Origin of the sequence: Massilibacteroides vaginae (assembly GCF_900178525.1) — a bacterium.
GTDB classification, from domain to species: Bacteria; Bacteroidota; Bacteroidia; order Bacteroidales; family Tannerellaceae; genus Massilibacteroides; species Massilibacteroides vaginae.
Genome location: NZ_FXDJ01000005.1, coordinates 1 through 57,671 on the forward strand (window position 1 = coordinate 1; position 57,671 = coordinate 57,671).

At 38.8% G+C, this 57,671-nt stretch carries 41 protein-coding genes and 1 riboswitch (1 of these 42 running past the window's edge); of the genes, 14 read left to right on the forward strand and 27 right to left on the reverse strand.

Going from position 1 to position 57,671, the window contains the following annotated elements:
* Positions 1-521: 521 nt before the first annotated feature.
* From B9Y81_RS00180 to B9Y81_RS00190, 3 genes are all read right to left on the reverse strand, one after another.
* Complete coding sequence (locus tag B9Y81_RS00180; RefSeq protein WP_085534991.1) at positions 522-737, reverse strand: hypothetical protein; 216 nt, start codon at positions 735-737, stop codon at positions 522-524.
* Between the two features lie 21 nt (positions 738-758).
* The gene (locus tag B9Y81_RS00185) at positions 759-1,367 is read right to left on the reverse strand and encodes a master DNA invertase Mpi family serine-type recombinase (protein WP_085534992.1); all 609 of its coding nucleotides are present in this window, start codon (positions 1,365-1,367) and stop codon (positions 759-761) included.
* A gap of 134 nt (positions 1,368-1,501) precedes the next feature.
* Positions 1,502-4,396 carry a TolB-like translocation protein gene (locus tag B9Y81_RS00190; RefSeq protein WP_085534993.1) on the reverse strand — a complete coding sequence of 965 codons (2,895 nt, stop codon included), beginning with the start codon at positions 4,394-4,396 and terminating at the stop codon, positions 1,502-1,504.
* 559 nt (positions 4,397-4,955) lie between these two features.
* On the opposite strand from B9Y81_RS00190, the gene rplM reads away from it, so the two are divergent.
* From rplM to B9Y81_RS00230, 8 genes are all read left to right on the forward strand, one after another.
* Positions 4,956-5,411, forward strand: a complete 456-nt coding sequence (gene rplM / locus B9Y81_RS00195) for a 50S ribosomal protein L13 (RefSeq protein ID WP_085534994.1) — start codon at positions 4,956-4,958, stop codon at positions 5,409-5,411.
* A gap of 5 nt (positions 5,412-5,416) precedes the next feature.
* The gene (gene rpsI / locus B9Y81_RS00200; protein WP_085534995.1) at positions 5,417-5,803 is read left to right on the forward strand and encodes a 30S ribosomal protein S9; all 387 of its coding nucleotides are present in this window, start codon (positions 5,417-5,419) and stop codon (positions 5,801-5,803) included.
* A 137-nt stretch (positions 5,804-5,940) separates the two neighbouring features.
* On the forward strand, positions 5,941-6,783 hold the full coding sequence (gene rpsB / locus B9Y81_RS00205) for a 30S ribosomal protein S2 (RefSeq protein WP_085535043.1): 843 nt from the start codon (positions 5,941-5,943) through the stop codon (positions 6,781-6,783).
* A 136-nt stretch (positions 6,784-6,919) separates the two neighbouring features.
* Complete coding sequence (gene tsf, locus B9Y81_RS00210; protein WP_085534996.1) at positions 6,920-7,744, forward strand: translation elongation factor Ts; 825 nt, start codon at positions 6,920-6,922, stop codon at positions 7,742-7,744.
* Positions 7,745-7,970: 226 nt separating this feature from the next.
* Positions 7,971-9,845 carry a DUF349 domain-containing protein gene (locus B9Y81_RS00215; protein WP_085535044.1) on the forward strand — a complete coding sequence of 625 codons (1,875 nt, stop codon included), beginning with the start codon at positions 7,971-7,973 and terminating at the stop codon, positions 9,843-9,845.
* A 153-nt stretch (positions 9,846-9,998) separates the two neighbouring features.
* Complete coding sequence (locus B9Y81_RS00220) at positions 9,999-11,090, forward strand: hypothetical protein (RefSeq protein ID WP_139822867.1); 1,092 nt, start codon at positions 9,999-10,001, stop codon at positions 11,088-11,090.
* Between the two features lie 24 nt (positions 11,091-11,114).
* Positions 11,115-12,275 carry a nicotinate phosphoribosyltransferase gene (pncB, locus tag B9Y81_RS00225; RefSeq protein ID WP_085534998.1) on the forward strand — a complete coding sequence of 387 codons (1,161 nt, stop codon included), beginning with the start codon at positions 11,115-11,117 and terminating at the stop codon, positions 12,273-12,275.
* A gap of 129 nt (positions 12,276-12,404) precedes the next feature.
* On the forward strand, positions 12,405-13,424 hold the full coding sequence (locus B9Y81_RS00230) for a LacI family DNA-binding transcriptional regulator (RefSeq protein ID WP_085534999.1): 1,020 nt from the start codon (positions 12,405-12,407) through the stop codon (positions 13,422-13,424).
* 18 nt (positions 13,425-13,442) lie between these two features.
* Here B9Y81_RS00230 and nagA read toward each other — a convergent pair whose 3' ends face one another.
* The 9 genes from nagA to B9Y81_RS00275 all read right to left on the reverse strand — a co-directional run bounded on the left by nagA (position 13,443) and on the right by B9Y81_RS00275 (position 27,030).
* Positions 13,443-14,627 (reverse strand): N-acetylglucosamine-6-phosphate deacetylase, encoded by a 1,185-nt coding sequence (gene nagA, locus B9Y81_RS00235; protein ID WP_085535000.1) that lies wholly within the window; start codon positions 14,625-14,627, stop codon positions 13,443-13,445.
* Between the two features lie 2 nt (positions 14,628-14,629).
* The gene (locus B9Y81_RS00240) at positions 14,630-15,967 is read right to left on the reverse strand and encodes a sugar MFS transporter (RefSeq protein ID WP_085535001.1); all 1,338 of its coding nucleotides are present in this window, start codon (positions 15,965-15,967) and stop codon (positions 14,630-14,632) included.
* 21 nt (positions 15,968-15,988) lie between these two features.
* Positions 15,989-16,723, reverse strand: coding sequence for a glucosamine-6-phosphate deaminase (locus B9Y81_RS00245; protein WP_085535002.1), 735 nt, complete (start codon positions 16,721-16,723; stop codon positions 15,989-15,991).
* A 42-nt stretch (positions 16,724-16,765) separates the two neighbouring features.
* Positions 16,766-18,211 carry a Gfo/Idh/MocA family oxidoreductase gene (locus B9Y81_RS00250; protein ID WP_085535003.1) on the reverse strand — a complete coding sequence of 482 codons (1,446 nt, stop codon included), beginning with the start codon at positions 18,209-18,211 and terminating at the stop codon, positions 16,766-16,768.
* Between the two features lie 36 nt (positions 18,212-18,247).
* Complete coding sequence (locus B9Y81_RS00255) at positions 18,248-19,348, reverse strand: SGNH/GDSL hydrolase family protein (RefSeq protein WP_085535004.1); 1,101 nt, start codon at positions 19,346-19,348, stop codon at positions 18,248-18,250.
* A gap of 393 nt (positions 19,349-19,741) precedes the next feature.
* The gene (locus B9Y81_RS00260) at positions 19,742-20,737 is read right to left on the reverse strand and encodes an alpha/beta hydrolase family protein (protein ID WP_176221422.1); all 996 of its coding nucleotides are present in this window, start codon (positions 20,735-20,737) and stop codon (positions 19,742-19,744) included.
* 1 nt (position 20,738) lies between these two features.
* A complete protein-coding gene (locus B9Y81_RS00265) occupies positions 20,739-21,869 on the reverse strand; it encodes a twin-arginine translocation signal domain-containing protein (RefSeq protein ID WP_085535006.1) in 1,131 nt (376 codons plus the stop codon).
* A 111-nt stretch (positions 21,870-21,980) separates the two neighbouring features.
* Positions 21,981-23,735 carry a RagB/SusD family nutrient uptake outer membrane protein gene (locus B9Y81_RS00270; protein WP_085535007.1) on the reverse strand — a complete coding sequence of 585 codons (1,755 nt, stop codon included), beginning with the start codon at positions 23,733-23,735 and terminating at the stop codon, positions 21,981-21,983.
* Between the two features lie 100 nt (positions 23,736-23,835).
* The gene (locus tag B9Y81_RS00275; protein WP_217809484.1) at positions 23,836-27,030 is read right to left on the reverse strand and encodes a SusC/RagA family TonB-linked outer membrane protein; all 3,195 of its coding nucleotides are present in this window, start codon (positions 27,028-27,030) and stop codon (positions 23,836-23,838) included.
* 354 nt (positions 27,031-27,384) lie between these two features.
* Between B9Y81_RS00275 and fldA the strand changes: the two genes are divergently transcribed.
* A complete protein-coding gene (gene fldA, locus B9Y81_RS00280; RefSeq protein WP_085535008.1) occupies positions 27,385-27,891 on the forward strand; it encodes a flavodoxin FldA in 507 nt (168 codons plus the stop codon).
* A 57-nt stretch (positions 27,892-27,948) separates the two neighbouring features.
* On the opposite strand, the gene B9Y81_RS00285 is transcribed toward fldA, so the two are convergent.
* The 6 genes from B9Y81_RS00285 to B9Y81_RS00310 all read right to left on the reverse strand — a co-directional run bounded on the left by B9Y81_RS00285 (position 27,949) and on the right by B9Y81_RS00310 (position 37,583).
* Complete coding sequence (locus B9Y81_RS00285; RefSeq protein WP_085535009.1) at positions 27,949-28,590, reverse strand: thiamine diphosphokinase; 642 nt, start codon at positions 28,588-28,590, stop codon at positions 27,949-27,951.
* 54 nt (positions 28,591-28,644) lie between these two features.
* A complete protein-coding gene (pnuC, locus tag B9Y81_RS00290) occupies positions 28,645-29,229 on the reverse strand; it encodes a nicotinamide riboside transporter PnuC (RefSeq protein ID WP_085535010.1) in 585 nt (194 codons plus the stop codon).
* Between the two features lie 580 nt (positions 29,230-29,809).
* Positions 29,810-31,063 (reverse strand): alpha/beta hydrolase family protein, encoded by a 1,254-nt coding sequence (locus B9Y81_RS00295; RefSeq protein ID WP_095996230.1) that lies wholly within the window; start codon positions 31,061-31,063, stop codon positions 29,810-29,812.
* Positions 31,064-31,100: 37 nt separating this feature from the next.
* Positions 31,101-32,945: a RagB/SusD family nutrient uptake outer membrane protein gene (locus B9Y81_RS00300; RefSeq protein WP_085535012.1), complete on the reverse strand. Its 1,845-nt coding sequence runs from the start codon at positions 32,943-32,945 to the stop codon at positions 31,101-31,103.
* Positions 32,946-32,956: 11 nt separating this feature from the next.
* A complete protein-coding gene (locus B9Y81_RS00305) occupies positions 32,957-36,319 on the reverse strand; it encodes a TonB-dependent receptor (RefSeq protein ID WP_245832368.1) in 3,363 nt (1,120 codons plus the stop codon).
* A 220-nt stretch (positions 36,320-36,539) separates the two neighbouring features.
* Positions 36,540-37,583 (reverse strand): FecR family protein, encoded by a 1,044-nt coding sequence (locus B9Y81_RS00310; protein ID WP_085535014.1) that lies wholly within the window; start codon positions 37,581-37,583, stop codon positions 36,540-36,542.
* Positions 37,584-37,681: 98 nt separating this feature from the next.
* Between B9Y81_RS00310 and B9Y81_RS00315 the strand changes: the two genes are divergently transcribed.
* Positions 37,682-38,269, forward strand: a complete 588-nt coding sequence (locus B9Y81_RS00315; protein ID WP_085535015.1) for an RNA polymerase sigma-70 factor — start codon at positions 37,682-37,684, stop codon at positions 38,267-38,269.
* 71 nt (positions 38,270-38,340) lie between these two features.
* Here the strand turns inward: B9Y81_RS00315 and B9Y81_RS00320 are convergent, their stop codons facing one another.
* The 7 genes from B9Y81_RS00320 to B9Y81_RS00350 all read right to left on the reverse strand — a co-directional run bounded on the left by B9Y81_RS00320 (position 38,341) and on the right by B9Y81_RS00350 (position 49,804).
* Positions 38,341-39,708, reverse strand: a complete 1,368-nt coding sequence (locus B9Y81_RS00320) for a Gfo/Idh/MocA family protein (protein WP_085535016.1) — start codon at positions 39,706-39,708, stop codon at positions 38,341-38,343.
* A 14-nt stretch (positions 39,709-39,722) separates the two neighbouring features.
* Positions 39,723-41,438 carry a RagB/SusD family nutrient uptake outer membrane protein gene (locus B9Y81_RS00325; RefSeq protein WP_085535017.1) on the reverse strand — a complete coding sequence of 572 codons (1,716 nt, stop codon included), beginning with the start codon at positions 41,436-41,438 and terminating at the stop codon, positions 39,723-39,725.
* A 10-nt stretch (positions 41,439-41,448) separates the two neighbouring features.
* Positions 41,449-44,694 carry a TonB-dependent receptor gene (locus B9Y81_RS00330; protein ID WP_085535046.1) on the reverse strand — a complete coding sequence of 1,082 codons (3,246 nt, stop codon included), beginning with the start codon at positions 44,692-44,694 and terminating at the stop codon, positions 41,449-41,451.
* A gap of 148 nt (positions 44,695-44,842) precedes the next feature.
* On the reverse strand, positions 44,843-45,853 hold the full coding sequence (locus B9Y81_RS00335) for a FecR family protein (protein WP_176221423.1): 1,011 nt from the start codon (positions 45,851-45,853) through the stop codon (positions 44,843-44,845).
* Between the two features lie 61 nt (positions 45,854-45,914).
* On the reverse strand, positions 45,915-46,478 hold the full coding sequence (locus B9Y81_RS00340) for an RNA polymerase sigma-70 factor (RefSeq protein WP_085535019.1): 564 nt from the start codon (positions 46,476-46,478) through the stop codon (positions 45,915-45,917).
* Between the two features lie 118 nt (positions 46,479-46,596).
* Positions 46,597-48,795, reverse strand: coding sequence for a TonB-dependent receptor (locus B9Y81_RS00345; protein WP_085535020.1), 2,199 nt, complete (start codon positions 48,793-48,795; stop codon positions 46,597-46,599).
* 78 nt (positions 48,796-48,873) lie between these two features.
* Positions 48,874-48,991, reverse strand: a riboswitch (TPP riboswitch).
* A gap of 69 nt (positions 48,992-49,060) precedes the next feature.
* A complete protein-coding gene (locus B9Y81_RS00350; RefSeq protein ID WP_085535021.1) occupies positions 49,061-49,804 on the reverse strand; it encodes a transposase in 744 nt (247 codons plus the stop codon).
* 125 nt (positions 49,805-49,929) lie between these two features.
* On the opposite strand from B9Y81_RS00350, the gene B9Y81_RS00355 reads away from it, so the two are divergent.
* Positions 49,930-51,030 carry an SPFH domain-containing protein gene (locus B9Y81_RS00355; RefSeq protein ID WP_085535022.1) on the forward strand — a complete coding sequence of 367 codons (1,101 nt, stop codon included), beginning with the start codon at positions 49,930-49,932 and terminating at the stop codon, positions 51,028-51,030.
* 12 nt (positions 51,031-51,042) lie between these two features.
* A complete protein-coding gene (locus B9Y81_RS00360) occupies positions 51,043-52,134 on the forward strand; it encodes a TFIIB-type zinc ribbon-containing protein (protein WP_085535023.1) in 1,092 nt (363 codons plus the stop codon).
* Positions 52,135-52,285: 151 nt separating this feature from the next.
* On the opposite strand, the gene B9Y81_RS00365 is transcribed toward B9Y81_RS00360, so the two are convergent.
* Both B9Y81_RS00365 and B9Y81_RS00370 read right to left on the reverse strand, forming a co-directional pair.
* Positions 52,286-53,182 (reverse strand): glycerophosphodiester phosphodiesterase family protein, encoded by an 897-nt coding sequence (locus B9Y81_RS00365; RefSeq protein ID WP_085535024.1) that lies wholly within the window; start codon positions 53,180-53,182, stop codon positions 52,286-52,288.
* A 17-nt stretch (positions 53,183-53,199) separates the two neighbouring features.
* Positions 53,200-53,835, reverse strand: coding sequence for a porin family protein (locus B9Y81_RS00370; RefSeq protein ID WP_085535025.1), 636 nt, complete (start codon positions 53,833-53,835; stop codon positions 53,200-53,202).
* Positions 53,836-53,937: 102 nt separating this feature from the next.
* Between B9Y81_RS00370 and dnaE the strand changes: the two genes are divergently transcribed.
* Both dnaE and trxA read left to right on the forward strand, forming a co-directional pair.
* Entirely contained in the window at positions 53,938-57,579 is a 3,642-nt protein-coding gene (gene dnaE / locus B9Y81_RS00375; RefSeq protein WP_085535026.1) for a DNA polymerase III subunit alpha, read from the forward strand.
* 81 nt (positions 57,580-57,660) lie between these two features.
* On the forward strand, positions 57,661-57,671 hold the start of the coding sequence (trxA, locus tag B9Y81_RS00380; RefSeq protein ID WP_085535027.1) for a thioredoxin. The gene runs 304 nt beyond the window's last position; only the first 11 of its 315 coding nucleotides appear in the window; it begins with the start codon at positions 57,661-57,663; its stop codon lies off the right edge, out of view.

Here is a 57,671-nt window from a genome sequence, read left to right on the forward strand (position 1 = left end):
AATTGATCGTAAATAGTATATAAACGGACTTGTTTCTGCAATAATTAAAGACATAAAAAGCGATTTCTTATTCTCTTACTTTATTTTGCGCTCCCTTTTACTATATTGTTTCTCTCGGAATGGACTTTTTACAGTTAGCTTTGGCATCAAGCCTATCTTCTTATCGGATTTTAATTAGACTATCCTAATCAGATTACCATTCAACAGCGATTAAACTTTATTTTCATCGGTACGTTTTCTTTTTCCATATTTGTGGTAAAGTTTTTCGACAGCTATAGAACGCTTTTTCTATAATATATAGAAGAAGAAAAACATCGGATTCTCAGGACAAAAAGACAAGGGTAATAATTAAAAACAGTCACGATGCATTTAATCACACAAAAACGATGAACAAATTGATTTTCAGAAACCATTAAAAATTAACACAAGCATATAAAAGCCTGGCCCTTTCCCGGAATCGGGCTGAAGGAGAAGAGTTTTATTAGTTAAAAAAGGGATATTTACAGTTAAGCAACCGTTTTTTACAACGGATTATGTCCCAATCGCCAGATGGAGAGAAGCTGACCGACAGTAGGACCTTGTTTACGTTCTTTGATATATTCTAATTTATGCCACAAACTACCTAACAACTTTCCGCCTATTTGACAAACAACCGGTATATCAAATGCAACGACGTCCTTACTTTTATCCCAAGCTTTCTGCTTACTTTTATATTGTAAGAACAGCTTGCCATCCACTAATACGCGACTATCAGAAACTTATATTTTCTTTTTCAACAGAAAATCACGAATAAAGGTCGTCACCGTCAACCGATGAACCTTCAGTTTGCGAGCAATCGCGGAGATCGACTCTTTCCGCTCAAGCATTCGATTGATCCGTTCCTCTTTTCCGGTCAGTTTCCTCACTTTCGAACGACTTCCTTTCGGTCGTCCTAACACTTTACCCTCCGCCCGGCAACGCGCCAGGGCTTCTTTTGTTCGCTGTGAAATCAGATTACGTTCAATCTCGGCACTCAGACCAAAGGCAAAGGCCAACACTTTTGAACTAATATCATTTCCTAAACGATAATTATCTTTGATTGTCCAGACTTCTATCTCTCGTTTCATGCAGTCGTTGAGGAGTCCCATAATCATCAACAGATTACGTCCTAACCTGGATAGTTCAGCACAAATAAGGATATCTCCCTTCTGCATTTGTTTCAACCTGGATCCCAATTTACGATCTTCTACATCTTTACTTCCTGAAATCGTTTCCTCAATCCAAGCATCGACCATCAGCTTCTCGTTCTTTACAAACTCATTAATTTCATACCGTTGATTTTCTACATTTTGCTTGTCCGTACTTACCCGGATATACCCATAAACCATAATAAAGTATTTTAAATAGTAATATTAATGTAACAATTCTCATACAAGGAACAAAACGTTCCGAGTTAGCGTTAAATAAAGTCTAAACAAAGAAAATCAAGAAAATCAAGAAATAAAGACTGGAATAAAAGAAATCAAAAAGACATAGAGAAAAGTCCCTCTACCTGAAAAGTTCCATAATCAATCGGCTGTGTCATACGAACGCCTACGGAAACAGGGAAATTCAAACGAAAGAAATTACAATCGGCAAGAATATCTGCTCCAACGGCGTTATAGGTATCCCAACGTCTCTGCTCCTTATATTCTTGATTTGCAGTAAAGTCGTAAAACAAATTACTTCTAAACCGTTTGACATATGCCAGATTACCGAGACTCATATCCGGACAAAAGATACTAAACCCGTAATCTGCTTTAGCCAAAAACAATTGTCTTGTCCGATAAACATAATCATAGCCACGGGTTTTTTCCAGCAATCGTTTTGGGAAGAATAATATTTTTCCATCTGTATTCTGGTATTGATAACCAAAGCGAAGCATTAATCCATCATTTTTTCTTAAGCCGGGAAGATAAGTTGTCAGGCGGGCAGCATACAGATTTCCATAATTTTCCGTATTAGACGGGCTGAACAAATGCTGCAAACGCAGTTGATATCCCAAACGCGGATATATGTCCCGGGCCACCATCTTCTGATAATTATAATATCTGAGTTCAGAAAGAACATATTGGAAGTCACCAAACTTCCCACTATTAAACTGCTGGTATTTATTATTGGTATAATAATAGGTAACAGATGGTTGAAAACCTCTAACCATATGATTTCGAGTAAAATTAAAAGGAAGATACATCCGCGCTTCCGCCTCTACCCTACGCCTGTTAGTTCTCAAAGTCCTATCATATTTTTTTCCATCTTCATTTACATCCCATACCAGATCAAATGCTCTCCCTCCATAATCAACAGAAAGATCTATGACCGGAAACAACCCCATATAAGTCAGTGCTACTTTTCCATGATGTTCACTGTTCTCATAATACCATCCCGCCTGCATAATCGTGGTGTTCAACGCATCTTGCGACAGAACCATTGCTCCGGGTTTTACCATTGTTGAAAAATCGTCTCCCTGCATACCGGCAACATCCATTGCATCATAGTAAAAAGGAGCCCAGCTATGGAATCGGAGTAAGTTAAGGGCTTTTCGATAGGGCTTAGATTCAAACGGTATATCCTGAAGTTCTGTCGTATCAAAATTAAAGTCTTCCTGTCCGGCAAGTGTCTCTGCCAATTCAAAACGATAAGAATTATTAAAATTAGCAGGTGCTTCCGTCAGTTTCTCTACCGGTACAGAAACGACACGATACCCCTTGGCATGATAATCCGCAAAGAATAATTGCGTTCCGTCTTCAGATAATGACGGGGTAAACGCTCCGAAACGGGAAGTCGTTATTTGTTCCGGCTTGCCGGAAACGAGGTCTAAGCGATAAATATTATTCGTCCCATCTGCTCCGGACTCAAAATAAATCGTGTTGTCTTTATAATACAAAGAAGAAAGATTCACCGATACAGGAGCCAATATTTCTTTCCATTCAGCTGTGGTACAATCTAACGAAAGGAGACTTATCCCTTTATTACCAATAACCAATGCGGCCAGACGATCATCTCCAATAAAAACAAGGTCTTTTACAAAAGCATTCTCCGGCACATTAATTAAAGCGATCTCCTTTTCTGTATTTATTCCCTTCAACAAGACACTATTTCCTCCGTCTTTACCGGAACGTGAAAACGCGACCTTCTGTCCGTCTTCACTAATTGCTGGTGTAAGCAGACGATCATTCTGAGTCAATGTACTTATCTTTTCAGTTTCCAGATCAAGACATTTTAAAACAGAATAGTTTTGATGCGTCCATCGCAAACCGGAAATATATTCCGTCCAATAGATATTCTTGTGAGAAAGAATCAGCCGGCTGTTAATTGCCCCTATATAAGCAATCCGTTTCTCCACACCATCTTCTATTTTCACCAAAGAATTTATCTCCTCTAAACCTGATTTTAACGCAACTACAGTCTTTTCATCTATCGCGACCGGATACCGATACGAAGTATAGAGCTTGTTTTCTTTCGACAAGACATTCTGTTTATCCGCAAAGCCGGACAATTGATAAAGACTGTCCTGACGGCTCCATTCTTCATTCAAATAAGAGTAAGTATCCTTGAACAAACGCTTTGTGTTTACTCCCGCATAATGTTTCAGAGCATTAGAAAAAGGAGGAATAGAAAAGAAGCGACGCGGAAAACGATAAGTCACCTTGTCCCAGATATCCGAACCGTAAGACTGCCTCGCATAAGCAGTCATATGATACCCTAGTGCATAATAGGTCGAAGTAAAGTCTTTATACGACCCCAAATACCATTTATCAAACGAAAAGAAATCGCCATCTATCATTTGAGCACGAAAGGGCATATGAAATTCCGAAAGCCTGCCACGTCCGCTATTCGACAATGCCGTTTCTGTTGCCACAGCATCTCCTTCAAAAAACCAACTCGGAACAGCAAAAGAAGAAACCCCGGATATCTGTTCTCCAAAGAGATAATAAAACGGTTTAAATATCCCCTGCATCAATTTGTCGGTTTGCAAGACATGACGTGACTCATGCAAGACTAATTGCCTGTCCCAACTTTGCGCATACAATGTCGGAGACGGAGTCGGTAAGATTTCCATTCTTCTCGGCGCATAGGCCACCATACCGTTCGAAAGCATGTTGCCTGGATGAAGAATCACAGGAAAACGACGTTTTATAGAATGATTCATTGTCTTCATTTCATGCGGATAAGCTATTTCCAAAAAACGGGCATAATTATACGCCATAGAGTCATTACCGGCAGGATATATAAGTTTAAAATGAGAAGTTTTAGATTGTCGCCATTTCATCGAAGCAGGGTCTGTACCATAATTCACAAACTGTGCAGTTGCAACAAATGAAAAAGCCAACATAAAAAACAACACATAGTATCTGAAGAAAATTGTACGTTTCATTCTTTACTTTGACAATTAATGTTGGTCTGATATTTCGCAAAGATACAGATCAAAAATAATATCCTGTCGGTAACGCCTGTTTTTCTTGTTTTAAAGCCCAAAAAGAGGTCGTTTTTCGCACTTTTCTACAACCTTGATATTCAATGCATTATATAGGGCCAAAAACATAAAGGTTATTTTTCGAAAAATAAAGGATATCTTTTCAAAAATAAAGGTTATCTTTTTTTTTATATAGTATTATAAAAAATCGCCTCATTTATACGCTCCATTTATGTGTGCTGATGCGAAGTCGGAATAGATCCAAAAAAAGACGAACAACCGGGTAAAAGAGTTGAACGAAAAATACGTTAACACATTCGTTTCCAATAAAAGAGACTTGACAAATCTCAAAAATAGAGGTAATTTGTTTTGTATTTTGAATAAAACCCGTACCTTTGCAAGCCGAATATTATCTAAGTTTAGTCTAAGAGTTTAGTTTTTAGCACATTGTACTTTTACGTGTCCTTAGATACAATGGGCTGAATTGTTTTTTAGTAATTAATTAAATTTATTTTTAGCAGTGGATACTTTAAGTTATAAGACCATTTCTGCAAACAAAGCAACTGTAAACAAAGAATGGGTGATTGTCGATGCGACAGGTCAGTCTTTGGGACGTATTGGCTCGAAAGTAGCAAAACTTTTGCGTGGTAAATACAAACCAAACTTCACTCCTCACGTTGATTGTGGTGATAATGTGATTATTATCAATGCAGACAAAGTCGTTCTAACAGGAAACAAGTGGAACGATCGTATTTATTTAAGATACAGCGGATACCCCGGAGGACAACGCGAATTCACACCGGCTTCATTAATAAAGAAAGGTGAAGATCGTTTGTTCCTCAAAGTAGTGAAAGGAATGTTGCCAAAGAACCGCCTGGGAGCAAAGTTGCTTACAAATCTTCACGTATATGCAGGAAGTGAACATCCTCATGAAGCACAGCAACCTAAGTTAATCGATATAAATTCACTTAAATAAGCACTATGGAAGTAGTAAATGCAATCGGAAGACGTAAAGCCGCAGTGGCTCGCGTATTCGTAAGCGAAGGTACGGGAAAGATAATCATCAACAAACGTGATCTTGCTAATTACTTTCCTTCTACCATTCTTCAGTTTATCGTAAAGCAACCTTTATCTAAACTGGATGCAACAGAGAAATATGACATCAAAATAAATCTCGACGGCGGTGGTTTTAAAGGACAGTCTGAAGCAGCTCGTTTAGCAATAGCTCGTGCTTTAGTAAAGATCAATCCTGAAGACAAATCAGCACTGAGAGCAGAAGGCTTCGTAACTCGTGACCCTCGCGTAGTAGAACGCAAGAAACCGGGACGTCCAAAAGCTCGTAAGAGATTCCAGTTCAGCAAACGTTAATGCAGGTTATTCACTTGCATGTTAGAGAAGCGTTTAGTATCTAAATTAATGGGATTTTTTTTGCATGTGTTCATGCCGGGAAACTACCCAGTAATTGAATGTTAAACACAGAAAGTAAACGATTTAAAAAAGAAAAAATGTCAAGAGTTAATTTTGATCAGTTATTAGAAGCAGGGGTACACTTCGGACACCTTAAAAGAAAGTGGAACCCGGCAATGGCTCCTTATATATTTATGGAGCGCAATGGTATTCATATCATTGACCTACACAAAACAGTTGCAAAAGTTGACGAATCAGCTGAAATCCTGAAACAATTTGCTAAATCAGGAAAGAAAGTTCTTTTCGTTGCTACTAAAAAACAAGCAAAACAAATTATTGCCGATAAAGCAGGTGCGATTGGTATGCCATACGTTATCGAACGTTGGCCGGGTGGAATGTTAACAAACTTCCCAACTATTCGTAAAGCCATCAAAAAGATGACTACTATCGACAAAATGACTAAAGACGGCACATTCGATAATCTTTCTAAAAGAGAAAAACTTCAAATTACCCGCCAACGCGCAAAATTGGAAAAAACATTAGGTTCTATTATTGACCTGACTCGTTTGCCTTCTGCGTTATTCGTTGTCGACGTAATGAAAGAACATATCGCTGTTCGCGAAGCAAACCGTTTGGGTATTCCTGTATTCGGAATGGTAGATACAAACTCTAACCCAAATAGCATTGATTATGTAATTCCGGCAAATGACGACGCTTCTAAATCAGTAGAAGTGATTCTGACAGCTATTACAGAAGCAATGAATGAAGGTTTGCAAGAACGTAAAGCGGAAAAAATCGATACGGAAGCTGCAGGCGAAGAAGCTCCAAGAAGAGAGCGTAAAGCAAAAGCTACTGTAAAGAAAGAACGCACTAAAAAAGAAGATGACGACGCGTTGAACGCACAAGTAATCGACAAAGTTGCTAAAGAGATCGAAGAATAATATATTCTTAAAATGAAGTGTGGTGTGTCAGCGTTGCAGTTAATGATCATTCGTTAAGCAGCAGGTTGGCACATCATTTTATTTAGAATGTTACTTACAAAAGTTAGAATAAATCATAAAATAAAGATAAAACATTATGGCAGTTACAATGGCTGATATTTCCCATCTTCGCAAAATGAGCGGAGCGGGTATGATGGATTGCAAAAAAGCGTTAGAAGATGCTAATGGCGATTTTGAAAAAGCGATGGAAATCATTCGTAAAAAAGGACAAGCGGTTGCAGCTAAGCGTTCTGACCGCGAAGCAGCGGAAGGTTGTGTTTTAGCGAAAGAAAATGGCGATTTCGCAGCTGTAGTAGCTTTGAAATGCGAAACTGACTTTGTTGCCAAAAACGACCAATTCGTTGGCTTGACACAAGATATTCTTGACGTTGCCATTGCAAAAAAACCGGCTTCTTTAGAAGAACTTCTTGCCGCTTCTTTAGCTGACGGACGCAGCATTCAGGAACACATTACCGACCGTATCGGTGTAACGGGCGAAAAAATGGAATTAGGATTCTATGAATTCACTACCGGTGTTGCTACTGTTTCTTATATCCATCCGGGAAATAAACTGGCTACTATCGTTTCTTTCAACCAGGAAATCGATCATCAGGCAGCTCGTGATGTAGCGATGCAAGTTGCCGCTATGAGCCCGGTATCTGTACGTCAGGACGAAGTTCCTGAAAAAATCATCAATCAGGAATTAGAAATTGCCCGCGACAAAGCTCGTGAAGCAGGTAAACCTGAGGAATTGTTAGACAGAATCGCTCAGGGAGCTCTTCAGAAATTCTTCAAAGAAAACACATTGTTGCAACAGGAATTTGTGAAAGATCCGAAACAAACAATCGAACAATATCTACAGAAACAAAATAAAGAACTGACTGTCGTAGCATTCAAACGCGTTTCGTTGAATGTTGACTAATCATTGCTTCTTTTAAGTATAAGATGAGCCTGGGTTAATATTAACTCAGGCTCTTTTATTTTTTATTGCCCCTTGTTGTAGCAGCATATATCGCGCAAATATCCAATTTGAATCTGATTTATACTGCAAATAATTGCGTTCAAATGCTGTAATACAAAAATAATTAGTTTAATTTGTGATAAATAAGTTTGGAGAAATATCTTCTCCTCATTAAACGTGAATGAATATGAAAGACACTCTTGAGACTAATCTACCAATTGATGAGAATAAATTGGAAGAAACTACAACACCAGAAGTTACACCGGAAGTTACTCCGGAAAATACTGTTGCAGAAACAACCGAAGTAAAAACAGACGACACGGTTCCTGAAGAACCTCCTCATGCTGCGGCAGGAAAGTTGTCAAAAGAAGATATTATCTCGAAACTAAGTGAGCTGGTTGAGCATATAGAAGATGCTGTACGTAATGAAGTAGATTCACTAAAGCAGGCATTCTACAAAATCCGCAGAGGAGAGATAGAGGGTCTTAAAAGCACGTTTATTGAAGAAGGTGGAGAGGAAAAGGATTTTGTGGCTCCGGAAGACGAAACAGAAGGCAAACTGAAAGAACTTTTAGCCAGATATAAAGAAAAAAGAGCTGAAATAGTTGCCGAAGAAGATCGTTTAAAGGCAGCTAACCACGCGTTGAAGCTACAGTTGATCGATCAGCTTAAAACACTTACGGAAAGTCAGGAAGATTTCAACAAACTCTACAATGAGTTCAAAGATATCCAGCAACGTTGGAAAGAAGTTAAGGCGGTACCTCAGGAAGTTTCCGGCGAACTATGGCGCAACTACCAAATATACAGCGAGAAGTTTTATGATATCATAAAAATCAACAATCAATTCCGCGATTATGATTTTAAGAAAAATCTGGAATTGAAAACCGCATTATGCGAAGCAGTAGAAAAATTGCAGGAAGAGCCGGATGTGGTTTCTGCTTTCCATCAACTTCAAAAGCTTCATCAGCAATGGCGTGAGATAGGCCCGGTTGCCAAAGAATTCAGAGACGAAATATGGGGACGATTTAAGGCCGCGTCTACTGTTATCAACAAACGACACCAGGAACACTTCGAACAGTTGAAAGGTAAAGAACAAGATAACCTGGAAGCAAAAACGGCAATTTGCGAAGAAATTGAGGCGATAGACTACACAAAACTTCTTACATTCAAAGATTGGGAAGAAAAAAACAAATTAGTACTGGGCTTGCAAGACAAATGGAAAACAATCGGTTTTGCGCCTAAAAAACATAACGTAAAAATATTTGAACGTTTCCGTGCCGCTTGTGATACTTACTTCAAAAACAAAAGTGAATTTTACAAGGGAATCAAGGAAGATATGGAGAAAAATCTTGACCTGAAAAAAGTTTTATGCGAAAAGGCAGAGGCTTTGAAGGACAGTCAGGATTGGAAAGAAACAACAGATTTATTGATCGGAATCCAGAAAGAATGGAAAACGATAGGCCCGGTTGCCCGTAAACATTCGGATGCTATATGGAAACGCTTTATCTCTGCTTGCGACTACTTTTTTGAACAAAAGAACAAGAATGTTTCTTCTCAGAAATCAGTTGAGCAGGCTAATTTAGTTGCCAAGAAAGCCGCAATCGAAAAGATCAACACATTGGATGTAACCTTATCTCACGATGAAGCACTGGCTCAACTCAAAGAATATATGGCCGAATGGAGCGCTGTCGGATTTGTTCCCTTCAGAGATAAGGATAAAATATACAAAGAGTTTCATGAAGCGGTAGACAAACAGTATGAGCGTTTAAATGTAGACCGGAACGATAGAAGAATGCAATCTTTCAAAGAAAACATCTCAGACATCGCAGGTAGTGGACGTGGTAAAGGACGCTTATATAACGAACGAGACAGATTGATGCGTACTTACGATAGAATGAAAAACGAGCTTCAAACCTACGAAAACAACATGGGATTCCTTAGTATCTCTTCAAAAGGGGGTGGCGGCTTACTGAAAGACATGGAGCGTAAGATCGAGAAGCTGAAGGAAGAAATGGAGCTCATTATTAAGAAAATTGATACGATTGACGATAATTTGGAATAATCTCTCATTTATAAATCTCATAAAGCCGTCTCTTACAGACGGCTTTATTTTTATCTGTACACAATGCCTGCTTTTCATATATTTAATCCGGGACATGAAACAGCCGTATTACTCGGCACGTTAAACTATACTCCTCCTACAAATGTCGGCTGTATGACAAAAGATTTAGCCGGTCTTCCCTTCTGGTACGCCAACGCTGATGATCTCGTATATGTAGCAAAAGAGAATGGGTGTTTTGTGAATGCTTGTCCTCAGGAATTGGGCAAATTTGCTTCTCCGTTCATTGAAAAACAGGAATATACCGGGCATTACACGGCTGCACCGTGGGGCATATCTCCGCATATTCTACACTATCTAAAAACAGTTACAAAAGACAAGGCAATCAATCTCGACATTCAGGAATGGAACGCCGAATATAAAACGCTGACAGGTCGGCAAACTACGATTAAATGTCATCAGCTTCTGTATGAGCAACTACCCCACCTGCATCTCCCCCCTCCTCCCGAAATGATGAAATCAGTTGAAGCCATTGAAATATGTATTGCCGAAAGAGAACTACCGGTTGTTTTAAAAACACCTTTCTCCTCTTCCGGTAGAGGGATATTATGGATACGCGAACCCCAATTAACGAATGCGGAACGAAACTGGATAAAAGGCGCGATACAAAAACAAGGATTCATCAGTGTGGAGAAAGGGTTGAATAAAACCTTAGACTTCGCGATGGAATTTTACGCTGACGGAAAAGGGAATATTCGTTACGAAGGTTTGTCCGTGTTTGGCACCGAACAGAAAGGGGCATACACCGGAAACATACTGGTTTCGCAAGCGGTATTACAGAAAAAGATTGAAGCTGTTATTGGCAAAGAACAATTTGAAAACGTTCGGAAAGCGGTTGCCGAAACACTAAAGACAGTTTATGCCCACTCCTACAATGGTTATTTAGGCGTAGATATGATCGCGTATGAACAGAATAATCAAACGCTGATTCATCCCTGTGTGGAAGTCAACATGCGCTATACAATGGGTTTAGTGGCTCTGCGGTTATTCGAACGTTATATCCATCCGGAAGCAGTGGGTAACTTTTATGTCACGTTCGATAAAGAACCCGGAAAAGCCTTGGTAAAACACATTGCCATGCAAAAAGAACACCCGTTAGTTATCCATGAGCAGCGAATCCGGCAAGGATACTTATCGCTTTGTCCGGTATCGGAACAAACAAACTATCGTGCCTATATAATTGTTTAACACAAAAAGAAGTACTTAAAACTTATGATCATACAGTATTTTACGGACAATGACTTATACAAGTTTACAGTCATGCACGCTATTCAGAAGCTCTATCCCTGGTCTTTCGTCAAATATGAATTTATGAACAGAGGAAAAACCGCCTTTCCGGTCGGTTTCGCTGAAGCATTGCGGAAAGAAGTGAACCATCTGTCCGAATTAAAAATGAGTAAAGAAGAGAAGAAGTACATAAGCAAAAGATGCTACTTTTTCGATCCGGTGTTTATCGATTTTTTGGAAGGCTATCAATATAACCCGGAAGAAGTACATATTGAACAAGTCGGGGGTGAATTGAAAGTCTCCATCGAAGGTTTTTGGTATCGCACGGTATTATGGGAAGTACCGCTGATGGCTATCATCTCCGAACTGTATTTCCGTATGACAGGCGCTATTCCGCATGGGGTTGAAGAAAGAGCAAAGAAAAAAGCGCTTAGTCTGAAGGAAATCGGAGCAGATCATTCTGAATTCGGTACACGCAGACGCTTTTCGTTTGATGTACATGACAAGGTAGTAGCCAGCCTCATCGAAAACTCCGGTTTATCTTTTAAAGGAACCAGCAATGTTTTTCTTGCGATGAAGTACAACACGACACCCATTGGAACGATTCCTCACGAATGGTTTATGTATCATGGTGCCTTATTTGGATACAGGGCGGCAACCGTAAAAGCGCTCGAAGCTTGGGTTGATGTTTTCCAGGGAAGCCTGGGAATCACGCTGACAGATACCTACACCACCGATCCATTCCTGAATTCCTTTACCCTGAAACATGCTAAACTGTTCGATGGCGTACGTTGGGACAGCGGAGACCCGTTCCTTTTCACCGATAAAATCATACGGTTCTATAAAGAAAACCGTATCGACCCTATATCTAAGACAATCGTATACAGCGATTCGCTCAATTTAGAACTGGTTGCCGAAATTAAACGCTATGTGAAGGGACGCATACATGACGCTTACGGAATAGGAACTTACTTCACCAATGATGTAGGGGCAAATCCGCTTAATATAGTTATCAAGCTAACCGAGGTAAAAGTAAATCCTAAATCTGAATACTTGCACGCGGTAAAACTCTCCGATTCCCCCGGAAAACACACCGGAAATGAGGAAGAAATTAACCTTAGCAAACTAACATTAAACCTGAAATAACAGGAAACAGTATGGTCGAACTATTCGGTTTGCAGATTATTTATTATTTCGAACGTATTATCCAACCCGTTCAAAATAGTATCTTTGTCAAAAGCACACAATAGCTGTTCATCAAAAAATAGTATTCCCATGAAAAAACGCCCACCCGTTATTAAAGATATCGCTGAGATTCTCAACATTTCTGTCTCTACCGTTTCCCGGGCACTTAGAGATACGTATGATGTTAATCCTGAAACACGGAATAAGGTTCTGGCTGTAGCCAACCAGCTAAAGTACAAACCGAATATTCACGCGTCGGCTTTAGCATCGGGTAACACCAAAAACATCGGTGTGGTTATTCCATTTATAACGAACTACTATTTTTCTACGGTTATTTCTGGCATTCAGGAAACAGCCTATCAGAATGGCTACAACCTGATTCTGTTAGTTACGAATGACAGTGCCGAACGCGAACAAAGCATGATCGAAAATTTATCGATTACCAGTCTGGATGGTTTGCTGGTTTCTATCTCTTCCAATTCCATTATGGTAGATCATTTCCAGTCGCTCATCGACAATGGTATATCGGTAGTTTTTTTCGACCGCGTTCCTAAAGACGTAGAGGCTACTAAAGTGATGCAGGATGATTTCCAGGGTGCTTTTGACGCGACCGAACACCTTATTCATAATGGGTATACGCGCATCGCTCATATCGCGGGCAATGAACATCTTACATTTACTCAAAACCGTTTGCACGGTTATCTCGAGGCTTTAAAGAAGCATCAAATTCCTTTTCGTGAAGAGTGGATCATCTACTCCGGATTTTCACAACAATGCGGAGAAGATGATATGAAGAAATTGCTCTCACTCAATGAGCAGCCGGATGCAGTTTTTGCAGTTAACGACCGGAAAGCGGTTGGAGCGATCTGCACACTTAAAAACAGCGGACTTCGTGTGGGTAAAGATATAGGTGTAATCGGTTTTACGAACGATCCCATATCCACAATCATTGATCCACCTTTAAGTACCATCGAGGAACCGGCATTCGATATCGGCAAACAAAGCTGCGAACTACTCATCAAGCATATCGGCAACAAAAAGATCCTCCCCAAAGAGATTATCTTACCAAGCAAACTGATTATTCGCGAATCCAGCAAAAGGGAAAGTTAAGCAGGGCTTTTTGAACATTTATCCGTATACAATACGCCCGTTTACGATCGTGTTTACTACAGAAATATGATCGTCGAAGATAACGATATCCGCATCCTTACCTTTCTGCAAAGAGCCTTTTTGTTGGCTGACACCCATAATACGAGCCGGATTTACAGTCAACATCCGTACTGCTTCTATCAACGGAACATCCGCCAAATTCACCATGGAGCGAATCAAGCGATCAGTCGTTGCCACACTGCCGGCAAAAGAAGCTCTGTCCGGAAGTTTTGCAACACCTCCTTCAATCACGACTTTCAGCCCGTTACGTAATCCCCCAAGAATACTGTCGCCTTCGGGCATTCCTGCCCCACGCATCGCGTCTGTAACCAAAGCAATATGTTCACTCCCCTTTATTTTATAAATCAATTTCAGAAAAGGAGCCGGCAGGTGAATACCATCTGCAATTACTTCTACATCCATCTCATCGATCAGGAAAGCACTTTCTATCACGCCTGCATACCGGTAAGCATTACGCCGCGTTACGCCGGACATACCCGAATAAAGGTGTGTCGCTAAGGTATAGCCATGTTCGAAAGCCTTAATTACATCTTCATACACAGCATCCGAATGAGCAATGGCAGGCAGCACACCGTGAGACTTCAGGCAAAGGGCAAAATCCATCGCTCCGGGAAGTTCGGGCGCCGCGCTCCACCTTGCGATCAGTCTGCCGTATGTTTCCAGAATTTCACGATACTCCTCAGGTTTCGGATCACGTATATAACGCGGATCTTGCGCACCTCGCTGGCTCATTGCAAAATATGGTCCTTCGAGATGCAGCCCCAGAAACTGCGCGCCATGTGTGTTTTTCGCATTCGCCTCTTCATAAATACGGAAGGTTTCCAATAAATCCTCGTTTTCGCTGGTCAGTGTGGTTGGAACAAGCGAAGTAGTGCCATACCGGGCATGCGTTTTCGCAACCTGCAAGAAAGCGTCGACGTTTCCATCCATAAAGTCCGCGCCACCGCCGCCGTGCACATGCAAATCGATAAATCCCGGGGAAACATAATTTCCCCGGGCATCAATAACTTCTTCCGCTTCAAAAGGCACATCGCCATCTTCTACGGCTTTAATCAGGCCGTTCTCGATCAGCACCGTTCCACGCTCTATCAGGCGGTAAGGTGTGATAAGTCGGCCATTATAAATTTTAATTCTTTTAGTCATAGCTATTTCAGAAATTCTTTAAGCGACCACGCCCTGATCTTATGCCCTTTAAACGCATAATAAACCAAGTACAAATAACAAGGGAATAATACCCAATAAGCCAGCTTTACATCATAAACATCAGCCAACGCTCCATAAACCAGTGGCAGGATAGCGTTTCCGCACAATCCCATGATAAGCAAGCCCGATCCGTCTTTGGTGTAACGTCCTAAGCCATCTAAAGCCAAAGGCCATATTCCGGCCCAGATCAAAGCGTTTGGAGCACCCAGACATACAACAAACCAAATAGAAACATCCGCACGGTGATTTAACCAATTAACCTCTCCCTGAAGCAATACGATGCACAAGGTTAAAATTAGTCCTAACATGGTACATAACTGCAACATATTTTTCTGTTTTATCACTTTCGGGATCATAACTATTCCGACTATATAACCAATAATAGCCGCGGTAAGTGTATAGGAAGGAAACACCTTCGCTTCGAGCAGGTTCATATCCATTGAAGTGGCATACCCGATAATTGTATCTATAGCAACCACCTGTGTGCCTACATGCAAGAAAATAGCAACAGCTCCCAAAACTAAATGCGGAAACTGAAATACGCTGTGTTTGGAAGAGTTAGCCTTACTCAATTCTTCGCTCTCGTGCTCAGTATCTATCTCGGGTAAAGGAGAGTAACGAATGAATATTCCAATAATGAACAAGAAAATTCCGACTACAGTATACGGAATTACAACCCGCATGATTAATTCATCCAATGCAATTGCCCTTGCCACATCATCCATTAACGGGATAGCTGCAAATAAAGCATCATCCGTAGGTCGTAGAATAGCGGCCGAGAAAGCAAGCGGTGCCAGAATACCGGCTCCTTTATTGCATATTCCCATAATACTGATTCGTTGCGCCGCACGTTCTTTCGGACCAAGGATGGTGATGTAAGGATTAGCCGCCGTTTGCAAAATGGCCAATCCCGTACCCAGCGTAAACAACCCGGTCAGGAAAATATAATACGTCCGGGTATACGCCGCAGGAATAAACAGCAAAGCACCAACTGCCATAATCCAGAAACCCAACATCATGCCCCGTTTAAACCCTACTTTCTTCAGAAGCAAAGAAGAAGGAACAGACATTACAAAATAAGAGATGTAAAATGAAAAAGCAACCAGATAAGACTGGAAGTTGGTTAATTCACACGAAATCTTAAAATAGGGAATCAATATCGCGTTGATCCAGGAAACAAAGCCGAAGATGAAAAACATCACTCCGATAATACCAATCGAAATAATTGTATTTCGATTGGTAAGTGACGTTACATCTATTTTTTTTATATCATTACTCATTTTTGCGAATTTACGATTTCTTTATAGAAAAGCAGCTGATGATTCATCTAAAAAGAAGGCGCAACTGGCGTGATTTTGTAATACGCTTGCCGGATGTAAATTGCTTACCGGCAAGGTAAGGCAATTTCTAACGGCTTCCGCCTTACGACTATCCGGTGAAGCACAAACAACATGTTTCGCTTTCATCATCTGACGGATAGACATACTGATCGCCTGTGTGGGCACTTCTTCAAGTGAAGCAAACCAACCCTCACCCATCTGTTGCGCACGGCATTTTTCATCCAGATCAACAATCAGGTAAGCATCTTCAATATCGAAATCCGCGGGAGGATCATTAAAAGCAAGGTGTCCGTTTTCACCAATACCGACAAAAGCAACATCTATCGGATATCGGGCGATGATTTCGCCTAATCGCTTACATTCGTCCTTCGGATCCGCAGCCTCACCATTGATCAGATTTACATCCAACATAGCCCCCACTTTCTCAACAAAACGTTCTTTCAAATACTTTCTGAAACTGGCCTTATGCGACTCCGGTAAGCCGATATACTCATCCAGATGAAACATCCGAACCTTCGTCCAATCTATATCCTTCTCACTTATTAACTGTTCCAATGTTTCAAACTGGCTCATCCCTGTGGCCAAAATAATATTTGCAGCACCTTTTTCCGCAATCGCTTTACGAATTAATGAAGCTGCGTATTTTCCCGCCTCAATACCAAGTTCATACTTGTCTTTCAACACATTAATTTCCACGTTCTTCTATTTTTGTTAATTTGTTATTTGATCTACTATTTCTTATTTGCTTAGCACTCCCGTTGTATTTCCGGTATGCAATTCAATATCATGCGGAATATTGGTTTTCCAAGAGCCACAAGTAAAATCCGGAATATCTATCGCGGCAGAACGGTTTGCGACAGACCATTCACTAAGCGGTCCTATCACACTCCACGAAGCCGCATCATACACATCCATGTCCATAGGCAATCCATTCCTCAAGCAATCAATCAATCTCCAATCCATCATAAAGTCCATACCACCGTGTCCACCGATCTGTTTCGCTAAATCACCGATTTTAGCCACAATAGCCGGTGTATATTGTTTTTCCAGCTTAGCATATTCTTCTTCACCCACAAACCCCTCATGACCAATCGCGATCTTTCCGGGTAACGGATATTTCTGCGCAAAAGCTTTAGTCCCACTCACCAAATGAATACGCGAATACGGACGAGGAGTCGACACATCATGCTGAAGCATAATTGTACTGCCTGAATTAGTCATAATCGATGAAGTATTCATATTGCCTCTGAACGGATTATCCAAAAACTGTGCGAATTCCGGATCAGATTTCGCGTTTTGTTCAGTTGCCTTCTTCAGCATAAAATCAGCAGAAGCCATAGAAGTCATATACATCATCTTATTTCCACGATTCACATTTAGCAGCTGACAAACAGGACCAAGACCGTGAGTAGGATACAGATTCCCGTTACGCTCCGCGTTTTCCTTCAAACGCCAATTATTATACCGGTTTTCTTTCTTAAAGAAACTTTCCAGTATATCATGAATATAGGCTCCCTCACAATGCACAATATCACCAAAGAACCCTTGACGAGCCATATTAAGTGTCAAAAGCTCAAAGAAATCATAGCAACAGTTTTCAAGAATCACACAGTGTTTCTTAGTGCGTTCTGAAGTCTCAACCAGTTTCCAGCAATCTTCTACCGTTGTAGCAACAGGAATCTCGACAGCCACATGTTTGCCATGCTCCATAGCATACAAAGCCATCGGAGCATGCATCGCCCAATGAGAGGCAATATAAATCAGGTCTATATCATCTCGCCGACACACTTCCATCCAAGCCTCATCGTTTTCGGAATACAAAACAGCCGGATGTCCGGGCGATTTTATACGAGCTTTGGCCAACTCTGCTTTTTCAGGTTGCACATCGCTAATAGCAACGATACTGATTCCGTCTATCCGGCTTATTCGTTCTACTGCTGCAGAACCGCGACTTCCAACTCCCAGAAAACCAATTCGTACGACATCCAATTTCGGGGCACAATAGCCGGACATATTGAATGTTTGCTTATACTGATTTTGTGCTTCTTTCCTGATATGATCCAGTTGAAAAGCCGATTTTCCTTCTTGAAGTTCGCCCGCCCGTGTTGTTGACGTACAACCGGTTACAAGACCAGCTCCGGCCAGACCGGCCGCCTTTAAAAATCCTCTACGGTTTGTTTTCATGTATTTATTTTTATAAGATTAATCAAGTTGATTTTATTAAAATAGTTTTAGAATTTCCTTTACTTTCTTTCCTACAGCCTCAGCTTGCGCTTGCATACCCAGATCGGTTGGATGAATATAATCTACCCAACCATCCGCCGGAATATTCAATTCTTCTTTAGTTAAATAAAAAAGATTAGTAACACCCGCTTCTAACAATACTTTATAAGCTCTTTTAGAGGCTCTGTTCACTCGCTCATCCTCAATTCTTTTTTCTTTATTTACCCGACTATAGCTTGCACCTAAATGTTCGATAAGCAAGATCGGTGTGTCTGCTTTTTGTCGCAACTGACGTACTGCATTCACAATCAAATCAAAAAGCACATTTTCTTCTTCTGACGCAAGGTTGGGAAGGCAATCAAGAATGTATAGTTGCGCATCAATTTCTCCGATAAAATCCAGCATTTCTTTTTCTAAACGGCCATTTCCGGAAAAGCCTAAATTAACCAACGGAATAGAAGACGAACGTTGCAAAATATTGCCCCATGCCATAGCCGGACGTGAAGCACAAGCACCCTGCGCAATGGATGTTCCGTATAAAACAATTGGTTTTACCGTTGAATGAGGAATAAAACTTAGCTCTGCCGATTCCGGGACTCCAATTTCCAACCATTTAACCCGATTATAAAGCGGAAGAAAAAGATGATATTCATATTTTTGATCTTTTTTGCTATCAATTTCCAAACCGGCATAGGTATATGTAATTGTATCGCCAAAGGCATACTTCCCATAACAGAACAACTGCTGATTATTGTTCTCAACACGATACATATCCAAGCCGGAAACACCTAACGTTGGCATATGTGGCATATTCAGCGCACCGCCTACACCATAACGCACAGTTATATCTGAAGCATTACTATAAAAATGTATAGCCAAACCGGCAGAATAACGAGATAAATCCCAGACAGGTTTTCGAACAAGTTGTTCGGCCCTTTCAGGCATACGGGTATAAGTAAACCCTATCTCATTTACCCAAGCCTGATTTTGTATCACCGGAAATGCAGACTTCTGCGGATTATGCCATTTCATCTGAGCATTACCGTTCCAGACTAAACAACTAAATAAAAGGAATAAAATAAATGTCTTATTTTTCATATACCAGCCATATTTAAGTAATTCAAAGAAAGGGCTTCTACACCAAAAAGAAAAAGAATTCATGAAATAAAAAAGCGATAACGTTTCCGAAAAAAGTTCAGGAATAAAACCCGGTTGATGTCTATAATTAACAATCCAAATTCCTCTTAAAACAGTGCCGTTTTTTTACATTACTATATGTTTAAAAAAATAACCTTTATGTTTTAAAAAATATCCTTTATTTTCCGAAAAATAACCTTTATGTTTTCGAGCAATACAAACTACTGATATACAGCAATATACAAACCCGACTTAAAACAGAAAACTGAGCCCGGTTTTTAACTTAAAATATGCAAAAAAACACAAGTTTGACTTGCATATAATATGCGATGCTACGTTTGGTTTATTCTTTTATTAATCACTCAAAATTTCATCAAATGCATATTGCGTTAACATTTCATGATTTCCTTCAAATACCGTCAGTTTTATTTGTTTCACTTCTTTTTGCAAGCATATTTTTCGTGTATCCAGATAACCTAATTCATCTATCGGACTTCTAAATTCCAACAAATGCAGTTTTTCTTTATCTGTCACATAGTCGGAACTGTTTTTCTCGCCTATATCGCTTAGAATTTTATTGTAAAAATTGATCGAATGAGTAATAGGTACACTACCTTGAATACCATCATATACACCGGCATAAATAAATAGTTTTGTTTGTCCTATTTTAGACAAAGGCGTTTGCGCGTATAAGGGAGAACGATATCTGGCATCAAGAATATTTAGCATGCTTTGTGAACAGGTACAATCCATTATATTTTCATCGTATTTATTTCCTCTTATCTTACTTTGGTTGTACCAGGCTTCTAAATCCGTAATTGAGGCCCAGGCTGAATAGCTGTAAATGTTCCGCTTCAATTTCATAAAGCAGCATAGCGTAACATACCCCCCTCCGCTTACTCCTACAATAGAGATTTTAGTAGTATCCACATTTGAATTTGCAATCGCATAATCTATAGCATCATTAATATCGGATATAACTAAATCACTGCCACAGGCTTCTATTGTTTTGTTTGGACCTCTAAAATCAGGATGAATATAATTTACATCGTTCAATCTACAAAGCTCTGCAATGGTATCCCGTTGTGTATAGTCACCACTCCAGGTATGTAAACTTACAATCAAAGGTCTCTTTTTTGATGAACCTGATTTATAAAAATAGGCTTTTTGAATACGTTGATCGGCATTAGATTCTATTTCAACTTCTTCAAAGTCTGCATCCCAATTAAATTTTCTCGTATCGTCAAATCTAATTATCGTTTTATTTTCCGCACTTTGCTGTTGAGCAGAAAGAGGCTGTACGGCAAAGACCGATATACAGCAAATCAAAATAGAAAATAACACCCTCATTTTAATAGTATTTTTTCTTAGCATTTTTAATCTGATCTATCGCTTCTGTGTGTCTGCCAAGGCAAATATCCATATTGGGAAGCCAAGGGGCGGTCATAAACCCTAATAATCGATCCGGATTGACAACTCGCTTACAATACTGAACAGTATCTTCCATATTCGTATCATTAGTCCAATTTCCTCCGGTAGGAACCTGATCATAGCCATATTTTTCAAGATCATCATAGAACTTCAAATACGTACTTGCCGGTTCATTCATTTTAGATAAATCAAACTCAGTATCATAATACCAATTACTTTGCAAAACAGATTTAGGCATCTTTTTAAAGAACAATTCAGGCTGTCGCCATCCATAATCTGACCATATCCAAGGTCTGACACCTCTCTTTTCCGTTTCATCTACTAAGAAATAAAAGTCTTTCCACCATTGATCATTCTGACGAATTACAACATAGTCATAACGTCTTTGATGTTTAGCTGTCTCCTCATCCATTCCCAAATGTAAAAAGCGAGGATTATCAAACAGCTCAATTGCTTCATTGATAAGATCCTTACATACAGAGTAGTATTTTTGAGTAGAAAGCATTCTGGAATACTCTCCCAACCAGATATCATGAGACGCAGCAAAATTCAATTTAGGGATAGGCTCTAAACCTAAATTGCGGATTTTTTGTAGTTCTGCTTTTAATTTATCAATTGACCAAGCATTCTTTATGGCTATTTCCGGATGACTATCGTATTTTATAGCATCACCTAAATCAATAATAACCATATTCATTCCGGCATCTGCCATATTTTTCAAAATAGCATCCCATGTATTATCGTCATTTATTAAATATGGTCTGTACGCACGCATAGCCCATGCGCAAGCTTCTTTATAGTTGGTGTATTTATAATCATCTCTATAGACATCCTGTGCATTTACGGCATCTTTCAATAAAGAGTGATCACTCACATACGGATTATCTTCCCACATATTTGTACTGAGGTGCAAAAGGTTAGCCCATATCAAGTTTGATGTGTTTTTCGTTTTCAACAAATTTGAAATCGGTTTAGAGAAACCCATTGACGGAATACTTGCCGCAGCACCGGCAGCTGTTAACGTTTTGAAAAAATCTCTTCGTGTTGTCATAGTAATAAATCGTTAAGGAAACCTTTGTAAGATAGTTACTCTCAAAGAAATACAATGCGTATTCTTTTGAAAGTAACTATCAAAACAGTAACACAATATCAATTATTTAAATTATTCAATAACCTCCAAGGGCTTAACATTCTTTTCTGCCCCATTATAGCCAATGTTCTGATTTATAACCCCAAGCGTATTGGCCGTAATAATTTCATCAGGGATAGGCCATAAAGCATGGAAAGGAGCAATAGTAGCCACATTATCTAAAAGTGTAACCTTTTGCCTGTAGGTTTCATTATACTTCATAACCCGATCGTGATAGAAGTTTTTGTTACTAAACTCATCTAAACTATACCCATCTTTATTCGCTTTAGCCAAGATATAAGAGATTCTTATTAACTCAGAATGCCTTGGTTCCTCTGCATATAGCTCTCGTGCGCGTTCATCAAGAATAAAATCCAAGGTTACTTCGTTTGGTTCTACAAGAACAGCATTTGCTCTTGCTCTTACTTTATTAAGATCACTGGCTGCTGCAGCAAGATTATTTTTCCAATAATGAGCTTCAGCACGTAATAAATAGGTTTCTGCCAGTCTGAAAATATACCAGTCTCCATTTCCTCCCATTGGCATTGCTTTTGGATCATCCATAGGCACATACATTTTATAGTGAGTCATAGCATAGTATGTTCTGAAGGTATCAACGGGATTCGCAAAATTAGATTTCTGGACAGGTTTTCCGAAATCAACAGAATTAGGGTTGTTATAAATAATTTCGCTTGTATCTACCCAGTTAAGATCAGCCCTTCTTAAGTCTGATGTATTCTGCCATGTTTGACCTTTAATATTCCAGACTCCATATTGGTAATGCGATGATGGACGTACATTCGAGTTACCTCTTCCTAACGAATCGTATTGAGCACCCGAAGCCACCATTCCGGTTTTACCCTGACTGTCTAAAACTTCTACCGCCCACCATGAAGGATTATACTGACGCATGGTATGTAAACCGGCAGATTTAGCATCCGAAGGAGCTTCGTATCTGTCCACAATAGCCAATATAGTTTCAGTGTTAGTTGTTATATTGAAGTTTTTCGGTCTATGAAGATCCCATATCAAATTACGTTTCTCCACTGCCGCATCAACGCCGAATCTTTCAGTCATTAAAGCGTAAGGACCATTAATTACTTTATCTGCTGTTTCTATTGCTTTGTCAAAATTCAGATTTGCAAGATATACCTTAGTCAGCAGGTGTTGAGCTGCTCCTTTCGAAATGACTCCGGGTGCTGTTTTTTCAGGCAACCATTGTGTAGCAAACTCCAAATCTTCCTGTATTTTGTTAAGAATAGTCCATCTGCTATGCGTATAGAAATCCAGTTTAGCACTGGTTATCTCTTCGCCGATAAAAGGAACATCTCCATACGAGTTAACCAGACGATAGTACCAATACGCTCTGAACCACAAAGCTTCTGCCAAAACGGCATTCCGTTTACCTTCGTCTTTCCATTTAATCACATCAATTCTGGAAATAAGAACATTTGTGTTCTTAATGAATTCGTATGCCTTAGTAAATATCGTTAAGTACGGATAGTACTTCGAGCTTGCCGGAGTAAGATTGTAAAAATCTAACTGAGACCATGGAGAAGCCAAATCGGACGCAGCAATATCTGCAGCGATGTAATGTATGTTTGACGTACACTCAGTACTGAGGTTCTTCCGCATTGTTATCAATAATGCCGACAAACCGCTTTCATCAATAAACACGTTTTCCGGTGTGTAAAAAGATTTTGGATCCGGATTTAACCAATCATCACCGCAAGAAACTGTTAGCGACGTGACAAATACTGTTAAAAGAAGAATTTTAATATATTTCATATAATTGTTTTTTTGACCTGTTATCAATATTAAAGAAGTTTTTTTCTTATTTCAATGATAATAAAATTACAAAAAGAGAGTAGCTACACCTTTTCGTTTATTACAATGACAGTCTAAGACCAAAAGTATGACTTCTGGGCATAGGTGTGTTCAATGATTCAGGGTCCCATCCCGGCCATTTGGTGAAACATAACAAGTTATGACCAGAATAATATAGTTCAAGATTATTTAAATTAAAACGTTGTGTAAACGCTCTTGGCACAGTGTAAGAGAAAGACACATCCTGCAGCCTTAAGAAAGAACGGGATTTGTAAATCTTAAGTCCTCCTCCATAAACACTTGTGTTGGGTGTAAGTCTTGAATAATCATTAATTGGATTCTCAGGAGTCCAATAAGGGAGATCAAATGAATTTCTCTTTTCTCCAGTATCTGCACCATTCGCTCTCAAAGCATTCGAGAATGCAGCTTTATGCCCTAAATCAGCCCTAAAGAAAATGGAAAGATTGAAATTCTCCATGAAAGTAAAGCTATTCCTAAGGCCCAATCTGTGTCTCGGTTCTTTGTATCCTGTAAATTGTTTATCGTGCAATGCTTCGAATTTGCCATTATCATCTACGTCTTCTGTTTTCCAGTCGCCCGGTAACAGTCTATAACGCGCAGCTTCTTCCGCTTCATCTTCCTGCCATACACCCAAAACCTTATAATCCCAGATTTGATCAATCGCGTGGCCCGGGAATAAGTTGTTCGTATAATCGGGTATTTCTCTTTGAACTAACTTACCGTCAATTTCAACTGTTTCATAATTACCGAATAACTTAACGATCTTATTTCTGTTGGCAGAATACACAAAATTAGAAGTCCATCTGAAATTTTTATTGTCTATGTTCACGGTATTCAGGGTAAGGTCAACCCCTTTGTTCTGCAACTCTCCTAAATTAGTCATGATGCTTTTAAAACCGGTAATTAGAGGAAGTTGTCTTGCCATTAACAAATCCAACGTATTCATGACATAAAAATCAGCTGTCAGATCAATACGGTTATCAAAAAGGCCTAAATCCATACCGACATTATAAGAGGAAGTTCTTTCCCATTTCAAACCGGAATTTGCTAAAGTAGTACTTGCAATTCCTACACTACTATTCGTTCCATTAAAATAAGGCACGGCCTTCAATTGAGCTAATGCCGCGTAAGCACCAATGTCTCTATTTCCGTTTTCACCCCAAGACAAACGAAGTTTCATTTGATAAACATGAGGGATCTTAAAAAAGCTTTCGTCAGAAATCTTCCAAGCTAAAGCAACTGCGGGGAATGTCGCTCTCGGGTTGTTTACACCAAAAGCAGAATAACCATCTCGTCTTACAGAAGCAGTGATCAAATATTTATCCAGTAAAGTATAGTTTAATCTGGCCATCAATGCATCAGCTGTTGTTTGCGTATCTTCAGCACTTACAGTCGGCACTGTTCCGAAGTGTATGCCGCTAAATGTAAGATTTTCGTTAGGAATAAATTTCTGATTATTTGCAGTTGTTAACCACCTTTGAGCTTTTTCAGCACTAAACAAAAGAGTCACATCAAAACCATGAACACCATATTGTTTTTTCCAACTCACTAAGTTGTCAAATATCCAACTCAGATTTTTAGATTCAGCCCTTGTGCCTACTCCCCCTTGTCCTCCGGCAGGAATAGTAGACGGGTAAAAATTATACTCACTTGCAAAAGTGTAGTTAGGCTGAAATGAAATTTTGTAGTTTATATTGTAGGGTAATTTTATGTTTGCATAAGCAGAAGCGAAAACAGAATTGATTTTTTTATGTCTGTCTTGCTCATAATAATTAAGAAACGGATTTGCCAATGCATAATCATTAGGATACCATTTTGGGGTACCGTCTTCGTTAAACATAGAACCGTATGGACTCATATAGTACATCGTTTCAAGATCAACAGGAACCGCACTTTCATCTCTGTCTGTAAAGTGCGTATTAACACCGGCTGTTAACCAATCTGTTATTGTAAAGTCAAAATTCAAACGAGTTCTTATTGCCGAATAACTATCTCCTGTAATAACACCTTCATTATTCTGGTAATCGACAGACCAGAAATAAGACATTTTTTCAGTACCTCCGCTTATATTTACATCATACTTTTGTCTCATACCTGATCCGAAAGCTTCGTTAAACCAGTCAACCGTATTTCCATTTAAATAATTATCGACTTCAGTCTGATAAAAATACAACCTGCTCAACCATTCTCTCGTATTATCTTCTTGTGAATTATCACTCGCTTTTCTCCAATCCTCAAGGGTTACACCTGAAGGAAGATTGTTTGGATCGTCATAATAGTAAGAAACCATTTGCGGATTCTTTGCTCTCTGCATATCTCTCTTGTAAGTCAAATAACCATTTTTGTCGTATGACTTATACATATTCGTAGGACTTGCCGTACCAACCTGAGCAGAAAAAGCAATCATAGGCTTACCTTTTTCTCCTTTTTTAGTTGTAATCATAATAACACCGTTGGAAGCACGGGCACCATAAATAGCTGCAGAACTGGCATCTTTCAATATTTCTATCGACTGTACATCCTGTGGGTTAATATCTAACATGCTACCATTAAATATTGAGCCGTCCAAAACAATCATTGGTTCTGTAGAAGCATTCAATGATGTACGCCCTCTGATCTCCATGGTTCCTCCTCCTTTGGCTGAAGCACCTTGAACGCCATTAAAACCAGCCACACTTCCGGCTAACATATCCGAGATTTGAGTTCCGGCTTGATTTTTCAGCACTTTAGAATCAATCCTCTGTACAGAACCAGTTAAATCCGATTTCTTAACTGCACCATAACCAATAACGACAAACTCATCAAGCAATTTAACATCTTCTTTCAGTACAATTTTAAATACTGTATTATTACTTACAGATATCTCCTGACCTAAGTAACCAATATAAGAAACAATCAATACAGCATTAGAAGGAACATCTATAATGAAGTTGCCATCAATATCCGATATGGTTCCTAAAGTAGTACCTTTTACAGAAATATTCGCTCCAATCACAGGTTCGCCTTTTTCATCTACAATCGTTCCTGTTATTTGTTTTGTTGTGTTTTGCAAAACATGCGGCACTGATGTATCAGTGCTTTTCACTGTAGTCACAATATCTAAAGGAGGGTTATTTGCATACGTCAGATTATAAGATGTGCAAATAAACAACAAAGAATAGCTTGTTATCTTTAACGTTTTTTTAAAGCTAAATCTTCTTTGTTTGTCCGAAACGAACAATAGGTTTTTCATCATAAATTCATGAGATTATTTAGGTTAATACTATTATTTTCAATACAAGTGCCAAAAATTAATAAATCACAAACATTCTTGTTTACATAATTTAGCAGTTAGTGTATTACAAAGATTCTCCTAACTGCCGGGTTATTTGTCCAATCAAAGAAAAAGTATATTACTTTAAAAGAGAAAGAAATACCCAAATAAAAAAGCGATAACGTTTCCGATAACGTTTCCGAAAGTCAATACCTATTAATATTGGTTCAATTAATGAAAATACACATTTGTAGGTATTGATGACAATAGATCAATCTATGAACTTTGTTTGATCTTTGTTTGTTGAATATGTAAATTCCAAATTGTAATTGTTTTATGAAAAAAATAGGTGTTTTTTATGGTTCTTCAACTGGTACAGTAGAAGATTTAGCACAGCGTATTGCTGCTAAATTAGGTGTTGATTCATCTGATGTTTTTAACGTAGGTGATATCGATGCTGATGTGGTTGATCCTTATGAAGTATTAGTTTTAGGTTCATCTACCTGGGGGGCGGGAGATTTGCAAGACGACTGGGAGGATTTCTTAAAAAAACTAAAGAAAGCTGATCTTGCAGGAAAAAGTATCGCTCTTTTTGGTGCGGGAGACTCTGCTTCTTTTAGTGATACTTACTGTGATGCAATCGGAACTATTTATGAAGATCTGCAAAGCACAGGTGCAACATTTGTAGGCACTGTATCTACAGATGGCTACACATTCGATGATTCTACGGCTTTAAAAGACGGTAAGTTTGTTGGACTTCCTTTAGATGAACTAAATGAAGACGGCGAAACTGATGGGCGTATTGATGCATGGGTGGAACAGTTGAAAAGTGAAGCTTTATAATTACTAAATCAGTGCTGTATAGGAAAGGGAATGCTAAAAGACCGGGCATTCCCTTTCTTATTTGCAATCAACAAAAGCCTTATAAATCACGAGCAGTGCTTCTCCTTCTACCGAAATTGTAAATTCGGTGCCGATTGCTTCGTTTAATGTACCTTGCCACCAACTTTCGAAACGTCTGTTCGTCACTTCCCAACGAAGTCCTGTGGTAGTTACTTCTACTTGCGGAGTTATACAGAATATAGATATTTGCTGTCCTTTTTGAGATTTAAACGTCCTACTGGTCTTCATTGGAATAAAAACACCAAAGTCCGACATCATCTCCACTTGTTCAAACAAGTCAATGTAGCTTGTCAGCAAACTGATATTGCCTAAAGTATGGTCTTCACGCAGACCTGTCGCTCCTAAAATCAATATTCTTTTATATCCTTTTTCATGAGCAAAATGAACAGCTTTTGTCAAGTCATTTGTCATTTGCTCCTCTGAATACCGCACTTCACAAACTGAACTATAGCGGATCTCTTCAGGCAAGCTGTCCAGATCACCCACAATAGCAGTAGGCTTGAAACCTCTCGACAACAAACTCTCGGCAGCTCCATCACAAGCTACCAACGCCGGAACTTCACTTAAATATATTAATATCTCTTCCCGCGAAGGAAACAACCCGTTTGCGACAATCACACAATCAAAATCTATATTCATCTTATTATTATTCCTAATCTTACAAAATATAACCGGACTACGCTATTTCTGAAACTATGCTGCATGACTTCCTTTTTTCTTCCAGTTATAATAACCAACTATAGCCAATACAGCAAAACAAAGATACAGAAACATCGTGGGATATAATTCACGTGAATAATACAGATAAGCAGAAACAGAATTAATTAACACCCAGCAAGGCCAATGTTCAATAAAGCGATGCGCCAACATCCAGGTGGCAACAATACTCAATGCCGTGGTAAAAGCATCGCCTAAGGCCACGGGTGAATCCGTCAAATCATTCAACACATAATAAACACCTCCAAACAAAACGACAGACACCAAGCCACAGCACAAAGCCAGCCCTAAAGTTATACGATGATACACGATACCCGTATCCTCAGCCACCTCACTCTCCTGCCCTCTACGACGAGACCAAAGCAAAAAACCATAAATGCTGATCAGCACATAATAAACATTCAAAGCCATCACCGCATAAAACTTAGAAAAGAAAAACACAAAAACATAAGTAAGTGATGAAATAAATCCCACCACCCACATTGCTTTATGTTGCTTGATCTCCAACCAGAGATAAAGCAATCCGGTTACCACACCAAAATATTCTAAACCTTGCTCCATAAATACACTTTTGTATGAAATTTGTAGTCTGAAATACAAAAAGTGCAAAAGCAAAAGAAAACACCTGAACGATCATAGTCGTTCTCCCTTCGACGGCATTATCCGCATCAGGTAATGTGGGTATTATCTCAGCCCGACAATCATCTTATCAAAAATGATTATTCAAGCACCCCTTAGTATTCAGGATACAAAGAAAGGAAAAATAGCTATAGTTTTTATCTTTAGAGTAGAAACATTACAGATAAAAAGGAATATCCGGTTGGAAACTAACTATTTTTCTTGTTTTAAAATCAAATTTGACGCTTTTCACACAAGATTGATAATCAACCGATTATACACATCAAAAAACACAAAGGTTATTTTCCGAAAAATAAAGGATATTTTTTGAAAAATAAAGGATATATTTTTTTTCATATAGTATTACAAAAAAACGCTCCATTTTAAAGTTGAATTTGTTTACACTGATCCGAAGTTGGAATAGATACCAAAACACTATCAAATGGGAAAAATAGTTGATTAAAAAACTTCATAAAAAAACTGCTTATATTAAATATGAGCAGTTTTTATGAAGTTATATTATTTATTTAAAGTGTTTATCCGTAAAATCCATAAAGCGTTCCCAATCATAGTCTACAACATCATGTTTACCTGTTCTAATATGATAACCAACATCCTCCATAATCGGCTGGTGTAATCCTGGCATAATAGTCGATTCTATCCCGGACAAACCGTACAAACGGTAGACAGGGCTCGCATAATAAGTAGAAAGGAACTCTCCTCTTGGGTCTGCCCACAAATCTTCCTGAGCACTTGCCACATAAACCTTTCTTGGTGCAATCAGCGAAAGAAGCTGATGTTGATCAAACGGAAGCTCTTTCTCATTATTCCGATATTGATTAAATGCCGGACAAAACCAAGACGGTTGAATTGAAGAGACGATAGCAACGGTTTCTCCAAATACACGTTTAGATAAAGCAGCACCTCCACAACCTGAGTCATTTGAAATAACAACCTTAAAACGTTTATCTTGAGCACCTGCCCAAAGCGCGGCTTTTCCTTGTCTGGAATGTCCCATTATAGCCACTTTCTTCATGTCTATCCTTGAGTCCGTTTCCAGATAATCCAGGATTCTACTGCTTCCCCACGCCCAGGCTCCTATAGCCTGCCATTCGTCTAATGCGGTTGACTCCGGGTTATAGTCCGAAAATAGAGAAACAATACTGTGATCTTTCAAGCCTTGCTTATCTGGATAAATATCGTGATAACACATAGTCGCTATCGCGTAACCTCTCTCTAAAATTTTCTCATAACACCATCTACTTGTTTGTACACCTCTTTCCCAATCCGGATGATCAGGTTCCTTTACCAAAGGAAATACCGGAGAATAATGTACAGTCGTGTCGAATGTTGTACTGTGATTCCCCTTAAAATTATATCCTACAAATACAGGAACTTTCCCTTTTACCTGATTTGGCACATACATTAATAGAATTGCTTCTATCTGTTTCGTCCCATTAGAAAAAACAAACTTCACTTGTTTACTTGTGGCAAGACCATTCATGTCTTGAGCATTCTCAGTAAGAATCTCATAGTCAACCTTAATTTTCTCATTAGGAGTCCGTCCATACATCTGTGAAGCAAACATACTCAGAATCTCCGGTCTTCTTTTTTGTTCCCACTGTTTGATTGATGTCACTTTTTCACCATCCTCACAAGACAACACATCTGGTAGAATATATGGGGGGATTTTTGACTCATCATAATTCACATCTTTCCTTTGGGCGTATGAGAATGTTGATAAGCTTAATAAAATCAATACAATTACTCTTGTCATAATTATTTATAGTATTAATTAACAACCTACTGTATCATCAAAGCTCCACCTTTAACGGAGGGAGGTTCTTCTCTGCTCCAGGATAACCTATATTTTGATTTATAACGCCTCCAGTATTTGCATTAATTGCAGATGCAGGAACCGGCCACAACATATGGTGAACACTAATTTTATATTCAGCCCAACGATGACTTACGCCTTTGTTGTAAAAATTATTCTTCTCCACAACCCAATCATACCAGAAATTGTAACCTGTTTGCTTTACATTTGCACCTGCACCTCCCAGACCTGAGATATTCTCTAAGCTATACGTATGCCCAAAATATTCACAAGTCTTTCCTGTTTTTGCAAAAGTAAATGCAATTCGGGTCAGCTCCAAATGTCTATTCTCCTCATAATAAAGTTCTCGGGCCCTCTCATCGACAATTGAAGCAATTGAAATATCCGCTGTAGTTAAAGGATCTGCCCCTGCTCTTGCTCGAACAATATTCAGCATTTCCGCAACCTGAGCTGGTTGATTCTTCCAATAATAAGCTTCGCCCATTAACAAATAAACTTCTGCAGTACGATAGATATACATTGGCGTTTCTCCTCCCCAATACCAACTTGAAGACACAGGATCTGGGACAAACAGTTTAAAATGTGGCCATTGATACCATGCACGAACAGAATCCTCAACAGACATTGCCGGATTTTTCACTAAATGTTGCCCATAATATATATTCCCTTTATTTTTTAATGCTGGATCATTATACCACATATCAGCCGGGCTTTTCCAGCTGTCTCTATTATACACACCTCTCAAATCATTTCGCTCTTTCTCTGTCCATAGTGTATATTGATAGTAATTTGTTATTCTAGCTCTTCCTATTCCACGACCATATATTGTATTTATCTCATACTTCGGTTCTACATTGTTGGTAAAAACAATTCCTGTCATACCATCGGGAGTTGAAACACCAACAATTCTAGGAAGCGTATTTCTCATTAATTGAGAACTCAAAGATCCTGTTACATTGGGATAAGAAACAATATACATCAAACCTTCCGTATTAGTCATATCTAGTTTGGCCTCTACACTATGTAGATCATGCATTAAATTGGTGTTTGGTTTTGATTTATTTATTGTAAAGCGCTCTGTCATCAACGGATGCTTTGCAACTATATCTTGTCCGATTTTTATTGCTTCATCATTGAACCCCAAACAAATATTAATTTTCATCAACAATGTACCACATGCGCTTTTACTCACCCGACCACGATCTACTAATTCCGGCACATGAATATAAGCAAAATCCAAATCTTTTTTCATTCTCTCAAGAATGCTCCATCTGTCATGCGAATAAAAATCCACTTTAGGCTCTGTTAGTTCACCTTCCAAAAAAGGAACATCACCAAATTGATGTACTAATTTATAGTACCAGTAAGCGCGATGAAAATAAGCCTGTCCCAAAATTGAATTTCTGATCGTCTCATTTGCAAAAGTCACTTCATCAATTCTTGCAATTATAATATTAGCGTATTTTATAGCTTTATAAGCATTGATCCAATACCAACCCACACGGGTATAATCCATATTATTCAAATTAGCATCCGGAAGTAGTGACTTATCCATATCCATCTGTGGTCCGGCTTTATCAGTTGTTCCTTCAACACAGATATCAGATTGTATCATTTCTGTCAGGATAGCACATCCGTCTCCATTATACTCCTCATGCATAACTCCTTCACAAGCAAAAAGAGCTGCCTCAAAGCCTTCAGCGTCTATATAGGTGTTCTCTGGCGTGTAAAAGGACAATGGTTTAGGCTCCAACCAACTGTCGCTACACCCCCCTAAAATGAATACAGACAATAATATCGAATATATTTTATAGTTTTTCATACTTTCTTGATTTATAATGTTACACTTATTCCAAAAGTAAATGTACGAGGAGTTACAGAACCTCCTTCTGGATCCCAAAAGTCCCAATCTGGAGCCCATACTAACGGATTTTGAACACTCATAGACAATCGTAGATTTTGCACAGATACACGTTGTGTGATTTCTTTGGGTACATTATAAGATAAACTTATATTTTCCAGACGAATAAATGATTTGTTCACCCAGTTAGTTCCTAAATTCTTTGAGCCAATACGCGCATAATCGTTGATCGGATTAGTAGATGTCCATCTGGGGAAATCGTAATCAGAGCTCCTATCAGGAAAAGAGTGGTTATTTGCAGCTCTTTGGTGCGATGCGTAATAGTTCCAAAAAGAATAGAATAAAGCAGAAAAAGAGAAGTCTTTATACTTTACTTCATTTCTCAATGTCCATCTAAATCTGGGAGTCTTGTATCCTTGAAAGACTTTATCTTTATTGTTCATTATACCATCATTATTCTGATCAATATATTTAAAATCACCAGGTTGACAACCATAAATTGCCGCAGTTTCTTTTTCATCCAACTGCCAAACGCCATTGCGTTCGTAAGACCAGATTCTATCCGGATCTTGCCCGATAAACCATTCATTTGTTTCATCATTAGCCTCTTCTTGACCTAAAACATTTCCTTTTTCATCCAGAACATCAACCATATCTCCGTATAATTTATTGATTTTACGTCTATTAAACGAGAAATTACCCGAAGCAGTCCAACTAAAGTCTTTGTTATTAATAATATTAGCATTGACCGTTACCTCCATACCGCGGTTTTGTAATTGACCAAGATTACTTGTCACACTGGAAAATCCAGTGATATTAGGAAGCGCCCGGTTTACCAATAAATCATTAGTTTTTGCTGTATATAGTTCCAAGGAACCACTCAACAAATCATTAAAGACTGAAAAATCCAAACCCAAATTATACGAAGCTGTTCTTTCCCATTTTAGATTGTAATTGGCCATTGTATTCACATATATTTGTGATGTAGTATAAACCGTACCCGTTTGGTCGATATAAGGTCTTAAACCTGATACCATCTGAGCAAGAGCTGCATATTGTCCGATTTCTCTATTACCATTTTCACCCCACGAAAAACGAAGCTTTGCATAGTTCAACCATTCTTCTGTTTTTTTCATAAACTTCTCTTGTGTAAAAACCCAACCAAGAGCGACAGCGGGGAATACGGCATGTGGATTTTTCTTACCAAAAGCCGAAAACCCATCACGTCTGACTGACGCCGTCAACATATATTTATTATCAAAAGAATAGAAAAAACGTCCCATTTGCGCATCACCCGTTTGATAAGTATCATTACTCGAAACTGTTGGTACACCTCCTGCTTGCAATCGATGATAACCTAATACATCATTAGGGGTGTAATTTTTACTATGGGCCTCAGTATACCAATACTGAGCCTTTTCTGCGTTTGCCAACAAGGTTACTTCTATTTTATGCTGATTTAAAAATTCCTTTTTCCAATTTATAATATTATCAACCTGCCAGTTAAATCGCTTGCTATGTTGTCTGGTTGATTCCCCTCCAATTGCTTTCCAATTCTCGCCTTTAGAAGAATAATGTTTAAAATATTCCGAAAAATGATAATATGGAATAAAATTCAAGGTATATTCAATCCCGAAAGGCAAAGATAATAATGCATAAAGCTTCGCATTTATATTATGTTTCACATCTTTCAAGTCTGTATATAAATTATCATAAAAGGGATTTATTGGATCAAGTCCAGTTGGTCTTCTTTGGTATAAACTTTCCGGATCATCAATATTATTCGAAGCATAAGGAGGAATCATCGTCATTTGTCCCCAAAGAGATTTTAAGAAACTCTCATTACGATAAGCATATTGTGCATTAACTCCTACAGTTAAGAACGGTGTCACTTTCGATTCCACATTTACACGAGCACGGAATGTTTGGTATTTATCTCCATCAATAATACCCTCACGATCAACCCAGTTTAATGATATATACTGAGAAGTATAATCAGTCGCATTAGACACACTTACCGTATAATCCTGTTGTAATGCGGTTTGAAATACTAAATCATCCCATTTTGTTACTTTGCCGGCAAGATAATTTTGTATTTCCGGGGTTGTAAAATTTAAGCGTGATAACCATTGTGTAAGAAGTTGTTCATCCGTGACAGATGAGACAGGTGTTTTTTGATCATAGTTATACCAATCTAACTGATTGACACCATTCAATTCAAAAGGATTCATGAAAATCTGTGGAAATTCTGCTAAATAAGCATCAGAATTCCGCCCTTCATTATAATCCTGCCTAAATTTCATGAATCCTGTTGCATCTAATATTTTAGGCTGGCTTGCAGATTGAGCTATTGCGATATTGGCATTCGCATTAATAATTGGTTTTCCGGTTTTACCTTTTTTGGTTGTAAAAACAATGACTCCATTTGCCGCCTTAGCACCATAGACCGCAGCAGAACTTGCGTCTTTCAAAATATCTACTGAAGAAATATCCTGTGGGTTTATGTCAGCTAACGCGCCTTCATAAATAACCCCATCCAAGACAATCAGTGGGTCACTGTTAGACGCCAATGTCCCTTTCCCACGAATAGCCATAGACGCTTCAGCCTTAGCATCTGTAGCCAAACCTATATTTAATCCTGCAGCATTAGCTCTTAAAATATCTTGTACATTTCGCGGACCTTGTTGCGCAATATTTTCAGTTTTAATACTGGATATTGCGCCAGTCAAATCACTCTTTTTAGCTGATCCATAACCGATAACGACCACTTCATCAAGAGCTTTAAGATCTTCCTTCATTCTTATACTTAAACCATCTTTTGCTTGAACTTCAATGGGATCATACCCAATATAAGAGATCAGAAGAATACTACTTGCGGAAGCCTCCAAACTAAATCGTCCATCAATATCAGTTATAGTACCATTAGTTGTTCCTTTTTCTACAATATTCGCACCAATAATTGGCTCTCCCCTCTCATCCAGAACTTCTCCTGTTATCCGTTTGTTTTTTTGTTGAGGGATTGCTGTACTATACACCTTTTTCATTAATATTATCTGCCGATCAACAACCTTATACTGGATATTAGTACTCTCAAACAAGTCTGTTAATATCTGCTCTACAGTACTTCGATCTGCCTGTATCGAGACTAATTTATCTGTTTCAAGACTTTTATCCAAAAGCAGAAACGAAAACTCGGTTTCCTGTTCTATTTTATCCAAAACCTCTTCTATAGAAATGTTTTTTACGGTGAAAGATAAAGACACAGATTGTGAGTAGGCATTTTTCGCACTGAGTTGAAAAATGGCAATAAGCATTAAAAAAAAGCTTAATCTCATTATACGACAAAGTTTTAAGAAATAATATGGAGTATTAACCCCGAATAATTTCTGGATTTTCATAATTTTGTATTGAATTTAATGTTTACAATATCTTTGGAGGTTTAGTCCAAAGAAGTTAAGTTCTCCCGACAAGAGTAAGTGACCGCTTACTCTTGTCTCTCTTAATTGACAATTCAGTTTTTCATCATACGCTGTTTCATTTATTATTAGATTAGATTTATTTCTTTTTCAACCACACGTCTATTCGTTGCTTCACTAAAGTTGAATCATTCTTCTGAATGGGCGAACTTAGTTTCCAGGCTATAGGGGCTGCTATCTCAAGATACGAGAAAATCTGCTGTATGGTTTCATCCGTAAAAGTGACGCGAGATAAATAGTTTCCTGATTGATTGTGTTCATCATGGAGAACGATCTCAATATTGTACCGACGGCTTAATCTATCGAACACTTCATCTAACGGAGCATTACGGAATATTATTTTCCCGTCTTTCCAGGCTAACTTCTCAGCCAGATTCGTTTCCTGAATTTTTATTATTCCTGTCTCGCTGTCAAAAAGGGATTGTTCACCGGGGAGCATTTCTTTCATTACATGATCCTTATAAAGAACGGAGACTTTTCCTTCAGCAAGCACAGTTTCTACCATTTGACTTTCCGTGTTTATATTGAATTGCGTACCGTGCGCCATCACTCTCATTCCAGAAGCGGTAGAGACATAAAATGGACTATCCTTATTTGATTCTACTTCAAAAAAACCTTCTCCCGTCAATTCTACTTCTCGTTTCTTTAAGTGATTAAGTTGAATTGGATAGCGAAGTGTTGCATTTGAATTCAACCATACTTTTGATTTATCTGGTAACTCAAATCGAGTAACCATACCAGGAGCAGAGGTAACCTCAGCAAATAAGAGTTCCTCTTGCGAATCCTCACCTATCACAAAATATAACAAGGTGAACGTTGAAATTAATAAAGGAAGGGTCAGAATCGCTGCAACACGTGTCAAAATAGAGATATATCTGCTTTTCCGATTTTTCATTCGGATTGATTTCTTTACTTCACCATATCCGGCAGAAATATCATACAACTCCATCTCTTTTATTTTCTGCCTGAGACTAAGGGCCTGCTGAACCGCGGCTAATTCGTCTCTGGCTTCAGGATGTTCAGAAATTAGTTTTTCCACCTCTTCTCGCTCTGCAGAAGTTGCCAGGTTATTACTATACCTAAAAAACAATACTTCTTTATCTATATTTAGTTCATTTTTCATTTGTCGGTATTATCCAGTTTACATCTATAAGACAATCAAGCAACAAAATAGTGCCACTATTTGACAAAAATCTTTCAATCTATACTATATTTGCCATCATGAGTAGCATTCCACATACTCAAGATACAGAATTCCTATTATGGAACACAGTTGTTAACGATGATGAAAAAGCCTTTGAGAATCTATTCTGCCTTTTTTATCCGGCTCTTTCTATCTATGCTCGAAGATATATAGAAGACCAAGCGATACGAGAGGACATTGTGCAGGATGTTTTTGTAATACTATGGGAAAGCAGGAAAAAATTAGCAATAAAAACATCAATACGAAATTATCTGATTCTTTCTGTTCGCAACCACTGTCTAAACTATCTAAAAAAAGAGGGATTAAGTCGTCAGTATCAGGAATTTATTTCAACAGAAGAGAATAGTGATGATAATGATGTATATCTCTTATCCGAATTATATAATCTTTTTGAAAAAGCACTGAATAAATTACCGGAAACTTATCGTATCGTTTTTGAAATGCATCGTTTAGAGGGGAAAAGCTATGAAGAGATAGCGAACGAGCTCAACATCTCTGTTCGGACGGCAAAACGTTATAAAAGTCAAGTGATAGAGGTGCTTAAAGTTGAATTAAAAGATTATCTGCCGTTAATTCTCTTATTCTATCCCAGTATTATCAATTGAAATACAGTTCTCTCATGAAAAAGGCCCTGATTTTCTAACAATCAGGACCTCTTTATTTTTACAGATATTTCTTACAATGTGTATTCTTTCCTCACATTAGGTTGTATCGTCGTTAGTTCACTAATATTTATTGGTTTGTTTAATTCAATACTCTTTCTTGCTGCAATACCAATCAGACAAGCTAAAGCCCCGTCACGTACGCCGGCACATTGTTTCAGTGGGTCAGGCGTGTTAGGTATAAAAACCTGATCACGAAGTAGATTATCTCCTCCTCCATGCCCTGAAGTTCCGTGAGGCACTTGAATATACTCTCGTCTGTTGAAATTTTTGAAAAGGACAATTTCATCATAGTTTGCATCATTCACAGGTTTAGATTCTTGTATCCAAGCATCTATACGCCCTTTCGTTCCATTAAAAGCAATGCGATACCCCTCATACGGCGAATACGTTGTAAGCGAGTAAGAGACTTGTACACCATTTTTATATTTAATGCTGGCAGCCATCTTATCATAAATATTCACATCGTTTTTAAATACACAACCGTCACGAAGGTAACCATCGTATTTTTCATTATCGACATAGATTTTCTTATAATAGTCATTTTTTGTAATGTCCCAATAGAAGTTACACGTTTTCGTATGTTTACATGTACGACAGTTTTCTCCTCTGAATTGTCCATTTTTACCATAGAACTCCAAGGAACCCAATCCAAAGACTGTTTCCGGATCACTATCTACCCACCAGTTTAGCAGGTCGAAGTGATGACTCGCTTTATGCACCCAAAGAGAGCCGCTTTTTTCTGTCAACCTATGCCAACGTCTGAAATAATCCGCACCATGAGAAGTATCCAGATACCAATGGAAATCAACAGAGGTAAGTTCTCCAATCTCACCGGCACGTAGAAGCTCCCATATTTTAGCTCTATGTGGAGAATACCGGTAGTTAAATGTTACCCGACATTTCTTTCCAGTTCTCTTTTCCGCATCAAGGATTGCCTGAATTTTATGTTCGTCAATTGTCATTGGTTTTTCAGTCAACACATCTGCACCCATCTCCATACCTTTAATTATAAAGTCATGGTGAGTAGCATCGACCGTCGTCACAATTAACAAATCAGGTTTTGTATCCTTCATCATTTTCTCAAAATTCGTAAAAGTCGGACAATTTACCCCGATATACTCTTTCCCAAACGCCAAGCGCCCTTCGTTTATATCACAAAGTCCAACAAATTCAAGATAAGCAGGATAACGTTTCACTAAATCGCGTCCCCACATACCACACCCACGTGATCCTGTTCCAACAAGTGCAACTTTAAGTTTTTCGGCATTAGATCCAACAGTTGCTGATGCCTTCAGACCATCAACAGGATTGAGCACAGTGCTTCCTGCTAATAATCCAGAAGTCACTAAAAAATCACGTCTTGAAATTTTATTATTCATTATAAATATCTTTATTAGTTATAACCTTCATTTTGTTTGAACACATCCAAATTAGTCACCTCATACAAAGCATCTTGAGGTATAGGACGATAGATATGGTAGTCTTTAATCAGAGATATATCCGGATTTTTTTCTTTAACCCATTTCACCAACATTCCAGATCTTTTAAGCATATACCAGCGATTTAGCTCACCACCTAATTCACGTGCTCCTTCTTCCAAAATGAATTCCATAGTCATATCAGAAGCAGTAATTTTTAATTCCTGCTCATGTCCTGTGATCAAAGCTCTTTCTCTTAATTTCGTGATTGTTTCCGCTGCCTTCTCTAATTGGCCCGTTCTTACATATGCTTCAGAAAGAGTAATATAAACCTCACCCAATCTCATAAGAATCAAATCCTTAAAGCCTTCTTCACGCTTTGCCTCATCTCTACTCGGATCAAGATATTTTGTTAATGTATGGTGACAAGAACGGCCATTAATAGTCGGTACGCCCGTTTTCAGATCAAATAGATCTGAAATTTCATCAACAATAACTCCTTTACGATTATAGTCCTGTACATAATCTGGAGAAACCACATCTAGAGGACGGATTAATAATGTATCTGTATAAATCGGCTCATTATTCCAGTTTTCCGGAATTCTGCACCAAGCAGTTTGGAATGTTTGCTCCCGACGTTTATCAAACTTATTAAAACAGGTAAGATAATAGTAAGTTGGCATAATGCAACGATACTCACGGCCATATACTCTGGAATGACTCCAAAGTCCATCAATATTCTGATTAGTATTCTTTGCAGATTTATTATACCATCCTACAAAATAGCGATGCAAATGGTTTGAGTCTTCGTTAGTTTCCATTCCATTATAGATGAGATCACTTGAATATTGTATTGACCAGATAATTTCACTGTTTATCTGATTGTTCACATCAAAAATTGATGAATAGTTATCAAGCAACTTATAGTTATAATCATTAACTATAGAGTTTGAAAGCACAATCGCTTCTTCATAACATTTCTGCTTCGTATAGCCCAATTGACTAAGAATCGTGTCATCATAAGCAGCAAAAGACATCATCACCCTCATTTTTAACATCTTAACAACACCAATATTCATACGCCCAAACTTAGTATCCTGAGGGAGTCCTATTGATTTCTCCGCAACCTCAATGTCTTTAAAAATTCTTTCATAAAAAGCCGCAATACCAGGTTGATATCCCTCAGTTATAACAGTTTGCGAAGGTGTTTCTGAATAATGGGAGGCAGGTCCCCAAGTCTCCACAATCATAAACAGATAAAAAGCTCGCATCGCATGTGCCTCAGATGCCAGTTTTATTCTTTTTTCTTCATTGCTCATTGTAGCTTCTTGCACAAAGTGAATACTTGCATTTGCCACATTTAGTGCTCTATACAAATATTTCCAGTATTGAGAATTGAATCTATTTGAAATCAGTAACGGGTCATTATAAAGCATCGCTTCTTCATAAGGCCAACCAACTCCATTTGTAGCAAATGTCGTCAAATCCGTACCACAATCAGCAAATTTCACCATTCTTTCCACAAGATATCGATTCCTTTGGTACATACTTAAAACCAAAGCTTCTGCACCCTCCTCAGTCTTTGCATATGAATCACTAATAAGGCCTTTGGGGTTTTCCTCTAAGAATCCATCACATGAAGTTAGTCCTATAGATATCGCAACTAATAATGCTATTATATTTTTCTTCATTTTACTTCATTTAAAAAGTTATGTTTACTCCAAAATTATAACTACTTGCCACCGTGAAGTTAAAGTTTGGTGCTTCAGGTATTATATCATATTTAGTAGCTCTATACAAGTATCCGATATTTCTCATCTGAAAATATAACCGAGTCTTCTGCACGGGAATATATTTTGATAATAATTTATCAAAACTATATCCAAAGGTTATATCTTGCAATTTGATATGATCACCCTTTTGATATCCGTTAGCACCCCTATAAGTATCGTATCCACTTGCCTGATCTGCTCGAGGAAAGTCATTTGTCGGATTATCCGGAGTCCAATAGTCTACAGATGGTAGCCAACGTTGACCATCCATCGTTATATCATTATATGGAATTGCTTTTACCATATAGCCCCATCTTGAGTTGATATTAAAAGAGAAGTCAAACGCTTTATATTGTATATTTCCACCAAGAGATGCAGTCCATTTTGGTCTTGTTTGCCCAAGAATAACTCTATCATTCGCAGCGCTAATTGATCCATCGCCATCCTGATCTTTCACCTTTATATCACCAGGTTTAGCATTGTATTTCGCGGCTTCAGTTTCTTCACCCAATTGCCAAACACCAATTTTTTCATAATCGTAGATTACTCCCATCGGCTTTCCTATAAACCATCTATTGTTCGGTAGATCTTCTCCACTAATTAATTCTAATATTTTCTCCCAGTTACGTGCCGAGTTGAATGATAAGTCAACATTCAAGTCTTTTGAACGAATAGGAGAGTAATTTAGTCCGATCTCTAATCCTTTATTCTCTGTTTTTCCTATATTCTGCCAAATCATATCAAATCCTGAAAAAGTAGGAATAGCTCTTTTCATCAGTAGGTCATCTGTACGAGTTTGATATACCTCAACATAACCGGTAAGTTTATTATTAAAAAAACCAAAATCTATTCCTGCATTCACAGTCTTAGAAATCTCCCATCCTAAATTTAGATTAACAATTGAAGATGGACTGTATGTATAAAACTTATCCGCGGCATCTTCTCCAAAAAGATAAGCCTTTTGAGATAAACGAGCTTGGGTTTCATAAGGATTGATTGCTGTATTCCCTACTGTACCATAAGACAAGCGAAGTTTCAAGTTATCAACCCAGTCAGTTTCCGCAAGAAAAGCCTCATCTTTAATACTCCAGCCCAATCCACCAGATGGAAAGTAAGCCCATTGATTACCCTTTGCCAATCTAGACGAACCGTCCGCCCGAATAGCAACATTCAAAAAATATTTACTCTTATAATTATAGCGAGCGCGAACTAACCCGGAAGCTAATGCCCAATCTTCATAAGTACTATTAATTTTTATGTTTTCTGTATTACTTGCCAAATTATGGTATGTGGTATATTCTACCGGTTGATTATTTCCTGATAGATTCGAAAGATCATACTTATAGCTCTGAATCTCACCAACAAGGTCAACAGCCAAATGATGATCCCCAAATGTATTATCATATGAAATAATATTATTTATCGTATATTGGTCAGAATTACTATAATCCTTGCCCGACACCGTTTTAACCCCTTTATTGAAATAGGCATTTTTACCGTAGAAATATCCTGTTTTATTATCCGAAAATGTAAAACCGGCATTTGTCTGCATGTTTAACCATTTGGTTATTGTGATATTCGAAGTGAAATTCAAATTCAGCGTATTCCTTTGCTTATCATCAGCATATTGACCAGGAACATAGTCGGAAAGAGGGTTATACCCAGATGTATTCAATGGATTTGGGAAATAATTAATTGTTCCATCATCATGATATGGTCTGGATAAGGGAGTCATATATAAAACTTCTGTATTTTCTTGTCTGTCTTTATGAGAAAGCCTGAAATCAGATACATTATTACGACGTAACCGAACCGTTGTTCCAAGCTTCCAAAAACTGGCAAGTTCATGATCTGTCGTTAGAGAAATGTTAATATTCTCCATATCATTAGTCTCATAATACCCTTCCTCCTTATCATATTTAAGAGATAAAAACAACTTTGTTTTTTCGCCGCTATTTCCGACACTCAAATGATAACTCTGTGTTAAAGCATCTCTATACATCAAATCCTGCCAGTTAGTATACTCGCCTTTATTTATAACGTCAAGTTCTGAAGCAGTAAACACATCTTCGTCAGTAAAAGGTTTATCCCAACCATGTGCATATCTGTATCCATCACGCCTAAACTGGACATATTCCTCGCCAGATTGAAGAGGCATCATGTGTGGAACATTTAGCCCCATATAAGCATTGAAACTCACTTCACGCTTCACACCGCTCTTTGCTCTTTTTGTTGTTACCAAAACAACTCCATTTGCTCCCATGGACCCATAGATTGCAGAACTCGCAGCATCTTTCAACACCTCTATTGATTCTATATCATAGGTATTTATATTACTTAGGCTACCAGGAATACCGTCAACAATAATAAGAGGATTATTTCCTGCATTCAATGATCTGGAGCCACGAATCAATATTCCTTGGTCATCTCCAGGGAAACGGGCAGATTGAACATCTACTCCAGCAACTTTTCCTTGTAATACATCTTTCACATTACTTGTCGAGGCACTGCTAAACGCGGTACCCTTCACATTGGCCATAGCACTTACAATATCTCTTTTACGAGAAGTTCCATAACCAACTACTACAATTTCATCTAAAGCTTTAGTATCTTCAGTCAGAGTAATATCAAATGTTTTCTTATTATTAAGCCTCTCTTCAAATGAGTTGTAACCTATATAAGAGACAAGAAGCACGCCAGACTCCGGCACATCCAGACTAAACTTTCCGTCCATATCCGTTATTGTACCAATAGTTGTTCCTTTTACGGAAACATTTGCTCCGATCACAGATTCTCCGGAATTATCTAAAATAGTTCCTGTGATTTTTTTCAGTTTTGTCTGAACGGGTTTAGGCATTAAGGCTATTTGCTTATTTGTGATTTCAAAAGTTAAATTCGTAGAACTAAGTAAGGCTGTCATTACCTCTTCTATACCTTTTTGATTTATATTCAGAGAAACCTTTTGTGTCAAGTCTGTTTTATTCACGTCATAAAAAAAGGTATAACTGCTTGTTGCTTGTATTCTTCCTATTGCGTCTGAAAGTTCTATCTCAGAGAATGACAAGGTTATCTTTTCTGGAGTTTTTTGTGCATTTATATTGCAAACAAGAGTAAACAAAAGCGCATAGGAAAGAAAAACTATTCTCTTATTCAGAAATATTTTTATCTTATTCATATATTTGTAAATTATAAGGTTAACATTTTGAGCTTGAATCAAACGGTCAATTTGGAATACAGCTCAGGATGTTTTCTTTTTCGGAATTATTCCGTAGGGCACAGATCACAACGATCTGTGTCTTTTTATACTGGTATTTAGTCTTATGTCATATTTCACCTCCTTTTTTGGTTATTTCTTTTATTGTCACTTTATTTCCATCATCGAAGGAATAACTTATTGGGTTTATCCTTGACATGATCTGTAATATTGTTTCTAAGGGTTCGTCCTTTATTGTAAATGTATAGATATAAGAGTTTGCAATATCCGGATCTAATGAAATCGTCACGTTATACCATTTTTCGAGATACTTGCAGATATAAGCTAAGTTTTTAGAATTAAAACTATACGATTGGTTTGCCCAGGAAGATTCAAAATCAACATCACTTTTTTCTATTAATAAAGTTCTATTTAGCTTATTGAAATAGGCTATCTCTCCGGTGTTCATTATAGATTCTTTATTATTGCTCAGCACCGACACTATTCCTTCTAACAAAGCAACCTGAATATTTTCTTTTCCGGAATAGGCCTGTACGTTAAACCGAGTACCGAGTACCTTTATAGCAATATCATTCACCTCTACAATGAATGGTGACTTAGGATCACTCTCCACGTCAAACAGCGCCTCTCCTTCCAGTTGCACTGTTCGTTTACTTAAATAAGAAGTCTGATAGATTAATGTCGAACCTATATTTAACCAGACAGATGTTCCATCCGGTAAGATCATCTGAGATTTTCCGTTTAAAGCTGTGTATGTCTGAGATTTTATTTCCGGCTTAGTAGTTTTTTTCCCAATATAGAATGACAAAGAAATCGAAAAAAGAAGGATAACAGAAGCCACCGCCGAAGCAATTCTTATTTTATATAATGATATTGAAGGCTTTTCTTTAACTTTATCTTGCTTTTCAGTTCTACGCTTCAGTTCTTTCCAATAGAATTCCAAGTCCGGATTATACGACTCTGAAGCTTTCTGGATGTTTTCCCATAAAGAAGACAACTCAAGTAAAAGCTGATTGTTTTCTCTTTCATTACACCACTCCCGCAAGATACTTTCCTCTTGTTCGGTGGTTTCTTTTTTCAAGTGAGAGATGATTAGATCCCAAGGTATATTATTCTTCACGCTCATTCCTTTTCATGTGTGACACATCAAAAGACAAGAACCCTAATGTAATAATAAATAATTACCACAAATAATAATATGCTTTTCCTAAATGCTTCTTGATCAGCTTAATTGCATTTGTTATATGAGCCTCTACATTCTTAACCGTTACGTCTAATTCTCCAGCAATTTCTTTATTGGTTAAGTAGTCCATCCTGCTTTTTCTAAATACTTCCTTAGTCTTTTCCGGCAAAGAATCGATCGCTTCTTTAATGAGACGGGTCAATTCATTCATTTCAACCGTATAATCAACCTCCGCCTTATCAAATAACGTCCAATCTGATGTGGTAACATAACGATCATTGTCTCTCAGATAATTAAGTGCTCTGTTTTTAGCAGCCTGAAATAAATAGGACTTCCATGAAACTTTTACATCCAGACTTTTTCGCTTTTCCCAAATGTTTACAAAGACATCAAGAACAATCTCTTCAGCAATTAAACTCTCTCTGACATACACTCTTACAAACCTACAAAGAGAAGTGAAATATCGGTCAAATAAATATCTGAACGCTTGCTCATCCTCTTTTCGTATTAATTTTAAGAGAAAAATATCATCCGAGAAATCTATATTAGAGAAGTCTGTCATAAAGAGCTGTGGATTTCCATTTAAGTGGAGCAAATATAAATAAATATTGCATTAAAAACACTTATTTGAATCAGACAGACTTCTAAACCGGCAGTTTCTGGTTACTGCCGGTATTTTCTCAAAATCGCACACTCAGCCGAACCATTGCGTTGGTTCCGGCTTGGGTGAAGTAGCCATCTTCTTTCCCTCTTTTTCCTTCGGAATAGTATGAGTATACCCAGCCGTTTGTTTCGTATTTTTCATTGAACAGGTTGTTTACTGTTACGTCAATGCTTAGTTCTTTTACAAAACGGGGGTTAAAGACGTAGCCTACACGCAAGCTGTTGATGAAATACGCGTCAATAGATCGATCTTTTGCGGATGAGTTATCCATGTATTGACGGCCTACGTATTGAGAGTTGAAGCTTGCGCTAAAGTCTTTATACTTAATATCAAACATACTGTTTGCAATCACATCGGGAGAGAAAGAGATATTAGTCGTACCTAAATATTCCGCGCGTTGTTCTCCGGTATCCCAGTCGTCTACGTATTCAGTGAAATGCTGAACTTTATTGCTGCTGAATGTCGCGTTTCCATTCCAGTTCAGCCACGAAGTTAGTTTAACGCCTGTTATCAGTTCAACTCCGAAACGGTAACTATCCTTAATGTTGGTTGTTAATGCTTCTCCTATTTCACTGATCTTTCCGGAAAGGATTAACTGATTATTGTAATCCATATAGTAAAGATTTACTCCCGCGTTGAACTTCGGCTGTTCATAGGTATATCCGGCTTCATAATCATACAGTGTTTCGTGCACAGGCTGTTCTCCTTTTCCGGCTTCGGTAAAGTTATCCCGGCCGGGCTCCCGGTTTGCTACGGAGAAAGAGGCAAAAGCCTTATGGGCTCCTTTTTGAAAGTTCAACCCTATCTTTGGATTAAAAAAGTTCCAATGTTTAGAGATATTTACATTGTCTCCTGCTTTATCGTCACTTCCTTTAATGGAATAATCGATCCCACGATATTGCAGATCGGCAAAACCTATTAATCCCGGAAGAAATTGATAATTTAATTTCACGAACGTGTTATAGTCGGTTTTCTTACCGGTATTGAAGTAATATTCGTAATTTGGTTTAGGCAGACTATTGGCTGCTTTCGCCCACATCACACGCCCGTAATGATCGCCATCATAATGATTGCCCGCAGCGCCAAATGTAAACATCATATTTTCTCCGCGATAATTCGCATTGTAAATTGCTCCGTAGAAATCATTTTCCAACCACTTACGACGCACAATGTCTGTTTTTTTCTGTTCGTTGCCCTGCGAATCAATGTATACAGGTAGCTTATAGGAGGCATACTTCGCTCCGGCTTTATAATCCTCATAATAACCTTCACCATCGGTATAATGCAACGTCATGTTCATACTCCAGGTATCACTGAGCCGTTTCGTTGCCATTAGGTGATAATGCCTCTGCCAATAGTTGTCTGTCTGATTATCATAATATCGCACAATTCCGTTTTCATCTTCATATTCACCACATGGATTATAGGTTCTATTTGTATTTAGCATAGAGGAAGGTACTCCTTCCCAAGCCTGATAAGTTTTTTCGGAACTACCAAAAGTCTGAAATTTAATTAGCGTATTATCTCCATAATAAGCACCGGAAACAAAATATGAACTCATATTAGCCTTTGCCCGGGAAATAAAACCATCACTTCGCACATTCGAGTATCGCGCATCGAAAACAAAATGATCTTTCAGCAGGCCTGTTCCGCCTCGTACGGTATTACGAACGGTACCGAAAGAGCCGGCAGACACCGAATAGTCCATATACGGATTCAGATCGGGGTTTTGCGTCTGCATAGCCACCGTAGCACCAAAAGCAGCACCACCGTTCATAGAAGTTCCAACCCCTCGTTGTATCTGCACATTTTCTACCGATGAAGCAATATCAGGCATATTTACCCAAAAAACGCTATGAGATTCCGAATCATTTACGGGAACACCATTTAGTGTAATATTAATGCGATTAGCATCCGTACCACGAATACGAAAACCGCTATAGCCCACTCCATTGCCGGCGTCAGAAGTCATTATAACAGAAGGAGACTGTGAGATAAGAAAAGGTATGCCCTGTCCGTCATTTCGTTTAACCAACTCTTGTTTTGACAAATCAGAATAAGCGATCGGCATCGCTTTTGTAACTCTTGTGGCAGATACGACCACTTCATCCAATGATAAACTTTGAGAAACCTGCAACGAATCCACCGGATCAACATCCGCTTTCGCCACATTTGCTACCATAAGTAAGGCAGCACCATAAAAAACACTTTTCATCCTTTCGACTTTTAATTTAAAATTTCACTTGTGAATAGGATAGGAGTGTGTGTAGAAGAACATACCAAAAGATAAACACGGCCGCATATTATCTATTCCCTTCGGCGGCATTATCCGCATCAGGTTGTATGGGTATCATCTCAGCCCGAAAACAGTCTCACAGGAAACAGGTTTTCAAGCACCCCTTAGTATTCAGATGGCAAAGTAAAACAAATTACAGGAATAAATCAAATCACACCGGTGTTTTTCCTATATCATCAACATATCAATAAAAACAATCATCCCCCCATTTCGTGGGATTTTCAATAATATATTTAGATATTCGTTGAAAGGATTGATCATTGCGAATAATATGATCATAAAAACGAGATTGCCAACCAAATTCAATGCCCATACGATGGGCATGTTTTGTTACGGCAGATTTATATCCACCAATTATAGATGAAATCGATCGTTTCCCCGGATTCCGAAAACGGTCCTGTGCATAGGATTCGGATGGTTGGGATGGTTGGGATGGGGGCAATTGCGATAATGATAATGATTGGGGTTGGGGTTGGGATTGCAACGGTGATCGTAACGGTGATCGTGATCGTAGAGACAAGGCATGCCTTGTCTCTACATTTGTATCGGCATTTGTATCGGCATTTGTATCGGTAATTGTATCGGCATTTCCATTGATATACAAACCATTATCCAAACCATTATCCACATCATCATTCCCACCATCATTTTTGTCATTGGGCAATAATATTAATACACCATGTATATGGTTGGGCATTACAACAAATTCGCCTAATTCGATATTTGTTGTATGTGTTTTTATTTCGTGCCATAAAATATTTGCAATGATACCGACGGATGACAATTTCATTTCTCCATTGGTTATTTTTCCGAAATAATGTTTTCTGTGTTGTGTGCATATTGTGATGAAATAGGCTCCCGTTTCTTTATAATCCCACCAAGATGCACGAATCGATTTTACACGATATTTATTCTGATATTTATCCATAGTCCGTTTTGATTATTTCGCGCAAAGGTATAAAATCAGATATTATTGTATAGTAATATATGATGTTTACAGATATTAGTTATATTTGAAAGGGATTATAAATAACCATTAAAAACTGAAAGAATATGGGGATTTGGGATAAACTAAAAGGGGAATTAATTGATATTGTCGAGTTTTTAGACAATACGCAGGATACGATTGTTTATCGTTTTGAGCGTCATAACAACGAGATCAAAAATAACGCGAAACTGGTTGTGCGTGAGGGACAGATTGCTGTTTTTGTTAATGAGGGACAAATCGCCGACACGTTCACGCCGGGTACCTATACGTTGAATACACAGAATCTTCCTATTCTTAGTACTCTAAAAGGTTGGAAGTATGGTTTTAACAGTCCTTTCAAGGCCGAAGTATATTTCGTAAGCACAAAGAATTTCATTGATCAGAAATGGGGCACTAAAAATGCCATCATCTTGAATGATAGCCGTTTCGGCATGGTCGAAATCCGTGCTTTTGGTATGTATACGTTCAAAGTGACAGAAGCTCCGGTTTTCATTCGTGAAATTGTTGGTACGAATCAAACATTTACGACGGCCCAGATACAGGAGCAGCTGAAAAGCATTATTGTTACCCGCTTTTCTGATACAGTAGGCGAAACTAATCTGCCTATTGAGAATTACGCATCAAACCTGAACGAGCTTTCAACAGCGATATTCAGCTACATGAAAGACGACTTCACGGCTTATGGAATGGACGTAACGAAATTCCTGATCGAAAATATTTCGATGCCGGAAGAAGTGAAGAAAGAGATATTTGAACTCAGCCGACTTGAGAAAATCGATCTGGATAAACTGACGAAGATGAAAGCTGCTAAAGCTATGGAAGCAGCGGCCGAAAATCCGTCGGGAACAGCAGGCATGGGTATCGGTTTAGGTGCAGGAATGGCAATGGCGAATCAGATGACTCAAACTATGGCCAACCAAATGCAAAGCAACCAACAAACACAGCCTACCCCTCCGCCTATTCCCGGAATCGGAAATTATTATGTCGCTATAGACGGGAAGCAACATGGTCCGCTTAACAGAGGGGCTTTAGCCGAACTTGTTGCCACGCATCAACTTACCCGCGAATCGTTGGTATGGAAACAGGGATTAGCCAACTGGGAAAAAGCCGGTGATCAAGCTGATCTGCAAGATCTGTTTGCCGCAACCCCTCCCCCTCTTCCTTAATTAGTTTATAAAATGTCGGAAACAACCGAAAACACAAGATTGGGCAGCGACACTTATCAGTGCATGAACTGTGGCGCTGCCCTTAAATACAAGCCGGATACGGATTTTCTTCATTGTGATTACTGCGGTACAAACACACCCATAGAGTCTAAGAAAGTAGAAGAAGTACACGAGCTTGATTTTGAGCAGTATGCACAAAATTTCGAAAAACTTAATACCCAAACAACCAAAATTATCGGTTGTAGAAAGTGCGGAGCGGAATCTACATTCAACGAAAGTATAAAGTCTGCTGCTTGCCCATATTGTACCACTCCATTGATTGAGTCGGACACACATGAAGAACGCTTGATACGGCCATCATACCTTCTTCCTTTTAAAATAGAAGGAAGAGATACGCATAAACACCTGGAAACTTGGCTTAAACGTTTGTGGTTCGCACCTAACAAACTAAAGAAACAAGCCCTTCAAACCAATCAACTGCAAGGGGTATATATTCCTTGCTGGACTTACGACGCGCAAACCGAAACCGATTACTCCGGACAAAAAGGGGTTAATTACACAACGACCGTTGGGACAGGAAAAAACAGACGTACTGTAACACGAACAAGGTGGTATTTTTGCGACGGACATGTTTCTTTATTTTTTGACGACGTAATGGTTCCGGCTTCCGGTATGATTTCTCGTGATATCATGAATAAAATAAACAACTGGGACAGTATGAATATGGTTGAAGCCGACAATCGTTTCCTCAGTGGATTTATAACCGAAAAGTATGTAATGAATATGAATAACGGTTACGATCTGGCAAGACAAATCATGAATTCGGAAATTGATTACGCCATACGAAGGGATATTGGTGGAGATCATCAGCGGATTACTGCTAAAAACACGCACTTCAGTGAAGTTAAGTTCAAACTGATTTTACTCCCGGTATACATGTCATCTTATATTTACAAGAACAAGTTATATCATTTTTTCCTGAATGGCAGAACCGGGCGGCTAACGGGCGACAGACCTTACAGTCCAATAAAAATTGCCATAGCCATCATCATAGGCATAGTGGCGCTGATTGCCTTTATACTGCTACTTAACAGCAATCAATAATGCGCCGGACAGGCAGAATATACGTCAAAAAACGGGCGAAAAATAAGCATTGAATTTCAACGAATAAATAGCCCAAAAAACATAAAGGTTATTTTTCGAAAAATAAAGGTTATTTTTTAAAATATAAAGGTTATGCAGAAAAACATAAAGGTTATTGATTTTTCAGGGCATACCATACGTCGAGAGGATAGTCTGATTCTATAATATCAGGTTTATTGTTTATTTCTTCCCGATAAGCGTTTATTCTGTCTTCCCGGTTATCCAATCTGTCGTGCGTCGGAGCTACCGAAATCATGCACTTTACATTCTTCTGATGCAGTTTTTCCACTATCGCTTTATTCTTCTCGTTGATCGAAGGTCCGACATAAGCGATTATATTCTCCCAGGGTACTCCGGAGATAGACATATCTTCAAATTCTTTATCATTTCGAACAAACGCGGACAGCATGATGCCGGGAAAACGGTCATAATAATATCTGGCCTGCGCGCCTGTATGCACAGTCAGCATAATATACATCTCCGCATCGTATTTCCGTATCAACTCCACGATCATTTCCATGGGCACATCCTTTTTATCCAGGTTGAGTATTGTTCGGTCTTTGCTCCAAAGAAGCGCGTCTTCCAGCTTGGGAATTTTATCCGGGGTAATCTCTCCCCCGATATCTTTCAAACTAAAAGCCTGCAATTCATTCCACGTGTAATCGGAAAGTTTTCCTGTTCCGGTTGTTGTTCTATCCAACGTTTCATCATGCAGAAGTACAATAACACTGTCTTTCGTTAATCTGGGGTCTATCTCGAAAAAAACAGGCATTTCTTTCGTTATCTCCCGAAAGGTGTTCAAGCTGTTTTCAGCTACACCTATCCCCCGAGCTCCTCTGTGTCCGCTTATCAAAACGGACTGGTCGTCACTAAAAAACGCTTTGAAAGCATGTTTCTCCACTGGTCTTACGTGGTTTGCTTCTTTTTTATTTTCACATCCGCCAACAATACTGATCAGTGTGAATAGTATAATACATAGGTGTGCGTAGGAAAAGTTGTAGTTTTTCATTTATAGATCGTTTTTCCTTATGGGAAGAAATAACCGAACGAGAAGGTTACATTATTTTGGTAAAGACGAGATTCGCCTTCACGTTTTACTTGTCTGCGATCGATCGCTCCGCAAAGGGCATTTATGGAAAAGAACACCTGGTCGTATTTTACGGCTAATCCCATATTGACCCCGACATCCCATTTTTTCAGTTCACCTACTTCGTTTTTATTGAACGTGAGGTCTTTCTTTTCTCCTTCAAAGTTGTGACTGCCAAACATAGAGTAGTCTACAGCCGGTCCCAGCAGCACACTCATCCGCACGCCGGAGATCGGAATATTATACGCTATGTTCAGTGGGATCTGTACGGAATAGTAATTGTATTTGTTTTTAACAGTCGTCATCTCGTTTTCGATACGGGAATAGAACGAACCACCTTGGTTTACAAACGAAACTTCCGGACGAAAAGAAAAACGACGGTAAAACGGAACATCCATTACTCCGCCCACGCTAAATCCGGCACGGGCGCCGACTTTATTTTCCGTCTCCAGATTTTGTATTAACGCGGAATAGGATATCCCTCCACGCACACCATAGGTGATCTGTGAAAACGAAGGAGTAACTGCCAAAAACAGTAAAAAAAGTATAGCGCTGATTTTTAGAGGTAAAGCCATAAACGGTAATCTTTATATAGGGACAAATATACATTATTCATCGGTACATTCACCCTTTTTTGTAACTTTAGAGAAAATTCATATATCACTTCTTATAGAATAATGGAACCATTCGTACACTTACATCTTCATACTCAATACTCTTTGTTGGATGGACAGACGGCTATCGATACGCTTCTGGACAAAGCCATAAAAGACAAAATGCCTGCAATCGCTGTTACTGATCACGGAAATATGTTCGGGATTAAGGAGTTCTACAACAAAACAAAAAAACGGAACAGTAAACCGCAGGGGGCAATTAAATCCTGCAAAAAGAAAATCGCCGAATTACGTAAACAGGAAAGTCCGACGGATGAAACATTGGCCGAAATCGCAAAATTAGAAAATGAGATTAAGGAGCATGAGGCTTTACTCTTCAAACCGATTATCGGTTGTGAGTGCTATTGTGCCCGAAACGGACGGCATAAAAAATCGACAAAAGAGGATCTGAGCGGTTGGCATTTGATTGTGCTGGCTAAAAACCTGACCGGGTATAAGAATCTGATCAAGATGGTGTCTATTTCATGGACCGAAGGGTTTTACGGACGCGCACGTATCGACAAGGAATTGCTTGAGAAATATCACGAAGGACTGATTATCAGCTCGGCATGTTTGGGTGGTGAAGTTCCGCAACACATTATGAAAGGCCGACTGGCAGAAGCGGAAAAGTCTATCCTATGGTTTAAGAACTTGTTCGGAGATGATTTTTACCTGGAAATGCAGCGACATGAAACGCATGCTTTTAATGCCGACCAAACAACATTCGTAAAACAACAAGAAGTCAACAAAGTGTTGATTGAACTTGCACGCAAATTAGACGTAAAGCTAATCGCGACCAATGACGTTCATTTTGCGAATGAAGAAGATGCTGAAGCACATGACCGGCTTATTTGTCTGAGTACCGGCAAAGACCTCGATGATCCTACGCGAATGAAGTATTCCAAACAGGAATGGATGAAAACGACTGCGGAGATGAACGCCATTTTCGCGGATATACCCGAAGCGCTGAGCAACACCTTGGAGATCGCAAATAAAGTTGAGTATTATTCGATCGACAATGACCCGTTAATGCCCGACTTTCCTCTTCCTGAAGGTTTTGATAACGAAGATGCGTATTTACGCCACCTCACTTATGAAGGTGCAAAAAGAAAATATGGAGAACCGCTTACTGAAGAAGTAACCGAACGTCTTGACTTTGAACTTGGCACGGTGAAAGGAATGGGATTTCCCGGCTATTTCCTGATTGTACAGGATTTTATCCGTGCGGCAAAAGAGATGGGTGTTTCTGTTGGTCCGGGGCGTGGTTCCGCAGCTGGTTCTGCCGTTGCTTATTGTCTGGACATTACAGATATAGACCCTATAAAATACGACTTACTGTTCGAGCGTTTCTTGAATCCGGATCGTGTTTCGCTTCCGGATATTGATACGGACTTTGACGATGACGGTCGTGGAGAAGTGCTCCGCTGGGTAACGGATAAATACGGTAAAGAAAAGGTTGCTCATATTATCACCTACGGCACGATGGCAACTAAATCCGCTATTAAGGATGTTGCGCGTGTACAGAAACTACCGTTATCCGAATCCAACCGTTTGGCTAAATTAGTGCCGGATAAGATTCCCGATTTAAGAAAGTTCAAACTTAAGGACGCTATACAATACGTTCCTGAACTAAAAGAGGCGGCCACGGGTTCGGATCCTTTAGCGCGTGACACACTGAAATATGCTCAAATGTTGGAAGGGAACGTACGTAATACGGGTGTTCATGCTTGTGGGGTAATTATCGGGAAATATGACATTTCAGACATTGTACCGGTAAGTACGGCGAAAGACAAAGATACCGGTGAAGAAATGCTGGTTACACAATACGAGGGATCGGTTATTGAAGAAACGGGATTGATCAAAATGGACTTTCTCGGACTTAAAACGTTATCGATCATTAAAGAGGCGGTAGAGAATATTCGGCTTACTCGTGGAGAAAAAATCGACATTGACCGCATAAGCCTGGAAGACTTGAAAACGTTCGAGCTTTATTGCCAGGGAAAAACAACGGGAACATTCCAATTCGAGTCGGCCGGTATGCAGAAGTACCTCCGGGAATTGCAGCCCTCGAAATTTGAAGACCTGATCGCGATGAACGCACTTTATCGCCCCGGTCCTATGGATTATATCCCGTCATTCGTTGCCCGAAAACACGGTCGTGAGGAAATAAAATACGACATTCCGATTATGGAACGATACCTGAAAGACACGTATGGTATTACTGTGTATCAGGAACAGGTCATGCTCCTTTCGCGCTTGTTAGCAAATTTCACCCGTGGTGAAAGTGACACCCTGCGTAAAGCGATGGGGAAAAAGCTGATCGATAAGATGAACGAGCTGAAAGCGAAGTTCCTTTCGGGAGGTAAAGAAAACGGTCATGATGAGAAAACATTAGAAAAGATATGGTCGGACTGGGAGAAATTTGCGTCATACGCTTTTAATAAGAGTCATGCCACGTGCTATTCCTGGGTTGCTTACCAGACGGCGTATCTGAAAGCGAACTTCCCTTCGGAATATATGGCCGCGGTGCTCAGCCGAAGTCTTTCAAATATTACCGACATCACGAAGTTTATGGACGAATGCCGGGCAATGAATATTCAGGTACTCGGTCCGGATGTAAACGAATCAATTCTCAAATTCAGTGTCAATAAAAACGGAGATGTACGCTTCGGATTAGGGGCAATAAAAGGTGTAGGAGAATCTGCTGTTCAAAATATCATTGAAGAACGAAAGAACGGACCTTATAAAAATATTTTCGATTTTGTGGAACGGGTAAATCTAACGGCTTGTAACAAGAAGAACATGGAGTGCCTGGCCTTAGGCGGCGCATTCGACAACTTCGGAGTTCGTCGTGAGCAGTTCTTTGCCAACAGTAAAGATGAACTTTTCTTAGACACGCTGGTACGCTATGGTAACAAGTTTCAGGTAGATAAGGTAACCGCAGCAAATTCGCTTTTCGGTGACGATAATCTGGTAGAGATCGCGAAACCTGAAATTCCGCAGGCTGAGCCATGGAGTGATCTGGAAAGATTGAATAAAGAGAAAGAGCTTGTAGGGATTTACCTGTCTGCCCACCCCTTGGATGATTATCGCATTGCACTCACCTATGTTTGCAATACAGGAGCAGCCGAATTGAATGACAAAGACAATCTCAAAGGGCGTGAAATCCTTTTAGGAGGAATTGTAACAGGTTTCCGCGAAGGGTTAACTAAAAACGGAAAGTCGTATGGCATTCTGAAAATAGAGGATTTTACAGGAAACGGAGAGATTGCGTTATTTGGAAATGACTATATCGAATACAGTAAATACGGACGTTTAGGCATGTACCTCTTAATTACAGGGCGTGTGGAAGCAAGACCATACAATGAAGCGATACTTGATTTTAGAATAGGAACCATTCGTCTCCTTCAGGATGAAAAGGATAAGCTGATTGAAAAGATCAACATTACATTACCCATTCACGATCTGGACGAACCCATGATCAATGAACTATCAGTCCTGATCAAGAATAATCCCGGACAGAGCTTATTGTACTTCAAGGTTGTTGACGGAGAACATAACGTTAATTTGAATTTATTCTCACAAAACGTTCGTTTAAATGTAACCCGTGAACTAGTTGATTTTTTAACGGAGAATGAAAATATTGATTTCAAAATTAACGGATAGCATTGTCCGACCTAAAAGTATTTTGTACTTTTGAAACTACAAAAACACATTTCAAAATATATAAATTAAAAAAGAAAAAGCATGGCATTAGA

Coding starts and splice junctions, on each gene's coding strand:
- B9Y81_RS00275 (WP_217809484.1), bottom strand. CDS start 27,030: ATGATGAAAAACCTATTGTTCGTTTCGGACAAACAAAGAAGATTTAGC.
- B9Y81_RS00285 (WP_085535009.1), bottom strand. CDS start 28,590: ATGAATATAGATTTTGATTGTGTGATTGTCGCAAACGGGTTGTTTCCT.
- B9Y81_RS00360 (WP_085535023.1), top strand. CDS start 51,043: ATGTCGGAAACAACCGAAAACACAAGATTGGGCAGCGACACTTATCAG.
- B9Y81_RS00265 (WP_085535006.1), bottom strand. CDS start 21,869: ATGACAACACGAAGAGATTTTTTCAAAACGTTAACAGCTGCCGGTGCT.
- B9Y81_RS00250 (WP_085535003.1), bottom strand. CDS start 18,211: ATGAAAACAAACCGTAGAGGATTTTTAAAGGCGGCCGGTCTGGCCGGA.
- pnuC (WP_085535010.1), bottom strand. CDS start 29,229: ATGGAGCAAGGTTTAGAATATTTTGGTGTGGTAACCGGATTGCTTTAT.
- B9Y81_RS00370 (WP_085535025.1), bottom strand. CDS start 53,835: ATGGCTTTACCTCTAAAAATCAGCGCTATACTTTTTTTACTGTTTTTG.
- B9Y81_RS00350 (WP_085535021.1), bottom strand. CDS start 49,804: ATGGATAAATATCAGAATAAATATCGTGTAAAATCGATTCGTGCATCT.
- rpsI (WP_085534995.1), top strand. CDS start 5,417: ATGGAAGTAGTAAATGCAATCGGAAGACGTAAAGCCGCAGTGGCTCGC.
- B9Y81_RS00320 (WP_085535016.1), bottom strand. CDS start 39,708: ATGAATAATAAAATTTCAAGACGTGATTTTTTAGTGACTTCTGGATTA.
- B9Y81_RS00355 (WP_085535022.1), top strand. CDS start 49,930: ATGGGGATTTGGGATAAACTAAAAGGGGAATTAATTGATATTGTCGAG.
- B9Y81_RS00340 (WP_085535019.1), bottom strand. CDS start 46,478: ATGACAGACTTCTCTAATATAGATTTCTCGGATGATATTTTTCTCTTA.
- nagA (WP_085535000.1), bottom strand. CDS start 14,627: ATGACTAAAAGAATTAAAATTTATAATGGCCGACTTATCACACCTTAC.
- B9Y81_RS00185 (WP_085534992.1), bottom strand. CDS start 1,367: ATGGTTTATGGGTATATCCGGGTAAGTACGGACAAGCAAAATGTAGAA.
- B9Y81_RS00255 (WP_085535004.1), bottom strand. CDS start 19,348: ATGAAAAATAAGACATTTATTTTATTCCTTTTATTTAGTTGTTTAGTC.
- B9Y81_RS00230 (WP_085534999.1), top strand. CDS start 12,405: ATGAAAAAACGCCCACCCGTTATTAAAGATATCGCTGAGATTCTCAAC.
- B9Y81_RS00345 (WP_085535020.1), bottom strand. CDS start 48,795: ATGAAAAGTGTTTTTTATGGTGCTGCCTTACTTATGGTAGCAAATGTG.
- B9Y81_RS00305 (WP_245832368.1), bottom strand. CDS start 36,319: ATGAGATTAAGCTTTTTTTTAATGCTTATTGCCATTTTTCAACTCAGT.
- B9Y81_RS00365 (WP_085535024.1), bottom strand. CDS start 53,182: ATGAAAAACTACAACTTTTCCTACGCACACCTATGTATTATACTATTC.
- B9Y81_RS00295 (WP_095996230.1), bottom strand. CDS start 31,063: ATGACAAGAGTAATTGTATTGATTTTATTAAGCTTATCAACATTCTCA.
- B9Y81_RS00315 (WP_085535015.1), top strand. CDS start 37,682: ATGAGTAGCATTCCACATACTCAAGATACAGAATTCCTATTATGGAAC.
- B9Y81_RS00215 (WP_085535044.1), top strand. CDS start 7,971: ATGAAAGACACTCTTGAGACTAATCTACCAATTGATGAGAATAAATTG.
- B9Y81_RS00260 (WP_176221422.1), bottom strand. CDS start 20,737: ATGAGGGTGTTATTTTCTATTTTGATTTGCTGTATATCGGTCTTTGCC.
- tsf (WP_085534996.1), top strand. CDS start 6,920: ATGGCAGTTACAATGGCTGATATTTCCCATCTTCGCAAAATGAGCGGA.
- dnaE (WP_085535026.1), top strand. CDS start 53,938: ATGGAACCATTCGTACACTTACATCTTCATACTCAATACTCTTTGTTG.
- pncB (WP_085534998.1), top strand. CDS start 11,115: ATGATCATACAGTATTTTACGGACAATGACTTATACAAGTTTACAGTC.
- B9Y81_RS00220 (WP_139822867.1), top strand. CDS start 9,999: ATGACAAAAGATTTAGCCGGTCTTCCCTTCTGGTACGCCAACGCTGAT.
- B9Y81_RS00330 (WP_085535046.1), bottom strand. CDS start 44,694: ATGAATAAGATAAAAATATTTCTGAATAAGAGAATAGTTTTTCTTTCC.
- rpsB (WP_085535043.1), top strand. CDS start 5,941: ATGTCAAGAGTTAATTTTGATCAGTTATTAGAAGCAGGGGTACACTTC.
- B9Y81_RS00190 (WP_085534993.1), bottom strand. CDS start 4,396: ATGAAACGTACAATTTTCTTCAGATACTATGTGTTGTTTTTTATGTTG.
- B9Y81_RS00325 (WP_085535017.1), bottom strand. CDS start 41,438: ATGAAGAAAAATATAATAGCATTATTAGTTGCGATATCTATAGGACTA.
- B9Y81_RS00270 (WP_085535007.1), bottom strand. CDS start 23,735: ATGAAATATATTAAAATTCTTCTTTTAACAGTATTTGTCACGTCGCTA.
- fldA (WP_085535008.1), top strand. CDS start 27,385: ATGAAAAAAATAGGTGTTTTTTATGGTTCTTCAACTGGTACAGTAGAA.
- B9Y81_RS00300 (WP_085535012.1), bottom strand. CDS start 32,945: ATGAAAAACTATAAAATATATTCGATATTATTGTCTGTATTCATTTTA.
- B9Y81_RS00310 (WP_085535014.1), bottom strand. CDS start 37,583: ATGAAAAATGAACTAAATATAGATAAAGAAGTATTGTTTTTTAGGTAT.
- B9Y81_RS00240 (WP_085535001.1), bottom strand. CDS start 15,967: ATGAGTAATGATATAAAAAAAATAGATGTAACGTCACTTACCAATCGA.